52 protein-coding genes and 1 pseudogene (1 of these 53 cut by a window edge) are annotated in these 56653 nt (G+C 71.2%); 29 read left to right on the plus strand and 24 right to left on the minus strand.

From position 1 onward, the window contains the following. The first annotated feature begins 220 nt into the window (after positions 1–220). The 7 genes from E1294_RS11520 to E1294_RS11550 all read left to right on the plus strand — a co-directional run bounded on the left by E1294_RS11520 (position 221) and on the right by E1294_RS11550 (position 9806). Positions 221–2461 (plus strand): beta propeller repeat protein, encoded by a 2241-nt coding sequence (locus E1294_RS11520; RefSeq protein ID WP_132507646.1) that lies wholly within the window; start codon positions 221–223, stop codon positions 2459–2461. Positions 2462–2568: 107 nt separating this feature from the next. Further along, a complete protein-coding gene (locus tag E1294_RS11525; RefSeq protein ID WP_132507648.1) occupies positions 2569–2901 on the plus strand; it encodes a YciI family protein in 333 nt (110 codons plus the stop codon). Positions 2902–3125: 224 nt separating this feature from the next. Further along, the gene (locus E1294_RS11530) at positions 3126–4667 is read left to right on the plus strand and encodes a PQQ-dependent sugar dehydrogenase (protein ID WP_132507650.1); all 1542 of its coding nucleotides are present in this window, start codon (positions 3126–3128) and stop codon (positions 4665–4667) included. Between the two features lie 346 nt (positions 4668–5013). After that, a complete protein-coding gene (locus E1294_RS11535) occupies positions 5014–5673 on the plus strand; it encodes a hypothetical protein (RefSeq protein ID WP_132507652.1) in 660 nt (219 codons plus the stop codon). A gap of 78 nt (positions 5674–5751) precedes the next feature. Next, positions 5752–7134, plus strand: a complete 1383-nt coding sequence (locus E1294_RS11540) for a DUF4331 domain-containing protein (protein WP_132507654.1) — start codon at positions 5752–5754, stop codon at positions 7132–7134. Positions 7135–7158: 24 nt separating this feature from the next. Beyond that, complete coding sequence (locus tag E1294_RS11545; RefSeq protein ID WP_132507656.1) at positions 7159–8460, plus strand: tetratricopeptide repeat protein; 1302 nt, start codon at positions 7159–7161, stop codon at positions 8458–8460. Continuing rightward, positions 8457–9806 carry a High-affinity nickel-transporter gene (locus E1294_RS11550; RefSeq protein WP_132507658.1) on the plus strand — a complete coding sequence of 450 codons (1350 nt, stop codon included), beginning with the start codon at positions 8457–8459 and terminating at the stop codon, positions 9804–9806. Before E1294_RS11545 ends, E1294_RS11550 begins: the two co-directional genes overlap by 4 nt. 69 nt (positions 9807–9875) lie before the next feature. Here the strand turns inward: E1294_RS11550 and dgoD are convergent, their stop codons facing one another. Genes dgoD through E1294_RS11575 form a run of 5 tightly spaced genes read right to left on the minus strand, consistent with a single transcriptional unit; the run spans position 9876 to position 15729 of the window. Further along, complete coding sequence (dgoD, locus tag E1294_RS11555) at positions 9876–11021, minus strand: galactonate dehydratase (RefSeq protein WP_132507660.1); 1146 nt, start codon at positions 11019–11021, stop codon at positions 9876–9878. Positions 11022–11055: 34 nt separating this feature from the next. After that, a complete protein-coding gene (locus tag E1294_RS11560; RefSeq protein ID WP_132507662.1) occupies positions 11056–11796 on the minus strand; it encodes an SDR family NAD(P)-dependent oxidoreductase in 741 nt (246 codons plus the stop codon). Beyond that, on the minus strand, positions 11793–13481 hold the full coding sequence (locus E1294_RS11565) for a discoidin domain-containing protein (RefSeq protein ID WP_132507664.1): 1689 nt from the start codon (positions 13479–13481) through the stop codon (positions 11793–11795). The genes E1294_RS11560 and E1294_RS11565 overlap by 4 nt, the downstream gene beginning before the upstream one ends. An 8-nt stretch (positions 13482–13489) precedes the next feature. Further along, complete coding sequence (locus E1294_RS11570; RefSeq protein WP_165977234.1) at positions 13490–15046, minus strand: alkaline phosphatase D family protein; 1557 nt, start codon at positions 15044–15046, stop codon at positions 13490–13492. Then, positions 15043–15729, minus strand: coding sequence for a FadR/GntR family transcriptional regulator (locus E1294_RS11575; protein WP_246082951.1), 687 nt, complete (start codon positions 15727–15729; stop codon positions 15043–15045). The genes E1294_RS11570 and E1294_RS11575 overlap by 4 nt, the downstream gene beginning before the upstream one ends. A 71-nt stretch (positions 15730–15800) precedes the next feature. Between E1294_RS11575 and E1294_RS11580 the strand changes: the two genes are divergently transcribed. The 5 genes from E1294_RS11580 to E1294_RS11600 all read left to right on the plus strand — a co-directional run bounded on the left by E1294_RS11580 (position 15801) and on the right by E1294_RS11600 (position 22435). Further along, positions 15801–17084, plus strand: a complete 1284-nt coding sequence (locus E1294_RS11580) for an ABC transporter substrate-binding protein (RefSeq protein WP_220447680.1) — start codon at positions 15801–15803, stop codon at positions 17082–17084. Further along, positions 17081–17956: a carbohydrate ABC transporter permease gene (locus E1294_RS11585; RefSeq protein WP_132507670.1), complete on the plus strand. Its 876-nt coding sequence runs from the start codon at positions 17081–17083 to the stop codon at positions 17954–17956. Before E1294_RS11580 ends, E1294_RS11585 begins: the two co-directional genes overlap by 4 nt. After that, positions 17953–18789 (plus strand): carbohydrate ABC transporter permease, encoded by an 837-nt coding sequence (locus E1294_RS11590; RefSeq protein WP_132507672.1) that lies wholly within the window; start codon positions 17953–17955, stop codon positions 18787–18789. Before E1294_RS11585 ends, E1294_RS11590 begins: the two co-directional genes overlap by 4 nt. Further along, complete coding sequence (locus tag E1294_RS11595; protein ID WP_132507674.1) at positions 18786–20756, plus strand: beta-galactosidase; 1971 nt, start codon at positions 18786–18788, stop codon at positions 20754–20756. Before E1294_RS11590 ends, E1294_RS11595 begins: the two co-directional genes overlap by 4 nt. A gap of 116 nt (positions 20757–20872) precedes the next feature. After that, positions 20873–22435 carry a carbohydrate-binding protein gene (locus E1294_RS11600; RefSeq protein WP_484213979.1) on the plus strand — a complete coding sequence of 521 codons (1563 nt, stop codon included), beginning with the start codon at positions 20873–20875 and terminating at the stop codon, positions 22433–22435. 67 nt (positions 22436–22502) lie between these two features. On the opposite strand, the gene E1294_RS11605 is transcribed toward E1294_RS11600, so the two are convergent. After that, complete coding sequence (locus tag E1294_RS11605; protein ID WP_132507676.1) at positions 22503–23297, minus strand: LysR family transcriptional regulator; 795 nt, start codon at positions 23295–23297, stop codon at positions 22503–22505. Positions 23298–23444: 147 nt separating this feature from the next. Between E1294_RS11605 and E1294_RS11610 the strand changes: the two genes are divergently transcribed. After that, positions 23445–24074, plus strand: a complete 630-nt coding sequence (locus E1294_RS11610; RefSeq protein WP_132507678.1) for a LysE family transporter — start codon at positions 23445–23447, stop codon at positions 24072–24074. Positions 24075–24083: 9 nt separating this feature from the next. Here E1294_RS11610 and E1294_RS11615 read toward each other — a convergent pair whose 3' ends face one another. Further along, a complete protein-coding gene (locus E1294_RS11615) occupies positions 24084–25805 on the minus strand; it encodes a protein kinase domain-containing protein (RefSeq protein ID WP_132507680.1) in 1722 nt (573 codons plus the stop codon). A 155-nt stretch (positions 25806–25960) separates the two neighbouring features. Between E1294_RS11615 and E1294_RS11620 the strand changes: the two genes are divergently transcribed. The 5 genes and pseudogenes from E1294_RS11620 (at position 25961) to E1294_RS11640 (ending at position 32606) form a co-directional block, all read left to right on the plus strand. Next, positions 25961–27268: an aspartate aminotransferase family protein gene (locus E1294_RS11620; RefSeq protein ID WP_132507682.1), complete on the plus strand. Its 1308-nt coding sequence runs from the start codon at positions 25961–25963 to the stop codon at positions 27266–27268. 199 nt (positions 27269–27467) lie between these two features. Then, a pseudogene (locus E1294_RS57980) lies at positions 27468–27809 on the plus strand (iron chelate uptake ABC transporter family permease subunit); the annotation flags it as partial. After that, positions 27806–28858, plus strand: a complete 1053-nt coding sequence (locus E1294_RS11630; RefSeq protein ID WP_132507684.1) for a FecCD family ABC transporter permease — start codon at positions 27806–27808, stop codon at positions 28856–28858. The pseudogene E1294_RS57980 and the gene E1294_RS11630, both read left to right, overlap by 4 nt. Continuing rightward, positions 28855–29691 (plus strand): ABC transporter ATP-binding protein, encoded by an 837-nt coding sequence (locus E1294_RS11635; RefSeq protein WP_132507686.1) that lies wholly within the window; start codon positions 28855–28857, stop codon positions 29689–29691. Before E1294_RS11630 ends, E1294_RS11635 begins: the two co-directional genes overlap by 4 nt. Positions 29692–29804: 113 nt before the next feature. Then, positions 29805–32606 (plus strand): AfsR/SARP family transcriptional regulator, encoded by a 2802-nt coding sequence (locus E1294_RS11640; protein ID WP_132507688.1) that lies wholly within the window; start codon positions 29805–29807, stop codon positions 32604–32606. A 36-nt stretch (positions 32607–32642) separates the two neighbouring features. Here E1294_RS11640 and E1294_RS11645 read toward each other — a convergent pair whose 3' ends face one another. Genes E1294_RS11645 through E1294_RS11655 form a run of 3 tightly spaced genes read right to left on the minus strand, consistent with a single transcriptional unit; the run spans position 32643 to position 35182 of the window. Beyond that, a complete protein-coding gene (locus E1294_RS11645) occupies positions 32643–33635 on the minus strand; it encodes a pyridoxal-phosphate dependent enzyme (protein WP_132507690.1) in 993 nt (330 codons plus the stop codon). 51 nt (positions 33636–33686) lie between these two features. After that, complete coding sequence (locus tag E1294_RS11650; protein ID WP_132507692.1) at positions 33687–34379, minus strand: alpha/beta fold hydrolase; 693 nt, start codon at positions 34377–34379, stop codon at positions 33687–33689. A 2-nt stretch (positions 34380–34381) separates the two neighbouring features. After that, entirely contained in the window at positions 34382–35182 is an 801-nt protein-coding gene (locus E1294_RS11655; protein ID WP_132507694.1) for a DinB family protein, read from the minus strand. A gap of 71 nt (positions 35183–35253) precedes the next feature. On the opposite strand from E1294_RS11655, the gene E1294_RS11660 reads away from it, so the two are divergent. Continuing rightward, positions 35254–36216 carry a helix-turn-helix transcriptional regulator gene (locus E1294_RS11660; RefSeq protein ID WP_132507696.1) on the plus strand — a complete coding sequence of 321 codons (963 nt, stop codon included), beginning with the start codon at positions 35254–35256 and terminating at the stop codon, positions 36214–36216. 18 nt (positions 36217–36234) lie between these two features. On the opposite strand, the gene E1294_RS54430 is transcribed toward E1294_RS11660, so the two are convergent. Genes E1294_RS54430 through E1294_RS54440 form a run of 3 tightly spaced genes read right to left on the minus strand, consistent with a single transcriptional unit; the run spans position 36235 to position 38638 of the window. After that, positions 36235–37083, minus strand: coding sequence for a tetratricopeptide repeat protein (locus tag E1294_RS54430; protein ID WP_246082954.1), 849 nt, complete (start codon positions 37081–37083; stop codon positions 36235–36237). After that, complete coding sequence (locus E1294_RS54435) at positions 37083–38168, minus strand: NB-ARC domain-containing protein (RefSeq protein ID WP_220447682.1); 1086 nt, start codon at positions 38166–38168, stop codon at positions 37083–37085. Before E1294_RS54435 ends, E1294_RS54430 begins: the two co-directional genes overlap by 1 nt. A 5-nt stretch (positions 38169–38173) precedes the next feature. Further along, entirely contained in the window at positions 38174–38638 is a 465-nt protein-coding gene (locus E1294_RS54440; RefSeq protein ID WP_220447683.1) for an AfsR/SARP family transcriptional regulator, read from the minus strand. Between the two features lie 137 nt (positions 38639–38775). On the opposite strand from E1294_RS54440, the gene E1294_RS11670 reads away from it, so the two are divergent. The 5 genes from E1294_RS11670 to E1294_RS11690 all read left to right on the plus strand — a co-directional run bounded on the left by E1294_RS11670 (position 38776) and on the right by E1294_RS11690 (position 41877). Next, positions 38776–39357 (plus strand): dihydrofolate reductase family protein, encoded by a 582-nt coding sequence (locus tag E1294_RS11670; protein WP_132507698.1) that lies wholly within the window; start codon positions 38776–38778, stop codon positions 39355–39357. A gap of 76 nt (positions 39358–39433) precedes the next feature. Next, complete coding sequence (locus tag E1294_RS11675) at positions 39434–39730, plus strand: DUF3817 domain-containing protein (RefSeq protein WP_132507700.1); 297 nt, start codon at positions 39434–39436, stop codon at positions 39728–39730. A gap of 197 nt (positions 39731–39927) precedes the next feature. After that, the gene (locus tag E1294_RS11680) at positions 39928–40266 is read left to right on the plus strand and encodes a histone-like nucleoid-structuring protein Lsr2 (protein WP_132507702.1); all 339 of its coding nucleotides are present in this window, start codon (positions 39928–39930) and stop codon (positions 40264–40266) included. A 441-nt stretch (positions 40267–40707) separates the two neighbouring features. Continuing rightward, positions 40708–41649 carry a sulfotransferase gene (locus tag E1294_RS11685; protein ID WP_165977235.1) on the plus strand — a complete coding sequence of 314 codons (942 nt, stop codon included), beginning with the start codon at positions 40708–40710 and terminating at the stop codon, positions 41647–41649. Positions 41650–41736: 87 nt separating this feature from the next. Continuing rightward, a complete protein-coding gene (locus E1294_RS11690; RefSeq protein ID WP_220447684.1) occupies positions 41737–41877 on the plus strand; it encodes a hypothetical protein in 141 nt (46 codons plus the stop codon). A 15-nt stretch (positions 41878–41892) separates the two neighbouring features. Here E1294_RS11690 and E1294_RS11695 read toward each other — a convergent pair whose 3' ends face one another. The 9 genes from E1294_RS11695 to E1294_RS11735 all read right to left on the minus strand — a co-directional run bounded on the left by E1294_RS11695 (position 41893) and on the right by E1294_RS11735 (position 49785). Next, on the minus strand, positions 41893–42699 hold the full coding sequence (locus E1294_RS11695; RefSeq protein WP_165977236.1) for a carbon-nitrogen hydrolase family protein: 807 nt from the start codon (positions 42697–42699) through the stop codon (positions 41893–41895). A 31-nt stretch (positions 42700–42730) separates the two neighbouring features. Continuing rightward, the gene (locus E1294_RS11700; protein ID WP_132507706.1) at positions 42731–43378 is read right to left on the minus strand and encodes an RraA family protein; all 648 of its coding nucleotides are present in this window, start codon (positions 43376–43378) and stop codon (positions 42731–42733) included. Positions 43379–43413: 35 nt separating this feature from the next. Continuing rightward, positions 43414–44205 (minus strand): ABC transporter permease, encoded by a 792-nt coding sequence (locus E1294_RS11705; RefSeq protein ID WP_220447685.1) that lies wholly within the window; start codon positions 44203–44205, stop codon positions 43414–43416. A 9-nt stretch (positions 44206–44214) separates the two neighbouring features. Continuing rightward, positions 44215–45075 (minus strand): ABC transporter permease, encoded by an 861-nt coding sequence (locus E1294_RS11710; protein ID WP_132507708.1) that lies wholly within the window; start codon positions 45073–45075, stop codon positions 44215–44217. Then, positions 45072–46127 (minus strand): ABC transporter ATP-binding protein, encoded by a 1056-nt coding sequence (locus E1294_RS11715; protein ID WP_132507710.1) that lies wholly within the window; start codon positions 46125–46127, stop codon positions 45072–45074. The genes E1294_RS11710 and E1294_RS11715 overlap by 4 nt, the downstream gene beginning before the upstream one ends. Positions 46128–46136: 9 nt before the next feature. Continuing rightward, positions 46137–47207, minus strand: coding sequence for an ABC transporter substrate-binding protein (locus E1294_RS11720; RefSeq protein WP_132507712.1), 1071 nt, complete (start codon positions 47205–47207; stop codon positions 46137–46139). Continuing rightward, positions 47204–47896 carry a GntR family transcriptional regulator gene (locus E1294_RS11725; RefSeq protein ID WP_165977237.1) on the minus strand — a complete coding sequence of 231 codons (693 nt, stop codon included), beginning with the start codon at positions 47894–47896 and terminating at the stop codon, positions 47204–47206. Before E1294_RS11725 ends, E1294_RS11720 begins: the two co-directional genes overlap by 4 nt. Positions 47897–48040: 144 nt before the next feature. Beyond that, a complete protein-coding gene (locus E1294_RS11730; RefSeq protein WP_132507716.1) occupies positions 48041–48685 on the minus strand; it encodes a response regulator in 645 nt (214 codons plus the stop codon). Further along, positions 48682–49785 (minus strand): sensor histidine kinase, encoded by a 1104-nt coding sequence (locus E1294_RS11735; protein WP_220447686.1) that lies wholly within the window; start codon positions 49783–49785, stop codon positions 48682–48684. Before E1294_RS11735 ends, E1294_RS11730 begins: the two co-directional genes overlap by 4 nt. A 111-nt stretch (positions 49786–49896) precedes the next feature. On the opposite strand from E1294_RS11735, the gene E1294_RS11740 reads away from it, so the two are divergent. Then, complete coding sequence (locus E1294_RS11740; protein ID WP_246082952.1) at positions 49897–50643, plus strand: ABC transporter ATP-binding protein; 747 nt, start codon at positions 49897–49899, stop codon at positions 50641–50643. After that, positions 50640–51401: an ABC transporter permease gene (locus tag E1294_RS11745; RefSeq protein ID WP_132507718.1), complete on the plus strand. Its 762-nt coding sequence runs from the start codon at positions 50640–50642 to the stop codon at positions 51399–51401. The genes E1294_RS11740 and E1294_RS11745 overlap by 4 nt, the downstream gene beginning before the upstream one ends. A 30-nt stretch (positions 51402–51431) precedes the next feature. On the opposite strand, the gene E1294_RS55670 is transcribed toward E1294_RS11745, so the two are convergent. Further along, complete coding sequence (locus tag E1294_RS55670; RefSeq protein WP_246082953.1) at positions 51432–53201, minus strand: serine hydrolase; 1770 nt, start codon at positions 53199–53201, stop codon at positions 51432–51434. A gap of 250 nt (positions 53202–53451) precedes the next feature. After that, positions 53452–54492: an NAD(P)-dependent alcohol dehydrogenase gene (locus E1294_RS11760; protein ID WP_132507720.1), complete on the minus strand. Its 1041-nt coding sequence runs from the start codon at positions 54490–54492 to the stop codon at positions 53452–53454. Between the two features lie 98 nt (positions 54493–54590). On the opposite strand from E1294_RS11760, the gene E1294_RS11765 reads away from it, so the two are divergent. The 3 genes from E1294_RS11765 to E1294_RS11775 all read left to right on the plus strand — a co-directional run. Next, positions 54591–55175, plus strand: coding sequence for a TetR/AcrR family transcriptional regulator (locus E1294_RS11765; protein ID WP_132507722.1), 585 nt, complete (start codon positions 54591–54593; stop codon positions 55173–55175). Next, complete coding sequence (locus E1294_RS11770) at positions 55172–55828, plus strand: TetR/AcrR family transcriptional regulator (RefSeq protein WP_132507724.1); 657 nt, start codon at positions 55172–55174, stop codon at positions 55826–55828. Before E1294_RS11765 ends, E1294_RS11770 begins: the two co-directional genes overlap by 4 nt. A 158-nt stretch (positions 55829–55986) precedes the next feature. Then, positions 55987–56653, plus strand: partial view of a class I SAM-dependent methyltransferase gene (locus E1294_RS11775; RefSeq protein WP_220447687.1) — the 5' portion only. The gene runs 239 nt beyond the window's last position; 667 of the gene's 906 nt are visible here — the first part of the coding sequence; its start codon is at positions 55987–55989; its stop codon lies off the right edge, out of view.

Below are 56653 nucleotides of genomic sequence, written 5' to 3' on the forward strand. Positions count from 1 at the left end.
CCCACACGCACCGCCCCCGCCTCCGGGCATCGCCCCGCCTCCGGGGATGCCCGCAACACCGGCCATGCCCCCGCGCGGAGTGCCCCCGCCTTCGCGCATAACCGGCCCTCCTGTGGGCGGGGCACCTCCGCACATGGGACCTCCGCCGACGCACGGGGCACCACCGCACGGGGCACCGCCGCACGGAGCGCCCCCGCCTTCGCATGGGACGCCTCCGCGCATGGCACCCTCGCCTGCGTACGGAGCGCTCCCGCCCCGGGGCGTGGCGGTCCCGGCAGCGGCCGTGGCGGCCTCGCCCGCGCGGCGGCGCGCCTTAGTGTGGGGAGCCGTGGCGGCCGGTGTCGTTCTCGTCCTCGGCGCGGCTGCCGCCTTCGTGGCGCTCCGGCCGGACGGCCAGGTCGCCCGGAAGGATACGACGGCACCGCAGACCGGCCAGGTGAACAGGGCCGACCGGCTCTTCCCGCCTCCGTCCAAGCCGGCACCAGACGGCGGGCTCAACCAGCACGTCAACGCCGCGGCCGCCCACGGCGACACCGTGGTCGTGGTGGGCGGTGAAAGCGTGGGTCCCTATTCCCCGACCCGTCCGATCTTCCTGGTCTCCGACGACAGCGGCACGACCTGGAAGTCGGTGCCGCCACCCGGGACGAAGTCGACGACCGCGGGCCTCGTGGCGGGCGGCGACAAGGGCTGGGTGGCTTTCCCCAGCAGGCTGCTCAAGCACGCCCCCTTGGCCTGGACCAGCGCCGACGGTCACACCTGGCAACCCGTCAGCGGCGACGTCCTCGGTGACATGGTCGGCTACAACCTGTCCGGCCTCGTGGCGACCGACAGCGGATTCGTGATCATGGGAGCGCCGGACGCCTCGGCGGAGAAGGCGAGCCCGACGGCTGTCTGGACCTCGGCGGACGGCCGGCAATGGCAGCGGGTCACGACCACGACCGCGCTGCCGGCAGGCCGCACCAGCATGGTCGCCCACGGCGACAACGTCCTCATCGACGGCGGCTCCGCCGACGGGACGGCCGGCCGCCTGACCGCGAGGTCGGGCGACGGCGGCCGCACGTGGCAGACCGCCACGCTCGACACCGGTACGGGCACGCCCGTCCTCGCCACGGACGGCAAGTCCTTCTACGCCGCCTTCAGCAAGGAGTTCAAGAGCACCACCATCGCCGGCTCGACCGACGGCGCGTCGTGGAAGGAGGTGGGCTCCAGCGAGGGCACCTCGCCGAAGGGGTTCGCCGTGGGCCCGACCGGGTTCTACCTGCTCATGGACGCCGTACCGCTCGGGGAGCCCGGATATGGCGAAGAGGCCAGGCTCCTCCACAGCGAGGACGGCTCCGGCTGGGACTCGCTGGGGACCTCCAGTGAGCTGAACGCCTACCAGCCGGTGATGGCGACGACCAAGAGCGGTGCTCTCCTCAGCGGCGACATCTTGGGCGCCTTCTCCACCGACCGGCCGGAGCGTCTCGACCTGCGGTTGTTCTCCGCGGGCCCGGACAGTGACGTCGCCCCGATCGACCTCGGTGGCGTCGCGGGCCTGCGCTACCCCGTCACCCGGGTCAACGACCTGCGCCACGCGGGAGACGTCACCGTGGCCGTCGGCCAGTCCCAGGGCATGGCCAGCGCCTGGTGGAGCACCGACAGCGGCGCGACCTGGCAACGTTCGGACCTGGAGACGCCCGGCGAGTTCACCGCCGTGGTGCACGGCCCGAGCGGCTGGCTCGCGATCGGCCCCGGGGCCTACACCTCGCGCGACGGCCGCACCTGGCACCGTTCCGGGCACGCCTTCGGCACGATCAAGGAGGCCGCGGCGGCCAAGGACAGCTATCTGGTGACGTCCGGGAAAGACGCGAAACGAATATCCTGGCGCTCCACCGACCTGGTCACCTGGCAGCAGGTCACCTCACCCTTCGAGTTCCCCAGCGGCCTGGCGGGCGGAGAGTACGGCTACGTCGCCCCGGGCATGTGCCCGGACGGCGGCACCACGGCGAACTGCCTGATGTATTCCACCGACGGCCGATCGTGGCAGCGCATGCCGGCGATCGGCCTCCCGGACGGACAGGGCGCGTGGGTCACCGAGGCCGTCGTCGGACGGGACACGGTGATCGTCATGGGGCTGGCGCACCAGGGCGGGACGTCCGCGGGCACCATCACCAAGACGTTCTCCGCCCGGCTCTCCCCGTCGGGCCAGTGGGAGAAACCCCAGGTCGCCGAGCTCGGCGGCCAGACACTGTCCGAGCTCAGCCGGGACGGGAACGCCTGGATCGCCCTGCGGGCGAAGGCGGGCGAGATGGCCCTCGTGAGGTCGCAGGACGGGCGCACCTGGGAACCGCGGACCAGCGTCACCTGGCCGAAGGGCATGCAGTCCCAGGCTGTCGCGGCCGCCCCTGACACGATCCTCGTCGTCGGCTCCCTGCGAACGGACACCGAGGACTACCCGCTCCTGGGCCGCCTCGCGCCCTAGTGCGGCCCGCGGCGGGCGTACCGCTCAGCCAGCGCTGCGATGAGTTTGTGCACGGTCGGGAGTCGGTACGGGTAAGCACACCATACGGACGAGAGGAGGGCACTGTCGTGGCGAAATTCGTGACCATCGGGTACGGGGACCAGGACGGCTACGACCGCACCGACGCGGCGGTAAGGAACGATGCACATGCGCATGACGCCCGCCTGCTTGAGGCCGGGGCCGTCACGGGCATCGCGGGCTCGCCCGTGCAGGTGCGCAATCACGGTGGTGCCGGCATGACCGTGGAGAGCGGCTCCTTCATGTTCTCGGCTCTCCCGGTGGCCGGGTTCTCGATCATCGAAGCCGCGACCCTCGAGGAGGCCGTGGAACTCGTGGCGAAGACCCCGTGCGCGGTCGCACAGGGGGTGGTCGAGGTCTGGCCGTTGCAGGAGTCGCCGTAGACCGCCGGGAGACCGGTGCCGGCCCGGCGGCGATGTACGTTTCATGCGGGCGGTGGCGAGCCGTGCCGGCGCCCTTCCGCATCGCCGCCGGTCAGGGGGGATGAAAGCAGCCGCGACGGCGTGGTTCCGCTGCTCCGTGCGGACGTCGTGATCGCGATCCTGGTTGGGACGGCGGGCGAGCCTATACCGTCCGATCCGACGAAGCCTCGCCTCTGGAGTCCGACATGCCAGGAAAACGCTGGGCAGCGCCCGCACTGCTCGCCCTGTCCCTGCCACTGCTCGCCCCCGTGAGCGCACTGACGCCACCGGTCGCCGCGGCGACGTCCTCATCCTCATCCGTCCTGGCCGCCTCCGAGGTGCCGCTGGAAGAGATCAACACGATCACCACCCAGGTCGCCTTCGGGTTACGCCGCCCCACCGCCATCGCCGCACCCGATGACGGGACGGACCGGCTGTTCATCACCGAGAAGCGCGGGACCGTGCGGGTCTACCACCCGGACACCGGTCTCGACGAGACCCCGATCATCGACATCACGGCGTCGGTGGACGAATCCGGCAACGAGCGCGGGTTGCTCGGCATCGCCCTCTCGCCCGACTTCGCCGAGAGCCATGACGTGTACCTCGCCTACACGGCGCTGCCGGACGGCGCGGTGACCCTGGCACGGTACGCGCTGGACGACACGAGCCTCGAACCCCTGCTCTCCCAGGAGCACGCCGAGAACAGCAACCACAACGGCGGCCAGATCACCTTCGGCACCGACGGCAACCTGTACATGAGCATCGGCGACGGCGGCGGCTCAGGTGACCCGTTCGACTCCGGGCAGCGCGTGGACACCCTGCTGGGCAAGATCCTGCGCATCGACGTCAGCCGGAGCTGCGGCGACCTGGCCTACTGCGTACCCGAGGACAACCCGTTCACCGGCGTCGAGGGCGCGCGCGAGGAGATCTGGATGTACGGCGGGCGCAACCCCTGGCGCTTCTCCGTCGACCCGGCGGACGGCTCGATGTGGATCGCCGACGTCGGCCAGGGCAGGTGGGAGGAGATCAACCACATCAAGCCCGGACGGCAGGCCGGCGCGAACCTCGGCTGGTCCTGCTACGAGGGGCTGGAGGTGTTCGACGAGACCCAGTGCCGCTCCGGCGCCGACTACACCGAGCCGATCTTCACCTACTCCCCGCACACCGGTGGCTGCGCGGTCATCGGCGGGCAGGTCTACCACGGCGAGGAGTTCACCGACCTGGTCGGCGGCACCTACATCGCCACCGACTACTGCTCCTCCACCGTGTGGGCGCTGCGCGAGGACGGCGCGGGCGGCTATCTCCAGGCCGAGATCGGCCAGACGCCGACGCAGGTCACCGCGTTCGGCGCCACGCCGGAGGGCGAGCTGTACGTCGTCAACGACCTTCCCGGGGGCCTGCACCGCGTCTCGTTCGAACGTGCGAAGCCGGCCTGCCTGATCGGGCACACCACGCAGACCTGGGGTGGCGGCATGACCGTCGACCTCACCATCACCAACACCGGCACGACACCGGTCGACGGGTGGACGCTGAGATTCCCCCTCTCCCGTGGGCAGACCGTCGTCTCCGACTGGAACACCGATCTCACCCAGAGCGGTGACATCGTCACCGCGGCCAACGCCGCCCACAACGGCTCCATCGCGCCTGGCGGCAGCGTGACGCTGGGCTATCTCGTCAACCACACGGGCGACGCGTCCCTGCCGAGCAGGTTCTCTCTCAACAGGGACGCCTGCGCCGTCGACCGCTGACTGATCTCCAGCCGGATGCGCAAGTCACACGGGCGGGTGGCCTGATCGGGCCACCCGCCCTGCCTCAGCATGGGGATCGCCATCGTTGCCCTATGAAGTGGTATAACTACTGTACGTAAAGAGCCAGCCGGCGACAGGAAGGGGCGTGACGCATCACGCCCGGCAGGCCCGGACCGACCGACGGGCCCGCCGATAATGGTTTTCGCATGCCCAAATTCGAGCTGAAAACTTTTCTTACAACGGGTTGAGGATCCCTTTACAGAGAGTAATATATTCACTACTTTGAGCGTGTCATCGCAGGTCGGAGGCGTTTCGTTGCCTCACCTCACAGGAAAGGCCGATAGCCATGCGCGCTCTTTTCCGCATCGCTCAAACACTCGCGGTCGGCGCCGCGGTATTCACGACGGCATCAGCCGTCCCCGCCCACGCCGGCCCGCTTCCCGCGCTCCCCGGCGCCCCGCCCATCGAGCCGCCGAGCGCCACGTGCTTCGAGTTCCCCTACTTCGGCCCGAAGGGACACGCGGACTTCGACTTCGGCCGCGACGTCGTCAGGCTCCTCGACGAGCGCGGCGTGCGCGTGGAGGGCATCGCCCCCATTCAGGCCAAGCCCGGCAACAAGGGCGTCTATATGCCCATCGGGTGGAAGCGGGACCACATCGACCCGTGCAACGGCGTCTACTACCCCGGCGGTTTCGCCCTCAACGACGTCAAGAGCGGACACACAGCCGCCATCCACGACATCTACCTGCGTCCCGACGGCGCGCACGCGCAGGTGGTCATCGACGGGCAACCTCAGGGCGAGCAGCTCGTGGCCACCTACCGCCTGGCGGAGTTCGCCCCCTACGTGCCAACGCCGCGGCCGCTCGAAGGCGGCATCGGGCCCAGGCACTGGCCGTTCTACACCAGCGCCTACCTCAGCCGGACGGTCAGGCGGCTCACCGGCATCCCACTGAACGAGGGCGACTACCTGGCCAACCTCGACGCGGTCGTCCAGTACGTGCCGTAGGGCGACATCCCCTGACCTGAGATCTGCCGCCGGGCCGTGCCCGCGGGCGCGGCCCGGTACGAGCGAAACGAGAGACTGATGCGAGTGACCAGCGCGAGGAGCCGGTGGGTGTGGGCCGCCGCCGGCGGCACCGCCGTGATCATGCTGACGACCACGGTGCTGCTCGGCCCCACGATGCGGCCGGGCACGGCGACCAGCCACTGGGACGCCCCCGCCACCACCCGTGACAAGCAGGTCGACGCGACCGACCTGTACGCCTTCACCAGCCCGGAACGGCAGGACACGGTCACGATCGTGGCCAACTACATCCCCTTCCAGGCGCCGAACAAGCCCTACCAGTTCGACACCAATGCCCGCTACGAGGTGCACATCGACAACACGGGCACCGGCCGGGCCGCCGTCACCTACCGATGGACGTTCACCAACAAGGGGCTGCCGGTGCCCTCCTTCGTCCGCGGGCGCGAGCACCAGGCCGGACCGCTGGACTCCCTGGTCGAGCAGAGCTACACGCTGACGAGGCTGCGCGGCGGCACGTCGGAGACTCTCGTCCGTGACGGCTACGTGGCTCCCGCCGACATGGGCGCCCTGGCCACACCCGACTACCCCGGGCTGCGGCGCAAGGCCGTCCGTGACCTGCCGGGAGGGGGCAAGGTCTTCACCGGCACGGCCGCCGACCCGTTCTACTCCGACAATCACGCGGTCAGCCTGCTCAGGTTCGGGCTGCCGTTCTTCCCGGTCAAGAGCGGCGTGCCGCTGAACGTCAGCTCCCTGGCCCTGCAGATCCCCAAGTCGGAGCTGGCGCTCGGCGGCGATCCCGCGGCCAACCCCGTCATCGGCGTCTGGACCACCGCCTCCCGCAAGTCGAGCGGCGTGCTCGGCTCGGGGGCGGCCGACTTCAAGCAGGTCTCGCGGCTGGGCAATCCCAACTTCAACGAGGTGATCATCCCGTTGAAGCAGCGCGACCGCTTCAACACGCTGCGGCCGGACGGCGACGAGAGCGGTGGCCTCGTCGTGCCGTCCACGCTCGACCCCGATCAGGCCAAGGTCGTCGCGAAACAGGCCAGGGTCGCGGCGCCGCCGGCCCCGCGCAAGGACCTGGAGGAGATCTACCTCACCGGCCTGACCACGCGCGGAGACGGACCGATCGACCGGGATCTCAACTCCCACCTGCTGAACCGAGACGTCTCCCGCATCGCCAAGACGGAAGAGCTGCGGCTCAACATGAGCACGCCCGTCGCCGCCGAGCCGGACAAGTACGGCCTGCTCAATGGCGACCTGCAGGGCTACCCCAACGGCCGCCGCCTCATCGACGACGTCGTGACCGTCAACCTGCGCATGCTCCTGGGCGAGCCCGCGGGCCCCGGCGCGCCCGGCATCGTCGCCGAGGACAACCCGGCGTTCCTGCTGAAACCCATCACCGGCAGCTTCCCCTACCTGGCGCTGCCCGTCACCGCCGGCTGAACCACACCGAGGACACCCGATCAGATGAGTCGTACACGGCGGTTGCTGTCCCTGCTGGGATGCGTACTCCTGGGCGGCGTCCTGCTGGCCCTGTACGCCCCCGGCGGCGTCCTGCGCCGGGACGGTACCCCTCCCGGGCCGGCGGGGCGGTCGCCGTACGACCTGTCCGGATCGATCGAGGACGCCCAGGATCGCCTGCGTCATCGCCCGGATGACGCGGCGATCTGGGCGAGCCTCGGCCTCCTGTACCTGGAGCAGGGTCGCCGCACCGCCGACGGCGCCTACTACGGCAAGGCGCAGGGCGCATTCGAACGTTCCCTGCGCCTGCCCACGGGCGACGGGGAGCCGTACATCGACGCCGTGATCGGCATGGGCGCGCTGGCCAACGCCAGGCACGACTTCGCCGGGGCGGTCCGCTGGGCCGAACGGGCGCGTAAGGCGGCCCCCTACCGCTGGCCGCTGTACGGCGTGCTCACCGACGCCTACCTCGAACTGGGCCGGTACGAACGAGCCGAGAGCGCGCTGCGGCGCATGCTCGACGGCCGCCCCGACCTCGCCTCCTTCACCAGGGCCGCGCGCCTGGAGCAACTGCACGGGCGGACCGGCGCCGCCCGCAGGCTGCTGCTCCGCGCGTGCGAGATCGCCGGCGCCCCCGCCGAGTACGCCTTCTGCCAGTGGCAGCTCGGCGAGCTGGCCTGGAACGACGGCGACGCCCGGAGCGCGCTCGCCGCCCACACCCGGGCGCTGGCCGCCGATCCCGGACACGTGCCCTCGCGGGCGGGCAAGGCGCGCGCGGAGGCCGCGCTCGGCCACCTCGACCAGGCACGGCGCGACTACGCCACCGTCGTCGCCCGGTCGCCGTCGTTCGTCGTCGAGTACGGCGAACTGCTCGAACACCTCGGCGACCGTGCCGCGGCCCGACGGCAGTACGCCGTGTTCACCGCCCAGCACAGGCTGCTGGCCGCCGGCGGCAACCCCGACGACCTGGCCATGGGCACATACGAGGCCAATCACGGCGACCCCGAAGCGGCGGTCCGGCACCTGCGGGCCGAGTGGAGGCGACGCCAGAGCATCGAGGTCGCCGACGCGCTGGGCTGGGCCCTGCACAAGGCGGGCCGCCACGCCGAGGCCGCCGAGTACGCCGCCCGCGCCACCAGGCTCGGCGGGCACGACGCGCTGTTCGCCTACCACCGGGGCGAGATCGAGCGGGCGCTCGGGCACACCGCCTCCGCCCGCGCCCACCTGACCAGGGCACTGTCCATCAACCCGCACTTCTCGCCGGCCAGGGCGGCGCGGGCACGGGCGCTGCTGGCGGCGACGGCATGATCGCAGCGCTCGCCGCCACCGTGCTGGCCGCGCATCCGCTGGGCAACTTCAGCGTCAACCACTACGACGGGCTGACGATCCACCGTGACAGGATCGAGCACGTCGCCATCGTGGACAGCGCCGAGATCCCCACCCTTCAGCAGCCCGTCAGCGGCCCTGTGGACGCCCATGCCCGTCGCGCCTGCGCACGACTCCGCGACGCCGTTCAGGGTCAGGCGGAGGGACGGCCGCTGACCTGGCAGGTGACCGAGACGTCCTTCGCCTACCAGCCGGGCGCCGCCGGGCTGCGTACGAGCAGGCTGACGTGCCGCCTGACCGCGCCTCTGCGAGTCGACCGGCCGCTCACCCTGACCTTCGCCAACACCCACCGCGGCGACACCGTGGGCTGGCGGGAGATCACGGCCCGGGGTGAGGGCGTGCGTCTCAGCGCCTCCAGCGTGCCCTCACGCAGCGTGTCGGGCATGCTGCGCGACTATCCCGCCGACCTGCTCAGCTCCCCTCTCGACGTACGCGACGCGCGGATCACGGTGGAGCCGGGTGACGGAGACGCCGGGACCTCGGTGGCCGTGCCGGGCGTCGACGCCATCACCCGCTACACCGGCCTGCTGACCGACCGGCTCAACGCGCTGGTCGGAGCCGACCGGCTGACCGTACCGCTCGGCCTGCTGGCCCTGGTCCTGTCGCTGGTGCTCGGAGCCGTGCACGCCGCGATGCCCGGCCACGGCAAGACCGTCATGGCCGCCTACCTGGCCGGACGGGACAAACGGCTCCGCGACACGGTCGCCGTCGCGGCCACGGTCACCGCCACCCACACGGCCGGGGTGCTGATCCTGGGGGTGCTGATCACGGTCGCCGCCTCGCTCGCGGGCGAGGCGGTGCTGGGCTGGCTCGGCGTGACCAGCGGCCTCATCATCACCCTGATCGGCTTCAGCCTGCTCCGCTCCGCCCGCCACCACAGATCCGTCCACACGCCTGCCCACGGTCACGGGCACGGTCACGGGCACGGGCACGGGCACGGGCACGGGCACGGTCACGGGCGGTGGCCGGGTGGGGTGGTGGCGCTGGCGGTGGCCGGTGGGCTGGTCCCGAGCCCGTCCGCCCTGGTGGTCCTGCTCGGCGCGATGGCACTGGGACGTACGGTGTTCGGCGTCATGACCGTCGTCTGCTACGGGTTCGGCATGGCGTTCACGCTGCTGGCCGCCGCGCTCGCGCTGCGCAAGCTGGGCGATCTCGCCCTGGTGGGGCGACTGCAGCGGCTGCGGCCGTACAGCGCCGCCATGACCGCCACGCTCGTCCTGCTCGTCGGCACGGGTGTCACCCTGCGCGCGGTCTCCGCCCTGGCGTGACCGTCGCCCGCCGCCCCGCAGGAAACTCGCGGGTTCCAGCGACCAACGATCCGCCGTCCCGCAGAGCGATCACCACTCGGCGAGGCTGCCATCCTCGCGACGCCAGACGGGGGAGCGCCAGCGGTGGCCGGTCTCGGCGGCGCGTTCGACGGCGGCGGCGTCGATCTCGATGCCGAGGCCGGGGCCGGTCAGCAGCGGCACATGCCCGTCGGTGTACCGGAAAACCGACGGGTCCACCAGGTAGTCGAGCAGGTCGGCGGGCTCGTTGTAGTGGAGGCCGAGGCTCTGCTCCTGGATGAGCAGGTTCGGGGTGGCGAAGCCGGTCTGCAGGCTGGCGGCCAGGGCGATCGGGCCGAGCGGGCAGTGGGGGGCGAGGGTGGCGCCGTAGACCTCGGCCAGGGCGGCGATCCGCCGGGTCTCGGAGATGCCTCCCGCGTGGGAGATGTCCGGCTGGGCGACCGCGATCCCCGCCTCCAGCGCGGGGCGGAAATCCCACCGCGAGTACAGCCGCTCCCCCGCCGCGATCGGGATGGCGGTGGCCGAGGTGACCGCCGCCAGCTCGCCGGTGAGCTCGGGCACGACGGGCTCCTCCACGAAGAACGGCAGGTACGGCTCCAGCAGCGGCAGCACCCTGCGGGCCATGGGCAGGCTCAGCCGTCCGTGGAAGTCCAGCGCGATGTCCACCTCGTCGCCGACCGCGGCGCGCACCGACGCGAGCCGGTCCACGATCGCCTTGACGGAGGCCGCCGTGTCGATGGCGCGAAGGATGCCGGCGGCGTTCATCTTCAGCGCGGTGAACCCGGCCTCCACCAGCCCCACCGCCGCGTCGGACGCCTCGGCGGGAGAGTCGCCGCCGACCCAGCTGTAGACCCGGACGCGGTCTCTGACCGGCCCGCCGAGCAGCCGGTGCACCGGCACACCGTAGGCCTTGCCGGCGATGTCCCACAGCGCCTGGTCGATGCCGGCGACCGCGCTGGACAACACCGGCCCGCCCCGGTAGAAGCCACCCTTGGTGAGCACCTGCCAGTGGTCCTCGATGCGCAGCGGATCGGCGCCGACCAGGTAGTCGGACAGCTCTGCCACGGCCGCGGCCACCGTGGCCGCCCTGCCCTCGACCACCGGCTCGCCCCAGCCGGTGATCCCCTCGTCGGTGTCGACGCGCAGGAACAACCAGCGGGGCGCCACCAGGTAGGTCGTGAGCGAGACGATGCGCATGAGTCCCTTTTCGATCGGTAGCGGCTCAACGGGTTCAGTCGGAGTCCTTCATGACGCTCCAGCCGCCGTCGACGGTCAGCGCGGCGCCGGTGATGAACGATGCCTCGCCGCTGGCCAGGAACGCTATGGCGGCGGCGACCTCGTCGGGGCTGCCCAGCCGCCCGGCCGCCGTGGCGCGGGCGCTGCGCTCCCGGCCGGCCTCGTCGATGCCGTCCCACGCGCCGGTCAGGATGGGGCCGGGCACCACCGCGTTGGCGCGTACCTCGGGGCCGTACTCCACGGCGAGCTGCCTGGTCAGCGAGAGCAGCCCGCCCTTGGACGCGGCGTAGGCGGGGCGGCCGGGGAGTCCGAAGCCGGCGTGCACGCTGGAGACCGCCACGAGGGCGCCACGGGCCCGCCGCAGCTCGCCGATGAACGTGCGCACGCCCAGGTAGAAGCCGCCGAGGTTGACCGCGAGCTGGGCGTTCCAGTCGTCCGGCCCCACCTGGTCGGCGGGTCCCTGCCGCAGCAGGTAGGCGTTGCCGACGAGCACGTCCAGCCGCCCGAACCGGTCGCGGACCAGCGTGCGCAGGTCGTCCCACGCCTGCGGCGAGGCCACGTCGCAGTTCGCGTACACGGCCCCGGGAACGCTGTCCGCGACTTCTCTGCCCGCCGCGTCGTCGATGTCGGCGACGACCACCGAGGCGCCCTCCGCCGCCAGCCGGCGGACCGTGGCGGCGCCGATGCCCCGTGCGCCACCCGTGACGACGGCCGTCTGCCCCGCGAACCTGGTCATCGGACGGTGACCTCCGCCGCCGACAGGTAGGATCCGCCGCTGGCCCGGCTGCCCTCCAGACGCACGTAGCGGGCGTCCGCAGCCTCGAACGAGGCGGTTTTCAACCGCGCGTCGGCCGCCCACGATCCGCCGGCGACCTCCGTGAACGTCTGGCCGTCGGTGCTGAGGTAGACCCTGTAGTCCAGGATCGTGCCGTTGAGGTTGCCGTCGAACCGCGGCTGGTAGTCCAGGGCGCTGATCTGCTTGGTCTCGCCCAGGTTGAGGGTGATCGACTGGGGCAGCGGGTGCGGCGGCTGGTACTCGGAGTGCCAGTAGGTCGCGATGTCCTCGTCCACCGCCAGTTCGGGGCCGAAGCCTGAGTGGAAGCTGGTCGCGTACACCTTCGGCTCGACGCAGTCCTCGGTGACGGTGACCGGGATCTCCCGCTTCTCGGAGCCGATCGTCACGGTGACGCGGTGCTCGCCCGGCGCGGTGTCCCTGGGCGCGGTGATGTTCACGACCACGTTCTTCGCCTGGCCCGCGGGCACGTCGAGGGTGGCCTCGGCGGGTGTGGCGGCGAGCGGCTCGGACACGCTCACGCGGACCGGCCGGGACAGCGGCGCTCCGGTGTTGTTGACGACCCTGGCCATCACGTCGGCGGTGCGCACGGCGAGCTCGCAATGATCCAGCGCGAGCTTCGCCGGGACCACCGACTGCTGCTCGTCGCGGGCGGCGCCGAGGAGCGCCCACCCGAACGGCTCGTCGGCGTAGTACGCGGCGCGGCAGTCCCGATCCGCGGTGCGCGAGCGCCCCGCGTCGAAGGCCGCCTTGCAGTCCGAGACATCCGGCATGTCGGTGTCGATCGCGGCTTTCAGCACATCCCCCCTGGCGAAAACGTACCCGCTGTGCGGGCGCGCCTGCGCGTCGCCGCGCTCGAAGTACGCGTCGGTGTAGGCACGTGGTCCCGTCAGGTCGGCCCAGAACGCCTGCGGCGCGCAGCCGATGGTCTGGTCCACCGCCGGCACGGCGCAGCGCCCGGCGCGGAAGTCGCCGCCGAGCACGGTGACGCCGCCCTCGCGGGCGAACCGATCCGCGAGCCAGTCGGCGAGCTGACTTGCGGCCGGCGCCGGATCGCCGCCCGGGTGCGCGGCGACCAGCGGTACGCGGAGCGTGCCGTCCCGCCGCGCGGCCACCACGTAGGCCTGGTCCTCGTCCTGCACCCGCTCGAAGCCGCCGGGCGCGGCCACGGTCATCGTGCCGGTGTTCAGGATGATCGCGTTCTCCCTGACCGCGCCGTCGGGCAGGAAGGCGGAGCGTTCACCCGCCACCTCGGCCCGGTAGCGTTGCCCGGTGGCCCGGCTCAGCGCGTTCGCCAGGTGGCGGGCGCCGGGGCCGAGGATCTCGGTGAGCAGCAGGGCGTCCGGCGCCGCGGGCGCCTTCTCGGCCAGCAGCCTGGCGAAGTTGTCCAGGTCGCGGGTGTCGCGGGCGTCCGCCTGGCGTACCGAGTCCTGCAGGTTGGCCTGCACCACCAGGATTTGGCCCGCCGGCGTGACGGGCAACCGCCGCGACGCGGACCCGGCCGCGGACAGACCGGGGGCGACGGACCCGGCTGCGGGCGGATCGGGGACGACGGACCCGGCGGCGGGCATCGTGAACAGGCCCCAGCAGATCGCCACCGCGGCGGCGGCGTGGAACGTCCTTCTCATGTCCTGCCTCACATGTCCTGCAGGGCCGGGCGGCCGGATTCGACGACGAACGACCTGCGCACCGACGCGGTGCCACCGGCCGTGGTGACCTTGTCCACCACCACGTAGTCGGTGGTCAGCGTGTCGGCGGCGGCCCGGCAGCGCACGTATCCGCGCTGGTTGTTGAAGAACTTCAGGTGGGGGTTGGCGGCCAGCCACTCCTGGCCTCCGGGCGTGTTGTCGGATCCGTCGCCGCCGGAGGTGATCGAGGTGCCCACGAACTCCACGCCCACGCTCGGCGAGCCGGGGTCGGCGTAGTCGGCCTTGAGCTCCGCGGCGCAGTTGACGTGGGCGTCGCCGGTGAGCACCACCGGGTTGGACACGCGGCGCTCACCGATGCCCGCCCACAGCCGGTCGCGCGCGGCCGCGTAACCGTCCCAGGTGTCGGGGTTGAGCTGCTGCAGGCCGGGGTCGGTGAGCCGGTCGAGCTGGAACATCATGACCTGGTTGGCCAGCAGGTTCCAGGTGCTCGACGAGTCGGCGAGCCCTTTGAGCAGCCAGCGCTCCTGCTGCTCCCCCAGCATGGTGCGGGACGGGTCGAGCCGCGCCCCGATGTCGATGGGGCTGCGGAACTGCCGCGCGTCCAGCACGAAGAAGCTCGCCAGCCGCCCGTAGTCGATCCGGTGGTGCATCGCCATGTCGGGGCCGACCGGCAGCGCGGAGGGACGCATCGGATTGTTCTCGTAGAAGGCGCGGAACGCGGCGGCGCGGCGGCGCAGGAAGTTCTCCGGGGTCGCGCCCGTGGGCGACCGGTCGGCGCCCCAGTTGTCCTCCACGTCGTGGTCGTCGAGGGTGAAGAACCAGGGGGCGGCGGCGCGGGCGGCCTGCAGGTCGGGGTCGGTGCCGACGAGCGAGTGCCGCAGCCGGTACTGCGAGAGGGTCTGGACGAGCGCGCCGTGCGCGGGCGACAGCTGCGTGCCGCGCTTGCCCCCGGTGGCGCCGATCCCGTTCTCGTAGATGTAGTCGCCGAGGTGCCCGACGAGGTCGAGGTCCTGGGCGGCCAGGTCGCGGTACGCGGTGTAGAAGCCGACGTCCCAGGCCTGGCAGGAGGCGAAGGCGAAGCTGACCGGCACGGACGTGCGGGGGTCAGGTGCGGTCTTGGTACGGCCGACAGGGCTGTCGTCGGCGCCGGCGGTGAACCGGAACCAGTACGCCCGGCCGGGGCGCAGCCCGTGCACCTCCACGTGCACGGCGTGCGTCAACTCCGGGCGCGCGGTGGCCACGCCTCTGCGGACGACCTTGCGCATCCCGTCGTCCTCGGCGACCTCCCAGCGCACCGGCACGGGGGTGCGCGGCATGCCCCCGAGCCCGTCGTCGGCGAGCGGCTGCGGGGCGAGCCTGGTCCACAGGACCACGCCGTCCGGCCGGGGGTCTCCGGAGGCGACGCCGAGCGTGAACGGCGTGCCGGGCAGGGCGGGTGAGGAGTCGGTCCAGCCGCCGGGCACCTGGGCCACGGCGGCCAGCCCGGCGAGCCCTGCGGCGTGGGCGAGCAGTCGCCGCCTGGACGTCATGTGGGGGGTGGTCATAATGCGGCTTCGTCCTTTCCGGCCTGCGCGAGCAGGTCCCGCATGGCGGATTCCGCGGCGTCTGGATCGGCGCGGCGTACCGCGTCCAGGACCGCCCGGTGTGTGGCGGCGAACCCTGGGCGCTCGCCGCCGGCGTGCACCAGCCGGTCCCGCGCGTAGAGCGCGGCGGCGATCACGATCTGCAGGCAGTCGAGCACCTCGTTGCGCGCGGCGGCGAGCAGCGCGCGGTGGAAGGCGACGTCCGCCTCGGTGTGCGCGGCGGGGTCGGCGACGGTGCCGGCCATCCGGGCCAGGGCCGCCTCCAGGGCCTCCAGGTCCTCGTCGGTGCGGCGCTGCGCGGCCAGCCGTGCGCCGGCCGGTTCCACCACGGCCCGGACCTCGGCGAGGTCGCGAAGCATCCGTTCGTCACCGCGCTGGGTGAACCGCCACCGCATGACGTCGGGGTCGAGCATCGACCACTCGGCGCGCGGCCTGACGAACGTGCCGCGTTTGGGCCGCGCGTCCACCAGCCCTTTGGCCGCGAGGGTTTTCAGCGCCTCCCGCATCACCGTCTGGCTGACGCCGTAGTGCCTGGCCAGTGCGATCGGGTCGAGGGTTCCCCCGGCGTCAGGATCGCCCCCGAGAATGCGCCGGCCGAGATCTTCGACGACCTCGCCGTGCATGCCGCGCCGTGGATAACTCAAGGCCGCACATCCCTTCCGATCCCCTTGTGAAGCTGATAAAAGCATATTTTATGGTTATTTGGCCACGACGCTTGGGATCCCCCCTCCTCAGCCTGGCCGTGGTGGCGATGCTGCTCGTGAGCGCCTGCGGGGGCGGCGCCGGTGCGACCGGACAAGATCCCGTCCGGCTCACCTTCTGGGCGTGGGTTCCGGGGATGGACAAGGCCGTCGAGCTGTTCAACCGCACCCATGACGACGTCCAGGTCACGCTGGACAACATCCCGCCAGGGCCGAAGGGCGGATACGCGAAGATGCACGCCGCCGTGCTGGCCGGCGACGCCCCGTGCCTGGCCCAGATGGAGTTCCAGGAGTTGCCGTCGTTCCTGCTCAACGTCGAGTTGATGGACCTGAGCCCCTATCTCACCGACGCCGACCGGGCCGACTTCCAGCAGAACACCTGGGACCTGGTGACCTACGAGGGCGGCACCTACGCCGTGCCGCAGGCGACCGGCCCGATGGCGCTGTACTACCGGGCCGACCTGTTCGACAAGTGGGGCATCGAGGTGCCGGAGACCTGGGCGGAGTATCGCGAGGCGGCCGCCCGGGTCCGCGAGGCCGACCCGGACGCGTACGTCACGAACTTCCCCGCCAACGACGCCTCGCCGTTCATCAGCCTCGCCTGGCAGGCCGGCACGCCGTGGTTCGACACCCGCGGCGGCGTCTGGAACGCGAAGATGACCAGCGCGGAAACGCTGAAGGTTGCCGACTACTGGCAGGGCATGATCAAGGACGGGCTGGTCAAGGTCAGCCCGCACTTCGCGCCCGGCTGGTACAAGGACCTCGCGTCCGGTCACCTGGTGGCGATCCCCCTCGCGCAGTGGGGTGAGGCCATCCTCGCGGCCAACGCGCCGGACACCGCCGGCAAGTGGCGGGCCGCGCCGCTGCCCCAGTGGGAGGCGGGCGGCAATGCCTCCGCCAGCAACGGCGGCTCGTCCACCGCGCTGCTGCGCGGGTGTGAGCATCCCCGCGAGGCCGTCGAGTTCGCGTTGTGGATCAACCGCGACCCACGCAGCGTCGCGATGCTGATCGAGAGCGGCTACGGCTGGCCCGCCGCGATCGACGGCATGTCCAGCCCTTCGCTGACCAAGCCCTCCGCGTTCCTCGGCGGGCAGCGTACCGACCGGCTGTTCACCGAATCCTCCAGCCGGGTGCCGCGCGGCTGGGTGTGGTGGCCCGGCTACGAGGAGACCAGGCAGACGCTCAACGACAGCTTCCCGCGGGCGCTCGCCGGCGAGGGCACCTTCGCGAGCGCGCTGCGGGCGGCGCAGACGCAGGTGGTCGAGCAACTGAGGGAGAAAGGGCTGAGGGCCCAATGAGGAAACGCACCGCCGCGGTGTTCCTGGCGCCGTTCGTGCTGCTGTTCGCCGGGTTCTTCGTCGCACCCATCCTGTACGCGCTGGCGCAGAGCTTCACCGTCATCGAGCGCTCCGGCCTGCTCGGGCTGAGCGGCCAGACCACGCACTTCGCCGGTCTGGCGAACTACGGCAAGGCGCTGTCCGACCAGGGGTTCGTGGAGAGCCTCGGCCGCATCCTGCTCTACGCGGCGATCATGGTGCCGCTGATGGTGGTCGGTGCCACGGTGCTGGCGCTGATCCTGGAGGCCGGCATGGCGCGCTGGCCGCGGTTCTTCCGCACCAGCTTCTTCCTGCCCTACGGCATCCCCGGCGTGATCGCCTCGATCATGTGGGGTTTCCTGTACGCGCCCGGCACGTCACCGTTCACCCCGGTGCTCAGCGCGTTCGGCATCGAGACCGACCTGCTCGGACCGGGCACGGTGTTCTGGTCCGTCATGAACATCGTGGTGTGGTTGTGCGTCGGCTACAACATGCTGGTCGTGGTGGCCCAACTGCAGTCGATCCCGCGCACGTTGTACGAAGCGGCCAGGATCGACGGCGCCGGACGGTGGGGCATCGCCTGGCGGATCCAGATCCCGCTGCTCCGTCCCGCGCTCGTGCTGATCACCGTGTTCACCATCATCGGCTCGCTGCAGTTGTTCAACGAGCCGCTGGTCCTGCTTCCGGTGTCCCGCGGCCTGTCCACCACCTACACGCCCACGCTGACCGCGTACCACGACGCGTTCAACGGCAACGACATGGCCCTGGCCGCTGCGGAGTCGATCATCCTGGCGCTGGTGACCGCCGTGTTGTCCTTCGGGTTCCTGCGCTTCGTGGGAAGGGGACGCCGATGAGAACGGTCAGCCTCCGCTGGCTCACCACCGTCCTGCTGCTGGTGCTCGCGGCGTACTTCCTGCTGCCGCTGTACTGGCTGATCGTGGCGGCCACCAAGAACACCGGCGACCTGATCAACTCCTCCCCGCTGTGGTTCGCCAACCCGCAACTGTGGACCAACCTCGGCGACCTGTTCTCCTTCAGCGACGGGATCTACCTGCGGTGGATCCTCAACTCGGTGATCTACTCAGGGCTGGGCGCGGCCGGGGCCACGCTCATCGCCGCGTGCGCCGGCTACGCGATGGCCAAGTGCGAGTTCCGCGGCAGGGAGGCGCTGTTCAACGTCATCCTCGCAGGGGTGCTGCTGCCCACCACCGCCATCGGCCTGCCGCTGTTCCTGCTGATGTCCGACGCCGGCCTGGCCAACACCTACTGGGCGGTGCTGCTGCCCAGCCTGGTCAGCCCGTTCGGGGTCTATCTGTCGCGGGTGTACGCGGCCACGGTGCCGGACGACGTGCTGGACGCCGCCAGGGCGGACGGCGCCGGCGAATGGCGCATCTTCCTCACCATCGCCCTGAAGATCATGTCTCCGGCGCTGGTGACGATCTTCCTGTTCCAGTTCATCGGGATCTGGAACAACTATTTCCTGCCGCTGGTGATGTTGTCGGACAGCAGCCTCTATCCGCTCACCCTCGGCCTGACCAGCTGGCAGGGCTTCGCCGACCGGGAGCCGATCCTCCAGACGCTGGTGGTGGTCGGCTCGTTCGTGTCGGTCATCCCGCTGATCGTGTTGTCGGGGGCCCTCCAGCGGTTCTGGCGGGCCGGCCTGACCGAAGGGAGCGTACGCGAATGATCCGCTTCGGCGGGGACTACAACCCCGAGCAGTGGCCGCGCCAGGTCTGGGCGGAGGACGCCAAGCTGATGCGAGACGCCGGCGTCACCTTCGTGACGCTCGGCATCTTCGCCTGGGCCCAGGTGGAGCCCGTCCCCGGCGACTACCGGTTCGAGTGGTTCGACGAGGTCATGGACCTGCTGCACGACCACGGCGTGGCGGTGTGCCTGGCCACGATGACCGCCTCGCCGCCGCCGTGGCTTGGCCACCGCCATCCCGAGTCGCTGCCGGTCGACGCCGGCGGGGTGCGCCTGAGCTACGGATCGCGCTGCCACATCTGCCCGTCCTCCACCGCCTACCGGAAGGCGGCGCGGGCCCTGGTCACCGAGCTCGCCCGGCGGTACGCGGGCCACCCGGCGCTGGCCGCCTGGCACATCGGCAACGAGTACGGCTGCCAGGTGCCCCAGTGCTACTGCGACCTGTGCGCCGAAGCCTTCCGCAGCTGGCTGCGACGCCGGTACGAGACCCTCGACCAGCTCAACGAGGCGTGGACCACGGCCTTCTGGAGCCAGCGCTACTCCGCGTGGGAGGAGATCCTCCCGCCCCGCCGCACCACCGGCATCCCCAACCCGGCGCACACGCTGGACTTCACCGCGTTCTGCTCCGACGCGCTGCTGGACTGCTACCGGCTCGAAGCGGACGTGGTCCGCCAGGCCACGCCGGACGTCCCGGTCACCACCAACCTGTGCAACGTCGCCCCCACCACCGACTACCCGGCCTGGGCGGCGGAGATGGACGTGGTCAGCGGCGACTGCTATCCCGACCAGCGGGAGCCTGAGCCGCATCTGCAGAGCGCGCTGTTCTTCGACGTGTGGCGCGGGCTCGGTGACGGCCGGCCGTGGTGGCTGCTGGAGCAGGCCACCTCCGCGGTCAACTGGATGGGCACCAACCCGGCCAAGAAGCCCGGCGGCATGCGGCTGGACAGCCTGCAGGCGGTGGCCCGCGGCGCGGACGCCGTGCTGTTCTTCCAGTGGCGCGCCTCACGCGGCGGCGCGGAGAAGTTCCACTCCGCCATGGTCCCGCACGCGGGCGCCGATCACCCGCTGCACCAGGCGGTCCGCGACCTCGGCGGCGAGCTGCGGTCGCTGGGCGCGGTCGAGGGCTCGCGGGTGCGGGCCGAGACGGCGCTCGTGCTGGACTGGCGCAACTGGTGGGCGGTCGAGCAGGAGTCGCATCCGAGTGACCGGATCCGCATGATGGACCGGCTGCGCGACCACTACGACCCGCTGTGGCGGCTCGGCGTCACCACCGACGTGGTGCGGTCCGCCTCCGATCTGAGCGGCTACCGGCTGGTGGTCGTGCCCAACCTCTATCTGCTCTCGGCGGAGGCGGCGGCGAACCTGACCGCGTACGTCGAGCGGGGCGGTCACCTGGTGGTGTCGTTCTTCTCCGGCATCGTCGACGAGAACGACCGGGTGTGGCTGGGCGGATATCCGGGGCCGCTGCGCGAGCTACTCGGCCTGTCGGTCACCGAGTTCGATCCGCTGCACACGGGGGCGACCGTCCCGATCACCTTGGACGGCTCGGAGTCGCGGGCCACGTTGTGGTCGGAGCGCATCACGCTGGAGGGCGCCGAGGCCGTGGCCAGGTTCGGCGACGCCGGCCCGGCCGTCACCCGGCATGCCTACGGCGAGGGCGTCGCCTGGTATCTCGGCACCCGGCCGGATCCCGCGGTGATGCGGGAGCTGACCCGCCGCATCGCCGCCGAGGCCGGCGTGACGCTGCCCGGACTGCCGGAGGGCGTGGAGGCGGTCACCCGGGCCGGTGACGGGGGCGTACGTCATGTGTTCCTGCTCAACCACACCTTCGAGGAACGCCGCGTGCCGGTCCCCGACGGCGGGAGCGTGCTGCTCGACGGCGAGCGGTCCGGCGGCGTGCTCGTCCTGCCGCCTCGCGGGGCGGCCGTGCTGACGCGGCACGGGGCGTAGCTCGGGCGCCGGATGAAAGTTTCAGCGATGGTTGACGCAGGGAAAGCGCTTTCCTACTGTGGCATCCGTTTCCGCTCTGCCCGGGCAGGGACGCCGTACCCGACCCTTGGAGAAGCATGATGCGCCTGACCTCCGTCCTCGCCTGCACCGGCCTGTTAGCCGGCACGCTCGCCATCGCGCAACCAGCACATGCCGCACCCACCCGCTACGAGGCCGAGACCTCGCCCGCCGTCTGCAACGGCAGCATCGACAACGACCACTCCGGATATTCGGGAAGCGGATTCTGCAACGGCGACAACAACACCGGCAGCTACGCCCAGTTCACCGTCAACGCCGCCACGGCCGGCACCACCACCCTCGCCATCCGCCACGCCAACGGCACCACGAGCGGCCGCCCCGCCGGCCTGATCGTCAACGGCGCCACCACCCAGACCGTCCCGTTCGCGGCCACCGGCGCGTGGACCACCTGGACCACCACGACGCTGACCGTGCCGCTGAACGCCGGAAGCAACACCATCCGGCTCAGCCCCACCACCTCGAACGGCCTGCCCAACATCGACTACATCGACGTGGAAGCGGGCGGAACGACGCAGCCGCCCGCCGACACGTTGTACGTGGCGCCGGACGGCGGCGAGAGCGCGGCCGGGACGGAGTCGGACCCGACGACCCTCACCTCCGCGATCTCCCGCGTCGCCTCCGGCGGGACGATCTACATGCGCGGCGGCACCTACCGGTTCTCGCAGACGGTCACCATACCGCCGGGCAACGACGGCACCTCGGGCGACCGTACGGAACTGTTCGCCTATCCCGGTGAGACGCCGGTGCTCAACTTCTCGGCCCAGAGCGAGGACTCGGCGAACCGCGGGCTTGCCGTGGGCGGGTCGCACTGGCACATCCACGGCATCGTCGTCGAGCGCGCCGGTGACAACGGCATCCTCCTCGCCGGCAACAACAACATCATCGAGCGCACGGTGACACGCTTCAACCGCGACTCGGGCCTGCAACTCTCGCGGCTGATCGCCGGGGCGCCCGCGGACCAGTGGCCCTCCGGCAACCTCGTCCTGAGCACGGTGTCGCACGACAACGCCGACTCCGACGGCGAGGACGCCGACGGCTTCGCACCGAAGCTCACCGTCGGCCCCGGCAACGTCTTCCGCTACACCGTGTCCCACAACAACATCGACGACGGCTACGACCTGTTCACCAAGGACGACACCGGCCCCATCGGCGCGGTGACCATCGAGAACTCCCTCGCCTACGACAACGGCACCCTGAGCGACGGCAGCCAGGCCGGCGACGGTGACCGCAACGGCTACAAGCTCGGTGGCGAGGACATCGGGGTCGACCACGTCATCCGGCGCAACATCGCCTACGAGAACGGCAAGCACGGGTTCACCTACAACCGCAACCTCGGCACGATGACGGTGTCGGGCAACGTCAGCATCGGCAACGAGGAACGCAACTTCAACTTCGACGGCGGCTCCTCGGTGTTCCGCGACAACACCTCGTGCGACAGCGGGTCGAACGACCGGATCATCGGTAACGCCGACGGCTCGAACCAGTTCTGGTCCGGCTCGAACGGGTCCCGCTGCTCGTCCTACAGCGGCTCGCTGAGCTGGTCGTTCGCCTCGGACGGCCGCCTCGTCGTGACCTTCGGCGGCAGGCGGGTGACGCCGTAACAGGGGCTCACCGCCCTGGTCTCCGGGCCGGCCGCGCCGTCCGCGGCCGGCCACGGAGACACAGGGCTCATCCGGCCCGCTGCCCGGCCAGCCACTCGTCCGCGGCTTCCCGCAGGGCGGCCAGGCCGCGGGCGATGACGCCCTGCTCGGCGCTGCCCCGCCGGAAACACGCGATCAGCTTCCGGGTGGGCAGGCCGTCGCCGGTGAGCGGCACCCGGCGTACGGGGAGGCCGGCGGGCAACGGGGCCAGCCGGGGCATCAGGCAGACGCCGTGCCCGTGCGCCACGAGGGAGGCGATGGCGAACCAGTCGACCGCGCTGTGCCGGACGTGCGGGGTGAAGCCGGCCGCCGACGCCGCCTGCAGCAACAGCCGGTGCTGGTCGCGCGGATCACCTGCCTGGATCCACATCTCGCGGGCGGCGTCGGACAACTCGGCTGAAGGACGCCGGACGAGCGCGTGGTGCTCCGGAACCAGCAGGTCCTGGGGTTCTTCGAGCAGCAGGCGCTGGTCGAAGCGCGGATCGCCGGGCGGCGGCGTGTCCTGGGTGAGGATAGCGACGACGATGTCGACCTGATCGGCGAGCAGCAGGGTGAAGCGGTCCTCCGCCAGGTCTTCGCCGAGGTCGAACGTGATGTGCGGGTGCCTGGTGCGCAACCTGGCCATCCCGGGGGCCATGACCGCGGCAATCGCGGTCGCCACGCCGGTGATGCCCGGCTGCAGGAGCGGCACCTGCAACTCGTCGGCGAGCAGCCGCAGTTGCTGGGACACGGCGGACGGGGTGAGGTGCAGCATGGCCGCGGCGGCGGTGACCGTGCCCTCGGCGTGCAGGACGCGCAGCGCCCTGAGACGGTGATCGATCACCCGAGAGGCCCCCAAGTGGATCGTGTAGCTGCGGCGAACGATACGGTACACAATCTTTCGATGGATATGCACAATCGGCACGGGTGAGAATGGCGGGGAAGGCCCGGGCCCTTCACGACCAGATCGAGGGAAGTGAAGGGGTCTCCCATGCAGGAAGCCATCCTCGCCGGCCTGTGGGCGGGCTACGGACTCTCCGTACCGGTCGGCGCGGTCGCGGTCCTCATGATCAACATGACCGCGCGGACGTCGTTCCGTGTCGGCGCCTCCGCGGCCGTGGGCGCCACGACCGCGGACGCCCTCTACGCCGTGCTCGCGGTCGTGGGCGGCGCCGCCGCGGCGAGCGCGCTCCAGCCGTTCGCGCAGCCGCTGCGCTGGACGGCGTTCCTGGTGTTGTCCGCCATGGCGATCCGCATCCTCGTCACCGCGTTCCGCACCTCCGGCAGCGCGGGCGCGCACCCGGGCGGCCCGCGCCGCGAGATGACCCCGTTCCGCTCCTACGTGCTCTTCCTGGGGCTGACGGTGCTCAACCCGTGGCCCGCCCTCTACTTCGTGGCTCTCATCCTCGGCCGCCAGGCACAGCAGGCGATGACCGCCGCGGAGTCGGCGGTCTACGCGGGCGCGATCGTCGTCGCCTCGGCGAGCTGGCAGCTGCTGCTCGCGGGGGGCGGCGCCGTGTTCGGGAAGCTGCTGACCGGGCACCGCGGCCGGACCGTCACGGCCGTGGTGTCCAGCGTCCTGATCATGGCCCTGGGCCTCGGCATGGTGATGGACGGCTGACCACGCGGGTCACTGGAGCGCGCTCCAGTTGCGCAGGGTCCTGGGGCCGTCGAGCACCGTGTCGTCGTAGCGGTCGTCGGTGACGCGGATCTTCATGTACTGGGTGCCGGAGAACACCCAGTAGTCGTTCCGCTCCCCCGGCACGGGCATCGCCGCGTCGATCCCGTGCCGGAACGCGGCGTGCCTGGAGAACGTGCCGGTCCACCCGTCGAAACCCGACGGCCCATGGTTGACCTTGCCACCGGGTCCTTCGCCGTCCAGCATGATCCTGACGTACTGGTCGCCCGCGAAGACCCAGTACTGGTTCGGGTCGTCCGGCGTCCGCATCACCGCGTCGATCCCGTCGTCAGGAAGACCGCCGAAGGCGTTCTCCCAGTCGCGCAGCGGCCTCGGACCCGCCACCAGCGTGTCGGCGTACCCTTCCTCGGCGCCGGCGATCCGCATGCGGAGGTACTGGCTGCCGGAGAAGACCCAGTACTCGTCCCGGGATCCCGGGACCCGGAGCGCCGCGTCGATCCGGTCCCGGAAGCCCGGCAGGCTCTGGAACGTGTCTTTCCACGCGTCGAGCGGCGAGGACTCGGACAGGCGCTCGCGCACCGGGTAGCCCGAGGCCGACATGCGGGCCCGGATGTAGCGGTCACCGGAGAACATCCAGTAATGGCCAGGCGCCTTGATGTCGGGGTCGTCGGGAACCGGCATCACCGCGTCGGTGCGGGTCGGGTGCGTGGCGGCCGGGGAGCCTTGGCCGGTGGAGGGGCCAGGGGATGGGCTGGTGGAGGGGTTCCCGGGACTTGCCGTACCCGCGGCGTCGGAGGCCGCGCCGTCTCCCGAGCGGCTCATCAGCACTCCCGCGCCGGCGACGGCGGCGACCAGGACGACCGCGGAAACCGCCGCCACGCCGAGCAGGCGGCGGCGCGGAACGGCGCCGCCCATCGGAAAGTCCTGCGTGCCCGGCACCGTCGCGGCCAGGGGCCGCAGCATCTCGTTCGCCTGCGCGACGGAGGGACGATCGGCCGGGTTCTTCCGCAACAGCGCTTCGACCGGGGACCGCAGCGGTCCCGCACTGGCCGGGATGTCCGGTTCATCCCGGATGACAGCGTTCAGCACGCCGACGGGCTCCGGACGGGCGAACGGGGAACGGCCGGACAACAGCACGCACAGGGTGGCGCCCAGCGAGAACAGATCACTGGGCGGCCCCACCGGCCGGCCGCCCACCCGTTCGGGGGCGATGTACTCGTACGACCCCACCACCGCGCCGCTCGCGGTGAGCGACTCACTTCCGGCCAGCGCCGCGATGCCGAAGTCGCAGAGGACCACCCTGCCGTCGCGGCGCAGCAGGATGTTGCCCGGCTTGACGTCCCTGTGCAGCGCACCGGCGGCGTGCACGGCCTCGAGAGCCGACAGGAGTTGCAGGCCGATCCCGGCGACGGCGGCGGGACCCATCGGGCCGGTGGAGGCGACATGGTCCTTCAGGGAGGGCCCGTCCACGTACTCCATCACCAGCCACAACCGCTCGTCGTGGTACACCAGGTCGTAGATGTTGACGACGTTGGGGTGGGAGATGCGGGCGATGGCGTGCGCCTCCCTGCGCGCCCGGGCCGTATGCTCGGCGCCCTCCGTGCCCGTGGCCCGAACATGCGCCTCTTTCACGGCGACGGTGCGGTCCAGGAGCCGGTCGGTCGCGCGCCACACGGTCCCCATGCCTCCGCTGCCGAGGCGATCCAGCAGCACGTACCGATCGGAAAGCGCTAACGGTGCACGGTTATCAGCCACACGACAAACTTACTGATCGTCCGTGTTTCCGGTGCGGATGATCAGAGATCCGTATCAAGCGGCATGCTTGTCACGGACAGCGTCGTCTCGCGCGCGGGGAGAAAGGGTTGGCGATGGACAACACGTTCTGGGACGAGGCGGACCGCCTCCTGATCCGCTACGGAACCGGCTTCACCCCGCGCGTCATCGAACGTGCCGCAGGCGCGCACGTCTTCGACCGCCAGGGCAGGCCGATCCTCGACTTCACCTCGGGGCAGATGAGCTCCATCCTCGGCCATGCGCACCCCGACATCGTCGCGACGGTCTCGTCCGCGGTCGCGACGCTGGACCACCTCTACAGCGGCATGCTCAGCACGCCGGTGCTGGAGCTCGCCGGCAGGCTTGCCGCGACCCTGCCCGCCGCACTGGGCAAGACGCTGCTGCTCACCACAGGGGCCGAGGCGAACGAGGCCGCGATCAAGATGGCCAAGCTCTCCACCGGCCGCTACGAGATCGTCTCCTTCGACCGCTCGTGGCACGGCATGACCCAGGGGGCGGCCTCCGCGACCTTCTCGGCGGGCCGGCGCGGCTACGGCCCGCCGACACCGGGGAACCTGGCCCTGCCCGCGCCGAACGCCTACCGTTCGCCGTTCCGGTCCTCCGACGGGTCACACGACTGGGAGGCCGAGCTCGCCTACGGCTTCGCCCTGGTCGACCAGCAGTCGGCCGGAAGTCTCGCCGCCTGCCTCATCGAGCCCGTCCTGTCCTCCGGCGGGATCATCGACCTGCCGCCCGGATATCTGCGCCGCCTCAAAGACATGTGCGACGAACGCGGGATGTTGCTCGTTCTCGACGAGGCGCAGACCGGTCTCGGCCGCACCGGGACGATGTACGCCTTCGAGCGCGACGGGGTCACCCCCGACATCCTGACGTTGTCGAAGACGCTCGGATCCGGGCTGCCCGTGGCGGCCGTCGTCACGACCGCCGAGATCGAGCAGCTCTGCCACGACCGGGGGTTCCTCTTCTACACCACACACGTCTCCGACCCGCTGGCGGCCTCCGTCGCGCTGACGGTCCTCGACGTCATCGACCGCGACGACCTCGTCGTACGTGCCGCCCGGCTGGGCGCTCAGCTGTCCGAGCGGCTGCTGGCGCTGCGCGACACGTACGAGGTCGTCGGCGATGTCCGCGGTCGTGGCCTGCTCCAAGGCGTCGAGCTCGTGAGGGACAAGCAGAGCAAGGCGCCCGCCGACGCGCTGGGCAGCGCGGTCACCTCGGCCTGTCTCGAACGGGGCCTGCACATGAACATCGTCCAGCTGCCGGGCATGGGCGGCATCTTCCGCATCGCCCCGCCCCTCACGATCAGCGAGGACGACCTGCACGCGGGCGTCGACATCCTCGAGGCGTCCCTCAAGGCCGTGCTCGACACCGCCACCTGGTGACGCCCATCGACGACATCTCCGCCGCGGCCCCCGCGCTCAGCGCGTCGGCGTCATGGCCGGCGGCACGGAGGCGAAGCAGCTCGTAGACGCGGCCCACGCCGCGTGCGCTCGCCCACAGCCCGGCGCCCGGATCGACAGAACGGTGGAACATTCCGCTCGCGAGAATGTCCTGGATCGCCGCTCACGCGAGATGGTGCACCTGGGTGAGCGGGAGCCGGCTCGCCGGCGGCAGCCCTACGGGGCTTCCGTCCGCCAGGACGGGGCCGCCGTCGCGCGGCACCCGTACGCGCGGGACACGGGTGTTGCGGACCATGTCCTGGCGGGCCAGCCCCCGCGAGTCGCGAATCGGCAGGTAGCTCGCCCCGGCCGGCAGCGCACGCCGTTCTCCGCCCTGGCCGGCGCGTCGCTCCTGACCGCCGCCGACGTCGTCGGCCGTATGGTGGCGCGCCCCGCGGACGTCGAGGTGGGCATCGTGACGGCGCTGATCGGCGCCCCGTTCTTCATCCACATCGTCCGCCGCCAGAAAGTGCGTGACCTTTGAGCAGCCCCGCCGCCACCCGGCCGCCCGCCGTCCAGGCCGTGGCGCGTGGCCGCCGCCGGCATGCCTCCCGCCGCCGCCTCGTCATCCTGACGCTCGCGGTGCTGGCCGTCGCCGCGTTCACCGTGACCCTGATGGCGGGGAAGACGTTCTACCCGCCCGGCGACGTGGTCCGCGTCATCCTCGGCGAGCAGGTCCCCGGGGCGTCGTTCACGGTCGGGCGGCTCCGCCTGCCGCGGGCCGTGCTCGCCGTGGTCTCCGGGTTCAGCTTCGGGCTGGCGGGCGTCACCTTCCAGACGATGCTCCGCAACCCGCTGGCCAGCCCCGACATCATCGGCATCAGCTCGGGAGCGAGCGCCGCGGCGGCCATCGCGATCGTGTCGCTGTCTCTCGGGCGGACGCAGGTGTCCATCCTCGCCATCGTCTCCGCCCTCGCCATCGCCATGCTGGTGTACACGCTGGCGTTCCGGGACGGTGTCGCCGGCACGCGGCTCATCCTGATCGGCATCGGGATCTCCGCGATGCTCGACAGCATCACGTCGTACGTCCTGTCCCGGGCCGCCGAATGGGACCTCCAGGAGGCCATGCGCTGGCTGACCGGCAGCCTCAACGGCACGACCTGGGAACAGGCCCTGCCCGCCGCGGTCGCGCTGGCCGTTCTCACTCCCGTCCTGCTGTCCCAGGCACGCAACCTGTCGGCCATGCAGCTCGGCGACGACACCGCCGCGGCCCTCGGGGTGCGCGTCGAACGCACCCGCGTCACGGTGATCGTCGCCGCCGTCGGCCTGATCGCCTTCGCCACGGCGGCCGCCGGGCCGATCGCGTTCGTGGCGTTCCTGTCCGGCCCCATCGCGGCCCGGATCGTCGGCGCGGGCGGCTCGCTGCTCGTGCCCGCCGGGCTCGTCGGCGCGCTCCTCGTGCTCGTCGCCGACTTCGCCGGTCAGTTCGCGTTCGACGCGCGTTACCCGGTCGGCGTCGTCACCGGCGTCCTCGGGGCGCCGTACCTCGTCTATCTGATCGTCCGTACGCACCGGGCCGGAGGCTCGCTATGACCACGTCACACTCCCTGGCGGCCGAGGGCGTCACGCTCGGCTACGGTGACCGCGTCGTCGTCGAGTCGCTCGACCTGGCCGTGCCGCCCGGCCAGATCACGGTCATCGTCGGCGCGAACGCCTGCGGGAAGTCGACGCTCCTGCGCTCCCTGTCGCGGCTGCTCTCGCCCCGCGCGGGCCGGGTCGTCCTGGACGGCAAGGAGGTGCACCGCATGCCCGCCAAGAAGCTGGCCCGTACGCTGGGGCTGCTCCCCCAGTCGCCGCTCGCGCCGGAAGGCATCACCGTGCTCGACCTCGTCGGCCGGGGCCGCCACCCCCACCAGAGGATCCTGTCCCGGTGGGACGACCAGGACGACGCCGCGGTGGCGGCCGCGCTGGAGGCCACGCGGACGACGGACCTCGCCGACCGCCCCGTCGACGAGTTGTCCGGCGGCCAGCGACAGCGGGTCTGGATCGCCATGGCGCTGGCCCAGCAGACCGATCTGCTCCTCCTCGACGAGCCCACCACCTTCCTCGACGCCAGCCACCAGATCGAGGTCCTCGACCTGCTGACCGACCTGAATCGCGACCGCGGCACCACCATCGTGATGGTCCTGCACGACCTCAACCTCGCCGCCCGCTACGCCGACCACCTCATCGCGCTCGCCGACGGCCGCCTGCACGGTGCCGGCGCCCCCTCCGAGGTCCTCACCGAGGAGCGCGTCCGCGCCGTCTTCGGCCTCGACAGCCGCATCATCGACGACCCCATCTCCGGCCGCCCCCTCATCCTCCCCATCGGCCGCCACCACGTGCGGCCGCAGCCGGTCCGCGAGCTGGAGGGCGACCGCGGCTGAGCCGATCGGCACGGGGTCGCCGCGGACGACCTGCGGCTTGGCCGGTGGCGCCCGCATCCACGGTGGAGAGCTCCCATAATGGCCTCACCGAGCGAGGGACGGGAGCACCCCCTATGAGGCTGGAGATCAAGGTTCTTGGGCCGTTCGAGATCACAGTCGACGGCGAGCCGCTGAAACTGGCCGGCGAGCGCCGGATCGGGCTCCTGGCCCGGCTGGCCATGAACGCCGGACAGCCGGTCTCCACCGAACGGCTCCTCGCCGATGTCTGGGGCGAGAGCACGGCGTCCACCGCCGGCAAACAACTGCACATCGTGGTGTCGAAGCTGCGCGAATTACTGGACGACGACCTCATCGCGACCGTCTCCGGCGGCTACCGGCTGGACCTCGCCCCGGAACACGTCGACGCCCACCTGTTCTCCCGCCTGGTCCGCCAGGCTCGGGAGACCCGGGACCGGGGTGACGGCACGACGGCGAGCAGGATGTTCCAGCAGGCCCTCGGCCTGTGGCGGGGCGCCGCGCTGACCGGCATGACGTCCACCTGGACGCAGATCGAGGCCGCCCGTCTGGAAGAAGAGCGCCTCACGGCTCAGGAAGACCACGTCGACCTGCGCCTGGCCACCGGCGAACACCAGGAGGTGGCGGCTGAGCTCGCCGCGCACGTCAAGGCACATCCCCTGCGGGAACGCCGCCGCGCACAGCTGATGCTGGCGCTCTACCGGGCCTCCGGGCCGTCCGACGCGCTCGCGGCGTACCAGGAGGCCCGGCGCGTCACGATCGACGAGCTGGGCGTCGAGCCCGGAGCCGCGCTGCGCCGGCTCCAGCAGGCGATGCTGGCCAGGGACCCGGTGCTCGACCTCACCTCCCAGAAGCCCGACGCGACGGGCGTCTCGGCCGAGTTGCCCTCCGACACGCGGGTCTTCACCGCCCGGGCCACCGAGATCGCCTGGCTCGACAAGGCGGTCGCCGACGCCGCCCCCGGCGCGCCGGCCATCGCCGCGATCGACGGCGCCGGCGGCATCGGCAAATCTGCCCTGGCCGTCCACGCCGCCCACGCCATCGCCCACCGCTTCACCGACGGCGTTCTGTACGTCAACCTGAACGGGGCCGCCGCCGGGCTCCAGCCGCTGCAGCCCATCGAAGCGCTCGGCCAGTTGCTGCGCTCCCTGGGCCTGGACGGCTCAGCCGCGCCTGCCGACCTGGGGGAGGCCGCGGCCCGCTACCGTTCCCTCACGTCGAACCGCAACCTGCTCATCATCCTCGACAACGCCCGCCACGCCCACCAGGTGCGGCCGCTCATCCCCGCCGGCGAGGCCTGCGCGGTCATCATCACAAGCCGGCAGGCCATGGTCTCGCTCGACAACGCGAGCCATCTCCACCTGACCGGGCTCGACCACGCCGACGCCACCGCCCTGCTCGCCCGCATCGCCGGCCCGGGCCGCATCCAGGCCGAGCCGCACGCCGCGGAGCAGATCGTACGGCTGTGCGGCGGCCTCCCGCTGGCCGTCCGCATCGCGGCGGCACGCCTGGCCGCACGCCCTGACTGGACGCTCTCCTACCTCGCGGACCGCCTCACCGACGCCGCCCGCCGCCTGGACGCACTCGAACACGCCGACCTGGCCGTCCGCGCCTGCATCGCCGTCAGCCACCACCACCTTCGCGAAGAGCCCACCGGCCACGACGCCGCCCACCTGTTCACCTTCCTCGGCCTCCTCGACACCCCCACCTTCACCCCGGCCGCCACCGCCGCCCTGGTCGACTGGCCGGAGTCCCGAGCGGAAGCCGCGCTCGACCGCCTCCTCGATGCCCGCATCCTCGATCCCACGGGGCCCGGCGGCTGCCGGATGCACGATCTGGTCCGTCTCTACGCCCGCGAGCAGGCCGCCCTCGACATCCCCGCCCACGAACGCGCCACCGCCGTCGGCCGCAGCCTCCACCACTACCTGGCCACCGCCCAGACCGCCAACCTGCTGATCGACCCCAGCACGAACATGGATCTCTACCCTGCCGACAGGCGCGGCGTCGGCCTGCCCTCCGTCGAGGCGGCGATCGAGTGGGCAGGGAAAGAGCGGGACAACCTCCTCGCCGCCGCCCACCAGGCTGCCGGCGACGCCTGCGCCCCCGGCACCGCGCTCGGCCTCGCGCACGCCGTCCACTGGCTCTTCTGGCGCAAGGGGTGGCTAACCGAACTCCCCGGATTGTTGCGGAAGTCGCTGGACATCGCGGAGCGGTGTGGCGACTGGATGGGCCTGGCCGTAGGGCACTCGGGCATCGGCGCCGTCTTTCAGGAACAAGGGCACTTCGCGGCCTCGGTCCATCACCTCAACGAGGCCCTCGCCTGCTGGGATCGCACGGACCAGCCCCTCCGCAAGGCGGGCACGTACAACGACCTCGGCGTCACGTACACCATGCTCCAGAGGTTCGACGACGCGCTGGCCGCCTTGGACAGCAGCCTCGCCATGACCCAGGAAAGCGGCCGGCGCGACCACGAGGCGTCCGTCCGCAACAACCGCGTGCACGTCTACTACCGGCAGCTGAGGTTCGACGAAGCGATCGAGGAGGCTCACCTGGTCCTGGGCCTCTGGGCCGACCTGAAGATCCCGTCGGGGGAAGGGATAGGACAGGACACCTTCGCCGACGCCTGTCGCGTGGCGGGCCGGCTCACCGAGGCGGTCGACCACTATCGCAAGGCCATCCGGCTCCAGCACGAGACCGGCCAGTGGCTCGGGGAGGCGGTGTCCTGCTGGTGGCTCGGCCAGACGCTGTACGACCTCGGCCGGCACGACGACGCGCGGGAGTCGTGGCGGCGGTCGCTGCGCCTCTTACAGGACGCCAACCTCCTCGCGGCGGAGGAGGTCCGCCAGATCCTCGCGCAGCCCGTGCCCGACGTCCCGCTGCCCATCAGGAACCAGCTGTGAGACGCCGCCCTCAAGCGTCGGGAACGTGCGCCCGGGTCAGGGCCCGCACAACGCGGCGAAGCGCCGGGCGTCGACGTTGCCGCCCGAGATGACGACGCCGACCCTGCCGCCGACCCGGGCGTCCCCACTGCCGGGCAGTTGCTCCACGCGCCCCGCGAGCAGGGCCGCCAGGCCGCCGGCCCCGCTCGGCTCGACGACGATCTTCAGGCGTTCGAAGGCGAAGCGCATGGCCTGGCGGATCTCGTCGTCGGTGACCAGCGCGATGGCCTCGACCAGACGCCGGTTGATCGAGAAGGTCAGCTCGCCCGGCGTGGGCACGGCCTGGCCGTCGGCGATGGTACGCGGCACGTCGATGGTGATGCGCCGGCCCGCCTCCAGGGAACGTTTGGTGTCGTCACCGGTCTCCGGTTCGACGCCGATCACGCGGATGCCCGGGTGAAGGCCCTTGGCAGCGGTGGCGCAGCCGGCGATCAGACCGCCGCCACCCACCGGGGCGAGGAGCAGGTCCAGCCGCCCGGCGTCCTCCAGCAGCTCAAGGGCCACCGTGCCCTGCCCGGCGATCACGTGCGGGTGGTCGTAGGGCGGGATGAGGGCCAGGCCCCGCTCGGCGGCGAGCTCCGCGCTGAGCGCGGTGCGGTCACCGGTGTAGCGGTCGTAGGTGACGATCTCGGCGCCGTAGCCGGCGGTCGCCTCTATCTTCGACGGCGGGGCGTCCTCGGGCATGAGGATCACCGCGGTGGTGCCGAGCTCCCTGGCGGCCAGGGCGACGGCCTGGGCGTGGTTGCCCGAGGAGTAGGCCGCGACGCCCTTGGCCAGTTGCTCGCGCGGCAGGCGCGAGGCGGCGTTGTAGGCGCCGCGGAACTTGAACGCGCCCACGCGCTGGAAGTTCTCGCACTTCAGGAACACCTCGGCGCCCACCAGCTGATCCAGGGTCCGTGAACGCAGCACCGGGGTGCGGTGCGCGACGCCGTCGATCCGGGCCGCGGCGTCGCGGACGTCGTCCAGAGTGACCGGGGGAATGGACGTCATGCGATGTCTCCCTTCGAGATGTGACACGTCGAGCCGGTCGCCGCCGCTTGATCAGCTCCCGGTCTCGGCGGCAGCCTCGGCGAGGAGCCTGGCGACTTCGGCCGGCCTGGTCATCATGGGCCAGTGGCCCGAGTCGATGTCGACGAGGTCGACGTGCTTGGCCCTGGCGAGCTCGGGCAGGTCGCCGGCGTCGAGCCACTCCTGAGCCTGGGCGGGGGTGTACTCAGGGCACACGAGGACGACCGGGACGTCCCACCGTCGCTCGTCCGTCAGGCGTACCACCCCCTTGGACACACCCTCGGGCACGGGGATCGCGGCGGCCGCGAAGCGCAGCCTGGCCTCCTCGTCGAGGTCGGCGGAGTCCGGCCCCTCGAACGGCCCCCAGCCGGGGAAGGGCATGGCACCGTCCTTCAGCTCGAAGAAGTCGGCGTAGCGGTCGCCGTCGGCGGCCGGGAAGCCACCGACGAGAGCGACCTTGGCGACCTGCTCCGGCCGCGCGTCGGCGGCCAGCCACGCCAGGGTGCAGGCGGCGGAGTGCCCCACCACCATCGGCCTTCCCGAAGCCGCGTCGACGGCGGCGAGCACCGCCGCCACCTGGTCGTCGAGCGTGGCCGAGACGGATCCGTCGCCCTGGCCCGGGAGGGTGACCGGCACGGGTCGGTGACCGAGCGCCCTGAGCTCGGGCACGACCTCGTCCCACGCGGATCCGTCGAGCCACAGGCCGCCGATGAGCACGATGTCCATGTTCAGTCTTCTTTCTCCAGTGCGGTCAGATCACGTTCGGCATAGAGCCGGTGTTCCCATTCCTCGGTGAGGACGGTGTCGAGACATCCCTTGAAGGGGACGTTCTCCATCCGCGGCCAGCCGGGCTCGGTGCACGTCACCTTCGAGGCGAGGTGCTCGTCGGTGAGCGACTCCATGACGCGGCGGACCATCGCCTGGCGTTCGCGCCGGACCGCGAGCACCTCGTCGAGCGAGGGCCGCGCATCGCGCTCCCGCAGGATGCCGTCCCACCCGGACGCTTCGTCCCACGGCAGGTCCAGCGGGTGCCACGGCGAGGCGTCACCGAGGATCATCCGGCCCACCCAGGCGGCACTGGCGAAATTGAGGTGCCGCAGGGTCTGGATGAAGGACCACTCGTCGTCGACGCCGCGGTGAGGCGCCGCTTCCGGGAACGTCCGCGCACGCGCGACCGTGCCCTCCCACAACCGCTCCAGGATCGCCCACGCCTCGCGGAACCCGTCGCCGTCGCCGGGGCGCATCTTCTCCCGCTCGGGCATGCGGCGGTCCAGTTCGGCCTCGACGAGCGGCGCGATGTCGACGCCGTTCACGACGACGTTCTTCAGCTCGCCGCTGATCTCGACGTCGACCAGCTCGACACCGCGCCAGCGGCTCGCGTTGAACATGGCGCCGCGAATCTGGGCCCCACGAAGGTCGACGGCCCGCATGCCGGCGTCGTTGAGGGACACGTGGGTGAAGGTGGCGTGCCGGAGGTTCACGCGTTCGAAACGCGCTCCGGTGAGGTCCTGCTCGTGGAACTCCGTCATGTGACCTCACGATAGGACCGATTCCGGACGATGTACTTCCGCTTCATACCGTGACCACCTAGTCTGCTCGTGTGCCGGCCGACCTCAGCCCAACCGCGCGAGCCCTGCGTACCCTCGAAACCCTCCAGGCCCGCCCCGGCGTGACGGCCGGGGAGCTCGCCGCCGGCCTGGGAGTCACGGAGCGGGCCGCGCGCCGGTACGTCGGGATCCTCAGGGAGGCGGGCATCCCCGTCGAGTCGGCCAGGGGCCCCTACGGCGGCTACCGGCTCGGGCGCGGGACACGACTGCCTCCGGTCGCCTTTACCGAGCCCGAGGCCCTGGGCCTGGTCATGGCGGTGCTCGACGGCCAGCCGGCCGCCACCGACGCCGACGACCTCGTCGGCGCGGCCCTGAGCAAGGTCATCCGGGCGCTACCCGAGAGCGTCGGCCGGCAGGCGGCGGCGCTGCGCGAGCACGCGGCGGCCGCGCCCGACCCGCAGTCCGCCCGTCCTGACCCGGCCACCACCGGCACGCTCGTCGCCGCCGCCGCGAGCCGGCACCGCCTCGTGATCACCTATCGGAGCGAGTCCGGCGACGAGTGGGAGGCCGGCGTCGATCCCTGGGCGGTCGTCGTCCGCCACGGGCGCTGGTATCTCCTGTGCCACTCCCACCGCGCGGACGCGATCCGCACCTACCGGGTCGACCGCATCCACGCCGTCCGGCAGACGGCGTACACGTTCGAACCGCCCGGCGACCTCGACCCGGTCGCGGCGCTGGAGGAGAACCTGGGCACGGGATGGAAGTTCCCCACCCGCGTGGTGTTCGACGCTCCGCCCGCTGAGGTGGCGCCCTGGATCCGGCCCCCCATGGGACGCCTCGAACCGTCGGGCGACGGGTGCGTGCTCACCGGGAGCACCGGCAATCCGGCGATGTACGCGCAGGAGTGGCTGGCCTGCGTGCCGTTCGCCTTCCGGGTCGAGGGCGGGCCGGAGCTCCGCGCCGCGGTCGCGACGCTCGCCTCGCGTTTCGCCGCCGCCGTGGCGGACCGCCCCTGACCCGGCGCCCGCGAGGCGTCACACCGGTCCGACGGCGCCAGGGAAAGCGTCAGAGAAGGCACCTGAGAAGGTGCCGGCGGCGGACCCGTCAAGGGTGGCCAGCTGGACGCGGATCCGGTCGGTGGTCGAGGGGTCGAGGTCGCCGAGGAGAAGGTGGGCATGACGCCAGGGCTCGCGGGCGGCCGCGTGGTCGCCGGCGAGACGGTGGCAGGCGCCGAGGTGGGCGAGGGTGCTGGCCTCGGCGTACGGGTCGCCGAGCGCCCGGAACAGGGCGAGCGCCTGGTGGTGGCAGGCGATCGCGGCGGCGGTGTCGCCCAGCCGGAGGTGGGCGTCGGCGAGGCACGACCACGCGTGGGCCTCGTAGGGCCGGTTGCCGAGCTTCTGATGCAGGGCCAGGGCCTGCTCGCACAGGTCACGCGCCTGACCGTGGTCTCCCAGGCGGCCGTGGTGAAGACCGAGATCGGTGAGCACGATGGCCTGGCCTGACCGATCGCCCAGCCGGTCGAAGAGGTCGTGGGCGCGGCGGGCGGCATCGAGCGCGTCGGCGTTCCGGCCCTGGAGACCGTACACGTGCCCGCGATAGTGGTGTGTCCACGCCTGGTGGGCCGGGTCGTCACGTGATCGTTCCAGTGCGGCGTCGAGGTTGTGGTGCGCGTCGTCGAAGCGGCCCAGGTCGGCCAGCGCGGCGGCCAGGTTGCGGCGCACACGGATCTCTTCCGCCCGGTCGCCCAGCCGCCGGGCGGCGGCCACGGCGGCCCGCTGGGTCTCGGCCCGGTCGTGCCAGCGCCCCCGCCGGTGCAGGTAGACGAACAACGACCGGGCCAGATCGCAGACGTGCCGGTCAAGCCCCAGGTCGGCGGCGAGCATCAGCACGGTGAGCAGAGCGGGGCGCTCGGCCGTGAGCCAGTCCAGCGCCTCGTCGGGCCCCTCGAAGCCGGTGACGGAGACACCCGGCCCGGACGCCGCGGGGGCTCGATCTCGATGGGCCCGTGGAGGTGCAGCGCGGCGGCGTACGCGGTGTGCGCGTAGTGGTCGGCGTCGCGGCGCAGCGCGGCGTCCCGGTCGTCGTCGCGGGCCAGGCAGAGCTCGGAGGCGTAGGCGCGCAGCAGGTCGTGGCACGAGTAGCGGCCGGGGGCGTGCTCGGCGAGCAGGCTGGCGCGGGTCAGCTCGGCCAGCGGCGCCCGCACGCGCGAGACCGGGACACCCGCCAGGCTGGCGATCGCGGCGATCGTGCAGCCCGGACCGGGATGCAGCCCGGCGACCAGCCGGAACAACCGCGCCGCCGCCTCGTCGCAGAGCGTCTCGTACGACCACGAGAAGATCGCTCGTACGTCGGCGGCACGGTCGAGCGCGCCGAGGGCGTCCCGGAGCTCGCCGGCCAGTTCGCCGAGCGGATGCGCGGGATGGATCGCGGCGCGGGCGGCGACGATGGCCAGCGCCAGCGGCAGCCCGGCGCAGCGGCGGACGATGGTGCCGGCGGCCTCGGGATCGGCGGCGATCCGGTCATGGCCGAGCCGGCGGGCCAGCAACCGGCCGGCCTCGTCCGGCGGCAGCAGGTCGAGGGTGAGCGGATGCGCGCCGTACGTCATGACCAGCCCGGCGAGGTGGTCACGGCTCGTGACCACCACCAGGCACCCCGGCGCGCCGGGCAGCAGCGGAGCGACCTGGCCGGCGTCGCGGGCGTTGTCCAGCACCACGAGCATGCGCCGCCCGGCCAGCAGGCTGCGGTAGAGCCCGGCCCGCGCGGCCGGTCCGTCCGGCATCCGGTGCGGCGGCACCTCCAGCGCGCCGAGGAACTCGCGGACGGCCGCCTCCGGTCGTACGGGCTCGCATGACGGGTCGTATCCGCGCAGGTCGGCGTAGAGCTGGCCGTCCGGGAACGAGCCGGCGACCCGGTGCGCCCAGTGCACGGCGAGCGTGGTCTTCCCGACGCCGGCCGTGCCGGCGATCACCGTGATCAGCGCCGGCCTTGACCTCGGCTCGTCCGGCGGGCCGAGCAGCGCGTCGAGCGCCGCCAGCTCGGGCTCCAGCCCGGCGAACCCGTCGCGGCGGCCACCCGGGACCGCTCGGCCACCCGGTCGCGCGCCGCCGCGGCCTCGTCGAGCAGGCGGCCGAAGCGGAGCGCGTCCACGCGGTCAGGCTCGGTGGACAGCAGGTAGCCGCCCGGCGTGGCCACGATCAGCCGGTCCGCGGAGGTCCCCAGGGCGCGGCGCAACCGCTTGACGTTCGTACGGACGTTGGCCCGCGGGTCGCCGCGCGGATCGGTGCCCCACACCGCGTTCGCCAGCCTGTCCACCGGGACGGCACGGCCCGCGGACATCGCCAGCACGGCCAGCAGCGCCCGCAGCCGCCCGGCGGGCAGCTCGACCGGCCGCCCGGCCACCGAGACGCGCAGTTGCCCGAGCAGCTCGACGGTCAGCACGCGGATCGTTCCCCTCTCCTGGCGGCGGCGAGTTTCACCTGACTGACACGACACTGCCACCGCGCTCCGCCAAGCTGGCGAGCGTCCCGCCCCAGGTGCAGCACACGGGAGCGGACTCTACCGAGGAAGGAACGGTCATGAGCAAGGTCATATCGGGGGTCTCGATGTCGTTGGACGGGTTCGTCACCGGGCCGAACGTCACCCGCGAGCAGCAGCTGGGAGACGGCGGCGAGGTCCTGCACAGGTGGGTGCACGAACCGCACCCGCTCGACACCGAGCTGCTGGACGGGATGCGCGAGGGTGCCGGCGCGCTGTTGATGGGCCGGCTCTCCTACGACCTGGCCGAGGGCGACGGAGGGTGGGGGTACGGCGGCCCGGCCGGCCCGGTGCCGTGCTTGGTGCTCACCCACAACCCGCCGGCCCCGGAGACGGTCCGGGCGCCGTCGGTCTTCAGCTTCGTCACCGACGGCGTCCACAGCGCGGTGGAGCGGGCGAAGGAGGTGGCCGGAGGCAAGGCGGTCGCCGTGCACGGTGCCAGCGTCGCTCAGCAGTGCCTGGCCGCGGGCCTCATGGACGAGATCCAGATCCATCTGGTCCCGGTGCTGCTCGGCGGCGGCACCCGGCTGTTCGAACATCTGGGCGGCCGGTTCGTGCTGGAGCGCGTCGCGGTGATCGACAGCCCGAACGCCACCCACCTGCGCTACAAGGTGATCCGTTAGGGCCGCCTCCCGAGGTGACGGGTTCGTGCTCTACAGCCTGTAGAGTACGAACTCCGTTCGGGCGAAAGGTGAAAGCATGCTGCGTTGGTTCCGGGTCGTGGCGGTGGCCGAGGCGTGCTCGTGGGCAGGGCTGCTGGCCGGGATGTTCTTCAAATACGTGACCGCTTCCGGTGAGCTCGGCGTTAAGATCTTCGGGCCGATCCACGGGGCGATGTTCGTGTTGTACGCGCTCGGTGTGGTGCTTTCTGCGCGGGAGGCGGGCTGGAGCCGGGGCGCCGTGGTGCTGGGCCTGGCGTGCTCGGTGCCGCCGTTCACCTCGCTGTGGTTCGAACGCCGGATGGCGGCGCGCGCGGCGGTCGGCCAGGCCGCCTGACCGGGCCGGTCATCGGCGGCGCCGGGGAGCCGGTTCCCCCACCGAATAGGGGTGTCTTGAATATTTCTTCAACTTCGCCGATCTCGGCACCCCCGCGACAGGTCATGTGAAACGCGGCTCACACGACCCCGGACGATGCATATAGTGCTGAAGGCGGCTACAGTACGCTGCAACCATAGCGTCCTTGGAGCACCATCATGGCGAAGCGCATCGTTGAATCCTTTATCGACGACATCGACGGAAGTGAAGCCGAGGGAACCACCGCGTTCGCTCTCGACGGCACTAACTACGAGATCGACCTGTCCGGCGGCAACAGGGAGAAGTTGGAGAAGGCTCTCGCGCCCTTCATCACCAAGGCTCGCGCGGTCCGCGCCGAGCGGACACGTGGGCGGCGTGGAGCCGGCGGCTCCTCCCGGTCCATCAGCCGTGAGAAGTCCACCGAGATCAGGCGGTGGGCCAAGGCCCAGGGCCTCCCGGTGAGCGAGCGCGGCCGCATCGCCGCCACCATCGTGCAGCAGTACGAAGCGGCCCACTGACCGGGCGCGCCCGGCCCCGGCTCCGCCCTATTCGATACGGGGCCGCCGGCACGATCGAGCCGCACGAGCGCGCACATCTCCATAAGTCGCGGGAATTGCAGCCGGAGCCGAGTTCATCGAGACCGGCCCACGGCCGCCGGTGCAGAACAAAGGGAACTAGCGGTTACTGGCGCCGCTTTGAATAAAGGTTAATCTCGACCGTGCCGGCGGCCTCTTCGCGTGGGCGAGGGCCGGGCTCCTCGTCGACCCATGATGCCGGCGGCGTCGACCGCGGCCACGACCTCGATCCCCCCTCGCGCCGCGGTGCGATGAGCCCAGTTCGCCGAAGCGGTTTCGCTCAGGGGCGTTGGACCCTACGTTGGGGGGAATGACCCCGAGCATCACTCCTTCCCCCGGATCCCCCCTCGTCACCCATCTCTCCCCAGGCCCTCAGGTATGACCATGGCACCGACTCCCCCGCATCAGCCGATCCGCATCCTTTTCGTCGGAGGCCACGGCAGGTCGGGCAGCACCCTGGTCTCCCGTGCGCTGGGCGCGGCCGAGGGCGCGACCTGTGTCGGCGAACTGCGCTACCTCTGGACGCAGGGCGTGACGAAGAACCAGCTCTGCGGATGCAGCCGGAAATTTCGCCGGTGCACGTTCTGGCAGGAGGTCGGTCAGGCCGCCTTCGGCGGCTGGCGGAACGTCGACGCCGCCGAGATGGCCAGTTTGCACCGCTCCGTCATGCGTATCAGGCACGTGCCGCGCCATGTCCTGCCCGGCGCCACGGGCGCCTTCGCCCAGCGCGTCCACCGGTACGCCGAAACCATGGCCGCCGTATACCGGGGGATCGCCGAGGTCAGCGGCAGCCGGGTGATCGTCGACTCCTCCAAGTTCCCCACCTCGGCGCTGCTGCTGCGCCGGGTTTCCGGCATCGACCTGCGCATCGTCCAGCTCGTACGCGGCCCGCACGGCGTCGTCCACTCCTGGTCGCGCAAGGTCCAGCGCGCCGACAAGAACGGACGGCTGATGGCCACCCACTCACCGGTGCAGACCGCCGCCGAGTGGCTGGCCTTCAACGCCGCCATCGAGTCGTTCCGCCTGACCAGCACCCCGTGGACGCTCCTGCGCTACGAGGACTTCGTGGCCCAGCCGCGCCGCGAGCTGTCGAGGGTGCTGGAGTTCGCCGGGCTGCCGTCGGCCGGCACGCCGTTCCTCGGTGACGGCACGATCGACCTGCCCGCCGACCACAGCGTGGCCGGAAACCCGATGCGCATTCGTACGGGTGTGGTGCCGCTCAAGGCGGACGAGGAGTGGAGGTCGGCGATGGGCCCGGCCCGCCGCCGCATGGTCACCACCTTCACCGCCCCCGGCATGCTCCGCTACGGCTACCCGCTGCGCTGACCCGGCCTGACCGAGGTCGCTCCGGCGGGGGCACCACTTTCCTGCGCCCGGCACGTACGGCGGCGGCGGCCGGGCACCACCTGGCTGGTGGGCTCGGCCGAGGACGTGGCCACGTCGCCGCGCAAGTACCAGGCCCTCGGCATCACCCACTTCGTCCTCTCCGGCACCCCCTACCTGCCGGAGATCAAACGCCAGGGAGACCGGTTGCTGCCGCTGCCGCGCGAGTGAGCGCCTGGCCCCGCGTCACGAGGACGCGAGGGCGGCGACCGTGAAGCGCCGGTTGGCCAGGCTGGGGTTCTTGGCCCGCACCTGGTCGACCCGCTCGGCCGACAGGGTGCCCGACGCGAGCCCCTCCGACTCGCCGGCCGACGCGACGATCGTGCCCATCGGGTCGATGATCATGCTCTGTCCGGTGCAGTGAGGGCCGGACTGTCCCGCCATGATCAGGTAGGACGTGTTCTCGATCGCGCGGGCGCGGGCCAGCGTGGTCCAGTGGTCCTCCTTGGCGGGGCCGGCCACCCAGGCGGCGGGCACGATGATCGCGTTCGCGCCGGCGTCCACGAGCAACCGGGCGATCTCGGGAAAGCGCAGGTCGTAGCAGGTCATCACCCCGAACGTGAGCCCTCCCATGCGGAGGGTCAGCGGCGCGAACTCCGCGGGCTGGATGCGATCGGACTCCTTGTAGCCGAAGGCGTCGTAGAGGTGCACCTTGCGGTAGACGCCGATGCGCCCGCCTTCGGCGTCGAAGGCGACCACGGTGTTGGAGGAACGGTGATTGCCCGGCAGCTGCTCCGTCATGCCGGCGACGACCGCGATGCCGTGGCGCTTGGCGGCCTCGCCGACCGCGGACACGAACGGGCCGTCCAGCGTCTCCACGGCGCCGCTGATGTCGGCGGTGACGTCGGGGTTGCTGTACATCGCGTTCTCGGGAAGCACAACCAGCTCGGCTCCGTCGCCGGCGGCGCGCTCGATCAGCCCGCGCACCTTCGCGAGGTTCGACTCCTTGTCGGTGGTGGCGCCGAACTGCGCCACGGCGATCCTGATGCTCATCTGAACTCCTTGGGAAGCGGGGGAACGACGGTCATGCGAAGTACTTCGCCGCGCCCGAGTAGTCGGAGATGCGGCCGCCCGCCGCAATCGCCTCGCGGGCGGGGATCTCGGCGTCCTCCTTCCTCTTCAGCACCGCCGCGATCTCCAGCGCCTCGGCCGGGTCCAGGATCGCCACCCCGTCGGAGTCGGCGAACACCACGTCTCCCGGGGCGACCACGACGCCGCCGATCGACACCGGCACGTTGATGGACCCCTCGATGCCGGAGATCCGCGTGGTGTGGGCGGCGATGCCCCGCGAGTACGCGGGGAACCCGTAGCCGGCCATCTCTTCGATGTCGTTGATCCGCCCGTCGATGACGGCGCCCACGGCTCCCCTGGTCTTGGCCGTGAACGACACCAGCCCGCCGAAACACGACCGCTGCTCGTCGCCGCTCTGCTCGACGACGAGGACGTCACCCGGCCGCAGGTCGTCGACCGCGACGTGCACGGCGGTCGAGTCGAGATGCGGCAGGCGCACCGTGACCGCGGTGCCGACGAACTTCAACGGCCGCGCGTTGGGCGTCAGCCCCCGGGGAAAACCATGATCACGCAGGTGGCCGAGGGTCGAGGTGCAGACCTGGCTCAGGGCCTCGGCGATGCGGGGATCGATCGAGGGGGCGGACGGATGACGGACGAACATGAAACAACTCCCGATAACTGGTATCTGCTGAGGCCCTAGCGGAGGACCTTCTTCAGGCCGGCCGCCCGTTCGATGATCACCATGAACAACACGCTGATGGCGATCAGCACGACCGACAGCGCCGCGATCTGCGGATCGGTCCGGCTCTCCACGTAGTGGAAGATCTCGACGGGCAGGGTGGTGGCCTGCGGCCCGACGACGAAGAGGGAGATCACCGCCTCGTCGAAGGAGATGAGAAAGGCGATCACGCCGCCGGCCAGCACCCCGGGGGCGATGAGCGGCAGGGTCACGCGGGTGAACGTGCGCCAGGGGGACGCTCCGAGGGTGCGGGCGGCCTCCTCGCAGGACCGGTTCATGGTCATCAGGCTCATCGAGGTGGTCCTGACGACGTAGGGCACCGTGATGGCCAGGTGGGCCACGATGAGCCCGCCGTACGTGCCGGTGATCTTGAATGGGGCGAGGACCAGCAGCAGCGCGAGCCCGAGGACGATCGCCGGCACCATCAGCGGTGACAGGAAAAATCCGGACATGGTCTCGCGGAACCGGAAATCGTGCCTGGTCAGGGCTACCGCGACGGGCACCCCGATCAGCAGGGCCAGCAACGCCACCCCCGCGCCCACCACGGCGCTCACCTGGAACCCCTGGATGAACTCCGCGTTCTGGGCCAGGCGCTCGTACCACTGGAAGGTGAAGCCCTGCGGCGGGAAGGACATCGTCGACTGCGCGTCGAACGAGATGATCACCACCATGAGGATGGGCGCCAGGAGGAACAGGTACAGCAGGGTCACGACCACCCTGGTCGGCCAGCCCTTGAGCTTGGATGTCACGCCGCCCCCCTACTGGGCCTCGATGCGCCGCAGCGCCCGCTGGTAGATGACGATGACGACGGCGAAGAGCGCGAGCAGGATGAACGCGATCGCCGCGGCGAACGGCCAGTTGAGCGTCGCCGTCGCCTGGTCGTAGATCTCGGTCGCCAGGTAGAAGACCTTCCCGCCGCCCACCAGCCGCGGCGTGACGAACGAGCTGATCGTCAGCACGAACACCAGCAGCGCCCCGGTCAGCACCCCGGGCATGCTGAGCGGCCACACGATCCGCCAGAAGGTGCGCCAGCGGTTGGCTCCGAGGCTCTGCGCCGCGTGCTCGAGCTCGGGGTTGAACCGGCCGAAGCCCGCGAGCAGGCAGAGGATCATGTACGGCATCATGATCTCGACGAGCGCGATGTACACGCCGAGCCGGTTGTTGATCAGCGCGAGCGGCTGGTCGACCAAACCCGCGCCCATGAGCGCCTGGTTCACCACACCCTGGTTGCCGAGCAGGACGAGCCAGCCGTACGTACGGACGACCGAGCTCGTCAGCAGCGGCGCGACGGCCAGCGCCACCAGGATGCCCTTAAACCTGGACTCGGTCCTGACCAGGAACAACGCGATCGGATACGACACCAGGATCGTCAGCACCGTGACGCCTAGGCCCAGCAGCGTGGTCTCCCACGCCATGTCCCAGTAGTAGGAGTCCCCGACGAACTGCGCGTACGAGTCGAGGGTGAACGTCTCCTCGATGAACCCGGTGGAGTCCCCGCGGTTGAAGCTCATCCGCAGGAGCCAGGCCAGCGGCAGCACGAAGGAGACGGCCAGGCCGAGCAGCCCGGGCACCGTCAGGCCCAGCACGGTCAGCCGGGCGGAGCGGGTCTTCGCACTCATGTCAGTACCAGGGCGTCCTCGGTCTGCCAGGACAGCCGCACGCTAGCGCCGCGTTCGAGACGCTCCGCCGCGCCGGCCACCGACTGGACGGACACGGTGGCGTCCCCGACCCGCACGTCGTACTCGATGGAGTCGCCCACGTAGACGACCGTCTCGACCGTGCCGTGGGCGTCGTCGGCCGCAGCCTTGCTCACCTGCATGCGGTGCGGGCGGACCAGCACCGTCGCGGGCCCCTTCGCGCCGTGGTCGTCCACGGCCCGCAGCTGCCCGAGCCCGGCCACGTCGAGCTCCGCGACGCCGTTCGCGGTGTGCGTGATCTCGGCGTCGAAGAGGTTGGCGCGGCCGATGAAATTGGCGACGAACCGGTTGGCGGGATGCTCGTAGATCTGCTCGGGCGTGCCGACCTGCTCGATGACGCCCTCCGACATGACGACGATGCGGTCGGACACGGCCAGCGCCTCGTCCTGGTCGTGGGTGACGAAGACGGTGGTGATGCCCAGCTTGCGCTGGATCGACCGGATCTCCTCGCGCATGGTGTCGCGCAGTTTGGCGTCCAGGTTGGACAGCGGCTCGTCGAGCAGCAGCACCGACGGCTCGATGACCAGGGCACGGGCGAGCGCCACCCGCTGCTGCTGGCCACCGGAGAGCTGCTTGATGCGGCGGCCGCTCAGATGACCCAGCCTGACCAGGTCGAGCGCCTCCTCGACCCGTCGCTTGGCCTCCGCCTTGGAGGTGCGGCGCATCTCCAGGCCGAAGGCGACGTTGCGCGCGACGTTCAGGTGGGGGAAGAGCGCGTAGTTCTGGAAGACCAGGCCCATGCCGCGCTGGTGGACGGGGGTCCTGGTCAGTTCCTTGCCGTCCAGGTGGATGCGGCCCGAGGTCGCCTCGATGAGACCGGCGATCATCCGCAGGGTCGTCGTCTTACCGCACCCGGAAGGGCCCAGCAGGGAGACGAACTCGCCCCGGTCGATGCCGAGCGTGAAGTCCGCGACGCTGGGGCGCTCCGTCCCGGGATATGTCTTGACGATGTCGTCGAGCTGGAGGAAGGACATCGCGCCGCCTCAGTTCGCCAGGATCTCGCGGCGCCACAACTGCGTCCACTTCTCGCGGTTGGCGGCCACCTGTGTCCAGTCGACCTGCAGGATCTCGGCGGTCTTCGCCGGGTCGAGCGAGGTGCGCTTCAGCGCCTCCTCGCTCGGCTTCGCCTTGGTGTTGGTGGGCGCGTAGAACATGGCCTCGGTGAAGGCCTCCTGCGACTCGGGGCTCAGCGTGTAGTTGATGAACGTCTGCGCGGCGGCCGGGGACGGCGAGTCCTTCACCAGGTTGATGGTGTTGATCTGGAAGATGGTCTGCTCGTCCACGATGGCCACTTTCAGCTTGCCCTTGCTCTCGTCGGCGTAGTACTGGCCGCGGGCGTTCCAGCCGACGGCCAGCGCCGCGGTCCCCGACTGCACGAGCGTGTACGAGTCGGGCTGCGGCGCCCATGTCTGCACGTTCGGCGCCAGCTGCTTGAGCCGGGCGATGCCCTGGTCGACGGACTTGGTGTAGTCGCCGCCCGCCTTGGCGTTCTCGATGAGCATGAGGCCGGTGCCCTGGATGTCGGGCTGTGCCGGCACCACGACCTTGCCCTTGTACTTGGGGTCCCACAGGGCGTCCCACGTGGTGGGGGCGGGGGTGACGGAGTCGTTGTAGAGGAGGACGAGGCTGTCGAACGTCAGCGCGGGGCCGAAGTTGCCCTCGACCTTGCCCCGGGGGTCGATGTCCTTCATGTTCGGCACCTTGGCCGGGTCGAGCGGCTGGAACACCTCGGACTTGTTGCCGGTGCCGGAGGTGGAGACGTCCATGATGGAGACGTCGGTGTCCGGACTGTTCCTCGCGGCGCGCAGTGACGCCAGGTTCTCGGCGGAGTTGGCCGAGCCTACGAAGTTGACCTTGATCTTCGGGTGCTTCTTCTGGAACGGCTCGATGACGGACGTCTTGAAGACGTCCTCGAAGATTCCCGAATATCCCTTGACGGTGATGGTTCCTGAGTCGGGCGCGTCGTTGGTGGGGGTGCTGGAGCTACCGGAACAGCCCGCCACCGTGGCCAGCGTGATAGCGAGCAGCCCGCCGGCCAGCGGCTTCAACTTCATGGTGGTTCTCCTTGCGGCGACGAGGCCGGCGACGGAGCGGGGATCACGGGGTCGAGCTGCTGCAGCGCCATCTGCCGTGCGTACGACTTGTCGATGTGCTGCCGCACCAGTGCCTCTGACTTGTCCGGATCCTTCTCCTTGAGCGCGGCCTGGATCGCCCGGTGGTCCTCGTTGGTGTTCTCCATGCCGAGCGTGCTGTGGGCCAGATACCAGATCCGCAGAGATCCGCAGTTGAGCCGGTTCACCGCTTCGGCCAGGAACGGGTTGTCGGTCGACTTCGCGATCTCCAGGTGGAACTGGTGGTCGTACTCGATGGCCCCGTACGGCTGGCTGGCCGCGATCTCGTCGTCGATGCGATCGCAGATCCGTTCCAGCTCGTCGAGCTGCGCGGGGGTGGCGCGCCTGGCCGCCAGCCGCGCCACCGGCTCCTCCAGGAGGTGGCGCGCCTCGTACAGCCTGGACAGATCCCTGACCCGGATCCCGCGCACGTAAGGGGTGCGGTGCGGCGGGTAGTTGATGAACTGCTCGTCGGCCAGCTTTTTGAGCGCCTCCCTGATGGGGGTGCGCCCGAACCCGTAGCGGGTCGAGAGCATCGCGTCGTCCAGGGGCAGATCCTCGACGAGGTCGCCCGTGACGATCGCCCTTCGCAGCACGTGGTACGCCTGCTCAGTCTTTGTCCGTCCGGTCAAGGTCATCCGTATACCCTCGATATATTTGGAGTACAAGGAAAGTACGAGACGGCCCACGCAGAGGTCAAGACCCCAATCTCACAACGCGCCTGATTTATTTCTTTTTGTCGCGATCATGTGCCGAGATCGGTCACCGACAACCCGTCAGCGCAGGATGCCTTCGTGCAGGGCGCGCAACACGGCGTTGGTGCGATCGCGGGCGTCGAGCTTGAGCAGGATCGCGGACACGTGGTTCTTCACCGTGCCCTCGGCCAGGAACAACGCCCTGGCGATCTCACGGTTGGCGTAGCCCTCGGCCACCAGCCGCAACACTTCGAGCTCGCGCTCGGTGAGCTCCTGCGCCGGCGCCGCGTCGCCGCCGGCCGGTGGGGGGCCGGAGCGGATCGCGCGCAGCAGCCGGTCGGTGATCGACGGCGCGACAAGTGTGCCGCCGTCGGCCAGGGTGCGCACCGCCCTGGTCAGCTGCTCCAAGGTCACGTCCTTGAGCAGGTAGCCGCGCGCGCCCGCCCGGAGCGCCTGCAACACGAGCGTGTCGTCGTTGAAGGTCGTCAGCACGAGGACCGGCGTCTCGATGCCTCGCTCACGGAGGCGTTCGAGTGTCCAGATCCCGTCGTACCGTGGCATTCTCAGATCCAGCAACACCACGTCCGGCCCGGCCGCGACGATGACCTCGATCGCCGCCAGCCCGTCGTCGGCCTCGCCGGCCACCTCGACGCCGGCGACCTCCAGCAGGCTGCGGATCCCCTGACGGACGAGCGTCTGGTCGTCGACCACCACGACCCGGGTCACGACGCCGGCACCTGAGCCGTGACCCGGAACCCGCTCCGGCCATCGATGCTGACCTCGCCGCCGAGCGCCTCGAACCGCTCGACCAGCCCGCGCAGCCCGTTGCCGAGCACCGGATCGGCCGCGCCACGACCGTCGTCCACGGCGGTCAGCCGCACCGCGTCGCCGTCGGGCTCGACCTCGATCCAGAGTTCGCGGGCGCCGGCATGCCTGATCGTGTTGGTGACGATCTCCTGCACGGCCCGTACGAGCGCCGCGATCTGCTCCTCACCTGCCTGCACCTCGGGCGCGACCTCGATCGACACCTCGAGGCCCGGCAGATCACGCACGACCTGCCGCAGAGCCTCCGTGAGGTCGGACGACTCGGTGCGCAGCCGGCCGACGGTGGCGCGTACGTCGCCCAGCAGGTCGCGCGCCACCCGGTTGGCCCGCTCGACGTGCTCCCTGGCCCGCTGCCCGTCGCGGTGACGCGCCGCCTCCAGCTCCAGGGTGAGCACGGTCAGCTGGTGGCCGATGAGGTCGTGCAGATCGCGGGAGATCCGGAGCCGTTCGGCGGTGCGCGCCGACTCCGACAGCAGCACGCTCGCCGCCTGGAGCCCGACGTGCGCCTCGGTCAGCTCACGCCGCATGTGCTGCTCCCGCATGGTCACCAGCGAGCTCAGCAGCGTAGCCGCCTGGATGAGCACGTAGAAGCCGATGCCGAGGGCCGTCTCCGCGGCGTCCATGGAGCGCCATGCCGCGGTCAAGGTGAGCACCACGGTGTTGAGCCCCACCACGACGAAGCCGGCCCACGGGGGCACGACATGGACGCTCATCGCGGCGACGATCACCAGCAGGATCGGCAGGAGGTTCCATTGCGGCGCGGACACCACCACGGCCCACGCCGCCACGACCGCCACCGCGAACGCCACGTGCCGGACCGGCCGCGGACGGCCCGAGCCGCCGGCGACGAGGACGGCCACGATGAACACCGCGAACAACACGATCCACAAGACCCGGGGAATGGCCGTCGCGGCCGCGCCGACCAGGACCGGACCGCCGGCCACGACCGACACGACGAACATCGCCAGCCCCGACCACTCCTCCGGCCCGAGTCGACGCATGGCCTCACCCTAACGCGGGCCCGCCTCCGTCCTGGGGTGCCGAAAGTCATGGGCGCGGGCCCTGACCTTCGGCACAGGCGCGCGCCCACCGGGCCCGCCTAACGTCGCCGCATGGAAGAGACAGATATGACGGACACAGCGGTGGACGCCGCGAACCTCCGCAAACGCTACGGCGGCACGGTGGCGGTCGACGATGTGAGCCTGCGCGTCCGGACGGGCGAGATCCTCGGCATCCTCGGCGGCAACGGGGCCGGCAAGACCACCACGGTGGAGATGATCGCCGGGCTGCGGACGCCTGACAGCGGACGTGTCCGGGTGCTCGGCCTCGATCCTGGGCGCGATCGCGCGAGGCTCCGCCAGGTGCTGGGGGTGCAGCTCCAGGAGGCCCAGCTCCACCACGCGCTGACGGTCTCCGAGCTCATCGGCTTGTTCCACAGCTTCTACCCGCATCCGAGACCCGTCGAGGAGGTCCTGGAGCTCGTCGAGCTGACCGACCGGCGTACGACCCGCTTCGAGAAGCTCTCCGGCGGCCAGCAGCAGCGGCTCTCCATCGCCGTGGCCCTCGTCGGGCGGCCCCGCGTCGTGATCCTCGACGAGCTCACGACCGGGCTGGACCCGCGTACGCGCCGGCGGATGTGGGCCGCGGTCGAGCGGCTGCGCGACGAGCGGGTCACGGTTCTGCTCGTGAGTCACGCGATGGAGGAGGTGGAGCGGCTCTGCGATCGGGTGGCCCTCCTCGACGCCGGCCGCCTCGTGGCGCTCGACACGCCCGCCGGACTGGTCGCCCGGACGGGAGCCGCGAACCTCGACGACGCGTTCGTCACCCTTACGGGATCACGGCCGGAGGAGACCTCATGACCGTCGACACCCGCCGTCCCGGCCTGGGATCCTGGCTGACACTCGTCCGGTGCGAGGCCAAGATGGTCGTCCGTGACACGGCCGGCCTCGTCGTGCCCATCGGGCTGCCGCTGCTGATCCTCGTGATGAACGCCTCGGCGGCCGGCGACGAGGTGGTGGTGAACGGCCGCACCGTGCTGGACGTCTACGTCCTGCCCCTGGTGCTGACCATCGTCATCGCCACCATCGGCGTCGTCAACATGCCCAGCTTCCTGGCGTACTACCGGCGTGCCGGGATCCTGCGCCGCCTGTCGGTCACGCCTGCCTCGCCGGCCATGGTGTTGATCGCCCAGGCGGTGGTGAGCGCGCTGCAGACGATCATCGGCATCGGGGTGGCGCTCGCCGTGGCCGTGCTCGTGTTCGACGCCAACCTCCCCGTGCGTCTCGTCACGGCGCTCGGCCTTCTCCTGCTCGCGACCGCGGCGATGTACGCCGTCGGCATGATCGTGGCCGCCGTCGCCCCGACGCCGAACTCGGCCGTGGCGATCGGGCTCGTCGCCTTCTTCGGCATCGGCGCCCTCGGCGGGCTGTTCGGCAGCCGTGAGACCCTTCCCGAGGCGCTGGCGACGGCGGGCGAATGGCTCCCGTTCGGCGCCACCGTCGAGGTCCTGTCGGACGCCTGGGCGGGCACCCCCATCGAGCCCCTCCATCTGATGAGTCTGTCCGTGACGGTCCTCGTCGGCGGCGCCGTCTCGGCCGCGTTCTTCCGATGGGACTGACCCGGCCTCACCCAGAGGCCGGATGCCAGGTCAGGGACGCTCGCCGCGCAACTGGGCGACGGCGTTGGCCGCCGCCCAGCCGATCAGCGCGTCGAGGTGGGGGGCGTTGGGTGCGGGGTCGTCGGCACGGGTGAAGACGCCCACGGCGCACGTGCCGCCGTCGGCGAACTCGACCACACCGACCTCGTTGCGGACCAGCGGGAGGGTGCCCGTCTTGCCGCTGATCACGATGCCGTCTCCGGGGAACCCGCTGGTCAGCCGGTGTGGCCAGATCTGGTCGCCCATCCAGCCGCGGACCAGCGCGCAGGCCTCGGGCGCGGCCGCCTCGTCGCGCCAGATCCCGGCCAGCAACCGGGTGATCTCCTCGGGCGTCGTCCTGCAGGTCTCCTCGGGCACCAGCGCCCGCAGCGCCTGGAGGCTCTCCAGCGGCACCTCGGCCAGTTCCCGCTCGTCGTCGCGGTAGCCGATCCCGAGGTCCTCCGCGAGGGAGGCCAGGATCTCCGCGCAGTTCTGCGGCACGGCCGTCGCGGTGAGACCGAGCTCGGCGAGCAGCGCCGCCACCCGGTCCTTGCCGACCCGGTCGATGACGAGGTCGGTGGCCACGTTGTCGCTGATCACGATCATCAGATGGGCGAGATCGCGGTACGACACGACGGCGTGGTCGCGGTGCACCGACAGACCGTACGGTGACGGCACACCGCCCGGCGGCACGGTGACCCGCTCGGAGAGGTCGATCGCGCCGGCCACCGACTGGCGGGCCAGTTCGAGGGCGACCGGCACCTTGAGCACCGACGCGGTGACCACCGGGGTGGTCTCCCCGACGCCCACCGTCATCCCGCTTGCCAGGTCCCGCGCGTGCAGCCAGATGTCGGCGCCGAGCTCGCGCGCGTGGTCGCGGATCTCGCCGGGGGTCGCCGCCCTGGCGGCGACCCCCGGCCTCAGGCGGGTCTCGGCTCCGCGCAGGTGGTCGACGGCCAGCCTGCCCACCGTGCCGACGCAGGCGTCCGCGGCGGGGATGCGGTATTCGTGGCTGCCGGACCGTACGAAGACGGCGACGGCGTACCGGCGCCCGCCGAACTCGACGACGCCGACCTCGTTGCGCCAGAAGCGCAGGGTGCCCGTCTTGGCGCTCACCTGCATGCCGGGCTCGGTGAACCCGGAGCGCAGGCGGTGCGGCCAGGCCTGCAGGCTGAGGATGCGGCGCATCTCGGCGCACTGCGCGGGGGGCGCCGCCTCGTCGTTCCAGATGGCGGCGAGCAGCCGGGTGATCTCGCGGGGGGTGCCTGCCTGCAGGGCCCGTTCCGGATCCACCGCGCGGGCGGCGCGCCACACCTCGGGGTCGGCCTCGTCGTCCGGCACGTCCTCGTAGATGCTCTGGTAGATGTCGTCGCACGTGCCGTCGACCCGGGTCGTGGTCAGGCCGAGCTCGCGCAGGGTGGCGTTGATCGCCTCGGTGCCGAGAAGGCCGACGAGGATGTCCGTGGCGGCGTTGTCGCTGACGCTCATCATCCAGTAGGCGAGGTCGCGCAGCGAGAGCTCGATCGGGTCGGCCATCACGGACAGCCCGGTAGGTCCTGCCGAGCGCCCCTCGACGGGGACGTCGATCCGTTCCGCGGGGTCGAGCCGCCCGTCGCCGAACCGCCGGAACACCTCCACCAGCACCGGGATCTTGAAGACGCTCGCGAGCACCACGAGCTCGTCCTCGCCGTACCCGATCTCCTCGCCGCTGTCGAGATCGACGGCGTGCGCCCAGGCCCGCGCTCCGATCGCGCCGAGGACCTGCTCCACCTGTTGCTTCACACGTTTCTCCTGTCGTCTCAGCGCCGGCGGCGCAGTTCCCGGCCGGGCAGGCGCCCTGCGGGAACGCCGTCGGCGAGCACGCCGAGGTCGCGCAGGCCGAGGTCGCGCAGGCCGAGGTCGCGCAGGAGTTCATCCGATCGGACGAACTAGGCGGCCACTTTCGTCCCTCTCCACGAAGAGCCTGCGGTCGACCGCGGCCACCCGGCCGCCTGCCCTTACGCGGAGGGCGCCGCCGTGTGGCGCCCGGCGTTCAGGACAGGTCAGACATGTCGAGGACGAAGCGGTAGCGTACGTCGTTGCGTTCGAGGCGGTCGAGTGCCTCGTTCACGCGCGCCGAGGGGAGCAGCTCGACGTCGGCGGCGACGCCGTGCTCGGCGCAGAAATCCAGCAGGGCGGCGGTCGCGGGCCGGCCGCCGCTGCCCGCGGAGCTGAGCTTCTTACGCCCGACGAGCAGGTCCATGACCTGAAGGGTGACCTGCCCGAGGTGCCCGACGAGGTTGAGAGTCCCGTCCATGGCCACCAGCCGCAGATAGGGGCCGAGGTCGTGCGGGGCGGGGATGGTGTCGATGACGACGTCGAACCGGTCCCGCGCCGCGGCCATCCGGTCCGGATCCGTGGAGACGACGACGTCGTGGGCGCCGAGCCGGCGGGCGTCGCCGGCCTTGCCCGCCGACCGGCTGATGATCGTGGTGTCGGCGCCGAGCGCCACGGCGAGCTTGACCGCGAGGTGGCCGAGGCCGCCCAGCCCCGCCACGGCGACGCGGGTGCCCGGCCCCACGCCGAGCGTGCTCAGCGGCTCCCAGACGCTGATCCCGGCGCAGAGCAGCGGAGCCGCGGCGGCGGGGTCGAGGCCGGCGGGGAGCCGGTAGGCGAACCGGTCGCGGACGACGTACTCGCGCGAGTAGGCGCCCAGGGTGGCCGATCCGTCGTGGCGGTCGGTGCCGCCGTAGGTGAGGGTCGGGAACGCGTGGCAGAAGTTCTCCTGGCCGGCGCGGCACATGGCGCACTCCCCGCACGCGTCGACGATGTTGCCGACCGCGACGGGGTCGCCGGCGGCGAACCGGGTGACCTCGGACCCGATCTCGGTCACCACGCCCGTGAACTCGTGGCCGGGCACGACGGACGCGCCGGCCTCGCGGTGGGCGCGGACGGCGTGCAGGTCGGTGTGGCAGACGCCGCAGTGGTCCACGCGTACCGCGATGTCGTCAGGGCGCAGGTCGCGCCGTTCGACTGACGCCCGACGCAGCGTCGTCGCGGGGCCGTCCGCGCGCCACCCCACTGTGGTCCTCATCTGTGGATCTCCTATAAACAGACTGTTCGGTCTATTGCAGACTGGCATACGGGATGCCCGCATAGCAAACCAACTGTTCTGTTTGGTAAGCTCGCGCCATGGCCGACCAGCCCCTGACCTCCCGCGGCGCCGCGACGCGCGGCCGCATCCTCGACGCGGCAACCAGGGAGTTCGCCGAGCACGGCATCGCCGGGGCGCGCATCGAGCGGATCGTGGCGGCCGCACGCACCAACAAGGCGCAGCTCTACGCCTATTTCGGCAGCAAGGAAGGGTTGTTCGACGCCATCTTCTTCGGCTCGCTCGAGCGGATCACCAACGTCGTCCCGATCGACGCCACCGACCTCGCCGACTGGGCCGTGCGCCTCTACGACGAATATCTCCGCCGCCCCGACCTCATCCGGCTGGCCACCTGGGCGCGCCTGGAGCGGCGCCCCGCCGGTCACCTTGTCGAAGACACCGACCGCGTCGACGAGCACAAACTGCGCGCCATCGCCGGGGCCCAGGCCGCGGGGATCGTACGACCGGGCGACCCGTTCGACGTGATGGCCCTGGTCATCGCGATGTCCATGGCCTGGTCGCCGGTCAGCAACGTCTACGCCGCGACCGCCGACGAGCCCTCCGACGCCCACGAGCAGCGTCGCGCCCTGCTCCGCGAGAGCGTCAAGCGCGCCGTGATGACGTGAGCGCCCGCACCGGCGCGGCGACGCCGGCCCCCGGCCGCCGCGAACGCAAGAAGCAGGCCACCAGGGCCGCGCTCCGCGACGCCGCCGTGCGGCTGGCCCTGCGCCACGGCGTCGAGAACGTCACGGTCGAGCAGATCGCCGACGAGGCCGACATCGCGCTGCGGACCTTCTTCAACTACTTCTCCAGCAAAGAAGAGGCCATGGTGGCGCCCGTGTCGTCCGCCGCGGAGCAGCTCATCACCCAGTTCAGGGCCCGGCCACGCACGGAGTCGGTCCTGCGGGCGTTCCGCGAGGCGGTGCTCATCGTCCTCAACGAGAGCGACGCCGTCAGCCACGACCACATGGAGGCGTTGCGGCTCATCCGGCGCGAACCATCGTTGATGCCCCAGCAACTGGCCGTGCTCGCCGCCCAGGAGAAGACCTTCGCCGAGGCGATCGCCGAACGCGTCGATTCCCCGAGCCGCGACGGTTTCTATCCGGCCGTGTGCGCGGCCGCCGTTCTGGCGGCGCTCCACGTCGTCCTGGACAGGTGGCTCGATCAGGCCGCAAACCAGGACCACGCGTCCGCCACGGCCCTGCTGGGTCAGCAGTGCGACGCGGCCATCGCCGAGCTCGCCGCCGGCCTGGACCGTCCCGGCCCCGCGACCGCGTAAGGCTCCCCGTCGCGTGGGCGGCCCCGGGGGCGGCGGGGAGCGTGCTGCGCACCGACTTCCGCCATGCGGAAATCCCGCTAAATCGGTATTTATCACACGTGATACGTTAAACGGGTCGTTTGTCCCTGTAGTGACACAGCCACCCAGAAAGGCAGAGTGTGCGAGCAGACGATCAGATCACTGACCGGAAGCTAGAAAAGGCCGACTTCAACGACATCTACGATCGGCCAGACCCCCGGGCGTACTTCGACCGCCTCGGCAGCCTGGACTACGCCGTCCCCCACCATGGCCAGCGCGTCTTCCTCAAGGTGCTCGACGCACTCGACGTGGACTCACCGACCGTCGTGGACCTGTGTTGTTCGTACGGCGTGAACGCGGCGCTGATGAAATGCGACCTCACGCTCGACCACCTCTACGACCACTACGCTGACGACCAGGTGGCCCACCTGGCCCCAGAACAGCTCGCCGACGAAGACCGCAGCTTTTACCGGAGCCACCGGCGGCGGGCCGCTCCGCGGGTGATCGGGCTGGACACCGCCTCGTCAGCCGTCGAATACGCCGTGAACGTGGGCCTGCTGGACGCGGGGGCGTCCGACAACCTGGAGCAGAACGACCCGTCGCCCGAGCTGGCCAAGATCGTCGGCGAGGCCGACCTCATCACGGTCACCGGCGGCATCGGCTACATCACCGACCGGTCGATCGACCGCCTGCTCGACTGCACCTCCCCCGACCGCCGTCCATGGTTCGCCGCCTTGTGCCTGCGGACGGTCGACTTCACCCCCGTGGCCGACACGCTCGCCCGCCACGGTCTGATCACGGAGCAAC

Source organism: Nonomuraea diastatica (assembly GCF_004349015.1).
Classification (GTDB): domain Bacteria; phylum Actinomycetota; class Actinomycetes; order Streptosporangiales; family Streptosporangiaceae; genus Nonomuraea; species Nonomuraea diastatica.

Bases quoted from the DNA above. Each gene is read 5' to 3' on its own strand.
- E1294_RS11600 (WP_484213979.1), top strand. From the start codon at position 20,873: ATGATGCGCCTGACCTCCGTCCTCGCCTGCACCGGCCTGTTAGCCGGC.
- E1294_RS11590 (WP_132507672.1), top strand. From the start codon at position 17,953: ATGAGAACGGTCAGCCTCCGCTGGCTCACCACCGTCCTGCTGCTGGTG.
- E1294_RS11720 (WP_132507712.1), bottom strand. From the start codon at position 47,207: ATGAAGTTGAAGCCGCTGGCCGGCGGGCTGCTCGCTATCACGCTGGCC.
- E1294_RS11620 (WP_132507682.1), top strand. From the start codon at position 25,961: ATGGACAACACGTTCTGGGACGAGGCGGACCGCCTCCTGATCCGCTAC.
- E1294_RS11670 (WP_132507698.1), top strand. From the start codon at position 38,776: ATGAGCAAGGTCATATCGGGGGTCTCGATGTCGTTGGACGGGTTCGTC.
- E1294_RS11540 (WP_132507654.1), top strand. From the start codon at position 5,752: ATGCGAGTGACCAGCGCGAGGAGCCGGTGGGTGTGGGCCGCCGCCGGC.
- E1294_RS11640 (WP_132507688.1), top strand. From the start codon at position 29,805: ATGAGGCTGGAGATCAAGGTTCTTGGGCCGTTCGAGATCACAGTCGAC.
- E1294_RS11765 (WP_132507722.1), top strand. From the start codon at position 54,591: ATGGCCGACCAGCCCCTGACCTCCCGCGGCGCCGCGACGCGCGGCCGC.
- E1294_RS11675 (WP_132507700.1), top strand. From the start codon at position 39,434: ATGCTGCGTTGGTTCCGGGTCGTGGCGGTGGCCGAGGCGTGCTCGTGG.
- E1294_RS11610 (WP_132507678.1), top strand. From the start codon at position 23,445: ATGCAGGAAGCCATCCTCGCCGGCCTGTGGGCGGGCTACGGACTCTCC.
- E1294_RS11735 (WP_220447686.1), bottom strand. From the start codon at position 49,785: ATGCGTCGACTCGGGCCGGAGGAGTGGTCGGGGCTGGCGATGTTCGTC.
- dgoD (WP_132507660.1), bottom strand. From the start codon at position 11,021: ATGCGCATCGTCTCGCTCACGACCTACCTGGTGGCGCCCCGCTGGTTG.
- E1294_RS11655 (WP_132507694.1), bottom strand. From the start codon at position 35,182: ATGACGGAGTTCCACGAGCAGGACCTCACCGGAGCGCGTTTCGAACGC.
- E1294_RS11695 (WP_165977236.1), bottom strand. From the start codon at position 42,699: ATGAGCATCAGGATCGCCGTGGCGCAGTTCGGCGCCACCACCGACAAG.
- E1294_RS11715 (WP_132507710.1), bottom strand. From the start codon at position 46,127: ATGTCCTTCCTCCAGCTCGACGACATCGTCAAGACATATCCCGGGACG.
- E1294_RS11760 (WP_132507720.1), bottom strand. From the start codon at position 54,492: ATGAGGACCACAGTGGGGTGGCGCGCGGACGGCCCCGCGACGACGCTG.
- E1294_RS11650 (WP_132507692.1), bottom strand. From the start codon at position 34,379: ATGGACATCGTGCTCATCGGCGGCCTGTGGCTCGACGGATCCGCGTGG.
- E1294_RS11740 (WP_246082952.1), top strand. From the start codon at position 49,897: ATGGAAGAGACAGATATGACGGACACAGCGGTGGACGCCGCGAACCTC.
- E1294_RS11595 (WP_132507674.1), top strand. From the start codon at position 18,786: ATGATCCGCTTCGGCGGGGACTACAACCCCGAGCAGTGGCCGCGCCAG.
- E1294_RS11680 (WP_132507702.1), top strand. From the start codon at position 39,928: ATGGCGAAGCGCATCGTTGAATCCTTTATCGACGACATCGACGGAAGT.
- E1294_RS11585 (WP_132507670.1), top strand. From the start codon at position 17,081: ATGAGGAAACGCACCGCCGCGGTGTTCCTGGCGCCGTTCGTGCTGCTG.
- E1294_RS11535 (WP_132507652.1), top strand. From the start codon at position 5,014: ATGCGCGCTCTTTTCCGCATCGCTCAAACACTCGCGGTCGGCGCCGCG.
- E1294_RS11530 (WP_132507650.1), top strand. From the start codon at position 3,126: ATGCCAGGAAAACGCTGGGCAGCGCCCGCACTGCTCGCCCTGTCCCTG.
- E1294_RS11570 (WP_165977234.1), bottom strand. From the start codon at position 15,046: ATGACCACCCCCCACATGACGTCCAGGCGGCGACTGCTCGCCCACGCC.
- E1294_RS11560 (WP_132507662.1), bottom strand. From the start codon at position 11,796: ATGACCAGGTTCGCGGGGCAGACGGCCGTCGTCACGGGTGGCGCACGG.
- E1294_RS11700 (WP_132507706.1), bottom strand. From the start codon at position 43,378: ATGTTCGTCCGTCATCCGTCCGCCCCCTCGATCGATCCCCGCATCGCC.
- E1294_RS11745 (WP_132507718.1), top strand. From the start codon at position 50,640: ATGACCGTCGACACCCGCCGTCCCGGCCTGGGATCCTGGCTGACACTC.
- E1294_RS11545 (WP_132507656.1), top strand. From the start codon at position 7,159: ATGAGTCGTACACGGCGGTTGCTGTCCCTGCTGGGATGCGTACTCCTG.
- E1294_RS11685 (WP_165977235.1), top strand. From the start codon at position 40,708: ATGGCACCGACTCCCCCGCATCAGCCGATCCGCATCCTTTTCGTCGGA.
- E1294_RS11710 (WP_132507708.1), bottom strand. From the start codon at position 45,075: ATGAGTGCGAAGACCCGCTCCGCCCGGCTGACCGTGCTGGGCCTGACG.
- E1294_RS11550 (WP_132507658.1), top strand. From the start codon at position 8,457: ATGATCGCAGCGCTCGCCGCCACCGTGCTGGCCGCGCATCCGCTGGGC.
- E1294_RS11520 (WP_132507646.1), top strand. From the start codon at position 221: ATGGCACCCTCGCCTGCGTACGGAGCGCTCCCGCCCCGGGGCGTGGCG.
- E1294_RS11645 (WP_132507690.1), bottom strand. From the start codon at position 33,635: ATGACGTCCATTCCCCCGGTCACTCTGGACGACGTCCGCGACGCCGCG.
- E1294_RS11635 (WP_132507686.1), top strand. From the start codon at position 28,855: ATGACCACGTCACACTCCCTGGCGGCCGAGGGCGTCACGCTCGGCTAC.
- E1294_RS11565 (WP_132507664.1), bottom strand. From the start codon at position 13,481: ATGAGAAGGACGTTCCACGCCGCCGCCGCGGTGGCGATCTGCTGGGGC.
- E1294_RS54430 (WP_246082954.1), bottom strand. From the start codon at position 37,083: ATGCTCGCCGCCGACCTGGGGCTTGACCGGCACGTCTGCGATCTGGCC.